This is a genomic window from Streptococcus sp. ST16 (genome assembly GCF_046098135.1).
Taxonomy (GTDB): domain Bacteria; phylum Bacillota; class Bacilli; order Lactobacillales; family Streptococcaceae; genus Streptococcus.
In genome coordinates, this window is sequence record NZ_JBJUSE010000005.1 from 1 (window position 1) to 57,671 (window position 57,671).

The 57,671-nt window shown below is 35.7% G+C and carries 51 protein-coding genes and 5 pseudogenes (1 of these 56 running past the window's edge); 28 read left to right on the forward strand and 28 right to left on the reverse strand.

Translation table 11 applies throughout. The features are described from left to right. The first annotated feature begins 274 nt into the window (after positions 1–274). Complete coding sequence (rplM, locus tag ACIY14_RS04720) at positions 275–721, forward strand: 50S ribosomal protein L13 (protein WP_002876943.1); 447 nt, start codon at positions 275–277, stop codon at positions 719–721. Between the two features lie 18 nt (positions 722–739). After that, the gene (gene rpsI / locus ACIY14_RS04725; protein WP_000075969.1) at positions 740–1,132 is read left to right on the forward strand and encodes a 30S ribosomal protein S9; all 393 of its coding nucleotides are present in this window, start codon (positions 740–742) and stop codon (positions 1,130–1,132) included. Positions 1,133–1,238: 106 nt separating this feature from the next. On the opposite strand, the gene xerC is transcribed toward rpsI, so the two are convergent. The 7 genes from xerC to ACIY14_RS04760 all read right to left on the reverse strand — a co-directional run bounded on the left by xerC (position 1,239) and on the right by ACIY14_RS04760 (position 6,130). Continuing rightward, complete coding sequence (gene xerC, locus ACIY14_RS04730; protein ID WP_000155892.1) at positions 1,239–2,456, reverse strand: tyrosine recombinase XerC; 1,218 nt, start codon at positions 2,454–2,456, stop codon at positions 1,239–1,241. 65 nt (positions 2,457–2,521) lie between these two features. Then, positions 2,522–2,785, reverse strand: coding sequence for a helix-turn-helix domain-containing protein (locus tag ACIY14_RS04735; protein WP_001196070.1), 264 nt, complete (start codon positions 2,783–2,785; stop codon positions 2,522–2,524). After that, the gene (locus ACIY14_RS04740) at positions 2,776–3,363 is read right to left on the reverse strand and encodes a replication protein (RefSeq protein WP_409001725.1); all 588 of its coding nucleotides are present in this window, start codon (positions 3,361–3,363) and stop codon (positions 2,776–2,778) included. The genes ACIY14_RS04735 and ACIY14_RS04740 overlap by 10 nt, the downstream gene beginning before the upstream one ends. Before the next feature lie 131 nt (positions 3,364–3,494). Further along, complete coding sequence (locus ACIY14_RS04745) at positions 3,495–4,109, reverse strand: hypothetical protein (RefSeq protein ID WP_000750667.1); 615 nt, start codon at positions 4,107–4,109, stop codon at positions 3,495–3,497. A gap of 3 nt (positions 4,110–4,112) precedes the next feature. Next, positions 4,113–5,189 carry an ATP-binding cassette domain-containing protein gene (locus tag ACIY14_RS04750; protein WP_000184726.1) on the reverse strand — a complete coding sequence of 359 codons (1,077 nt, stop codon included), beginning with the start codon at positions 5,187–5,189 and terminating at the stop codon, positions 4,113–4,115. Further along, positions 5,189–5,503: a hypothetical protein gene (locus ACIY14_RS04755; RefSeq protein ID WP_409001726.1), complete on the reverse strand. Its 315-nt coding sequence runs from the start codon at positions 5,501–5,503 to the stop codon at positions 5,189–5,191. The genes ACIY14_RS04750 and ACIY14_RS04755 overlap by 1 nt, the downstream gene beginning before the upstream one ends. A gap of 99 nt (positions 5,504–5,602) precedes the next feature. Next, on the reverse strand, positions 5,603–6,130 hold the full coding sequence (locus tag ACIY14_RS04760) for a hypothetical protein (RefSeq protein WP_000221461.1): 528 nt from the start codon (positions 6,128–6,130) through the stop codon (positions 5,603–5,605). A gap of 279 nt (positions 6,131–6,409) precedes the next feature. Between ACIY14_RS04760 and ACIY14_RS04765 the strand changes: the two genes are divergently transcribed. Both ACIY14_RS04765 and ACIY14_RS04770 read left to right on the forward strand, forming a co-directional pair. Beyond that, positions 6,410–7,732 carry a hypothetical protein gene (locus ACIY14_RS04765; RefSeq protein WP_409001727.1) on the forward strand — a complete coding sequence of 441 codons (1,323 nt, stop codon included), beginning with the start codon at positions 6,410–6,412 and terminating at the stop codon, positions 7,730–7,732. A 307-nt stretch (positions 7,733–8,039) separates the two neighbouring features. Then, positions 8,040–11,522: a hypothetical protein gene (locus ACIY14_RS04770; RefSeq protein WP_409001728.1), complete on the forward strand. Its 3,483-nt coding sequence runs from the start codon at positions 8,040–8,042 to the stop codon at positions 11,520–11,522. Between the two features lie 557 nt (positions 11,523–12,079). Here the strand turns inward: ACIY14_RS04770 and ACIY14_RS04775 are convergent. From ACIY14_RS04775 to ACIY14_RS04850, 16 genes and pseudogenes are all read right to left on the reverse strand, one after another. Continuing rightward, the gene (locus ACIY14_RS04775; RefSeq protein ID WP_409001729.1) at positions 12,080–13,297 is read right to left on the reverse strand and encodes a tyrosine-type recombinase/integrase; all 1,218 of its coding nucleotides are present in this window, start codon (positions 13,295–13,297) and stop codon (positions 12,080–12,082) included. A gap of 11 nt (positions 13,298–13,308) precedes the next feature. After that, positions 13,309–13,581: a helix-turn-helix domain-containing protein gene (locus ACIY14_RS04780; protein ID WP_409001730.1), complete on the reverse strand. Its 273-nt coding sequence runs from the start codon at positions 13,579–13,581 to the stop codon at positions 13,309–13,311. Positions 13,582–13,593: 12 nt separating this feature from the next. Continuing rightward, positions 13,594–14,706 (reverse strand): CHAP domain-containing protein, encoded by a 1,113-nt coding sequence (locus ACIY14_RS04785; RefSeq protein ID WP_409001731.1) that lies wholly within the window; start codon positions 14,704–14,706, stop codon positions 13,594–13,596. A 16-nt stretch (positions 14,707–14,722) separates the two neighbouring features. Then, entirely contained in the window at positions 14,723–14,947 is a 225-nt protein-coding gene (locus tag ACIY14_RS04790; RefSeq protein WP_409001732.1) for a hypothetical protein, read from the reverse strand. 1 nt (position 14,948) lies between these two features. Continuing rightward, positions 14,949–16,813, reverse strand: a pseudogene (locus tag ACIY14_RS04795) (conjugal transfer protein). An 11-nt stretch (positions 16,814–16,824) separates the two neighbouring features. Then, on the reverse strand, positions 16,825–19,329 hold the full coding sequence (locus tag ACIY14_RS04800) for an ATP-binding protein (protein ID WP_409001733.1): 2,505 nt from the start codon (positions 19,327–19,329) through the stop codon (positions 16,825–16,827). 13 nt (positions 19,330–19,342) lie between these two features. Continuing rightward, positions 19,343–19,753: a conjugal transfer protein gene (locus tag ACIY14_RS04805; protein WP_003005516.1), complete on the reverse strand. Its 411-nt coding sequence runs from the start codon at positions 19,751–19,753 to the stop codon at positions 19,343–19,345. A 2-nt stretch (positions 19,754–19,755) separates the two neighbouring features. After that, positions 19,756–19,980 carry a TcpD family membrane protein gene (locus ACIY14_RS04810; protein WP_001095596.1) on the reverse strand — a complete coding sequence of 75 codons (225 nt, stop codon included), beginning with the start codon at positions 19,978–19,980 and terminating at the stop codon, positions 19,756–19,758. A 9-nt stretch (positions 19,981–19,989) separates the two neighbouring features. Further along, entirely contained in the window at positions 19,990–20,985 is a 996-nt protein-coding gene (locus tag ACIY14_RS04815; RefSeq protein WP_409001734.1) for a conjugal transfer protein, read from the reverse strand. Between the two features lie 10 nt (positions 20,986–20,995). Then, positions 20,996–21,553: a conjugal transfer protein gene (locus ACIY14_RS04820; RefSeq protein ID WP_409001735.1), complete on the reverse strand. Its 558-nt coding sequence runs from the start codon at positions 21,551–21,553 to the stop codon at positions 20,996–20,998. Between the two features lies 1 nt (position 21,554). Next, positions 21,555–21,788 (reverse strand): hypothetical protein, encoded by a 234-nt coding sequence (locus ACIY14_RS04825; protein ID WP_409001736.1) that lies wholly within the window; start codon positions 21,786–21,788, stop codon positions 21,555–21,557. 14 nt (positions 21,789–21,802) lie between these two features. Further along, positions 21,803–23,035: a replication initiation factor domain-containing protein gene (locus tag ACIY14_RS04830; RefSeq protein ID WP_409001737.1), complete on the reverse strand. Its 1,233-nt coding sequence runs from the start codon at positions 23,033–23,035 to the stop codon at positions 21,803–21,805. Between the two features lie 206 nt (positions 23,036–23,241). Next, positions 23,242–24,924, reverse strand: coding sequence for an FtsK/SpoIIIE domain-containing protein (locus ACIY14_RS04835; RefSeq protein WP_409001738.1), 1,683 nt, complete (start codon positions 24,922–24,924; stop codon positions 23,242–23,244). A 13-nt stretch (positions 24,925–24,937) separates the two neighbouring features. Beyond that, positions 24,938–25,399 (reverse strand): conjugal transfer protein, encoded by a 462-nt coding sequence (locus tag ACIY14_RS04840; protein WP_409001739.1) that lies wholly within the window; start codon positions 25,397–25,399, stop codon positions 24,938–24,940. 21 nt (positions 25,400–25,420) lie between these two features. After that, a complete protein-coding gene (locus ACIY14_RS04845; RefSeq protein ID WP_409001740.1) occupies positions 25,421–25,717 on the reverse strand; it encodes a cytoplasmic protein in 297 nt (98 codons plus the stop codon). Positions 25,718–25,751: 34 nt separating this feature from the next. Next, entirely contained in the window at positions 25,752–25,934 is a 183-nt protein-coding gene (locus ACIY14_RS04850) for a hypothetical protein (protein WP_409001741.1), read from the reverse strand. 666 nt (positions 25,935–26,600) lie between these two features. On the opposite strand from ACIY14_RS04850, the gene ACIY14_RS04855 reads away from it, so the two are divergent. The 8 genes from ACIY14_RS04855 to ACIY14_RS04890 all read left to right on the forward strand — a co-directional run bounded on the left by ACIY14_RS04855 (position 26,601) and on the right by ACIY14_RS04890 (position 32,446). Next, the gene (locus tag ACIY14_RS04855; RefSeq protein ID WP_409001742.1) at positions 26,601–26,942 is read left to right on the forward strand and encodes a helix-turn-helix domain-containing protein; all 342 of its coding nucleotides are present in this window, start codon (positions 26,601–26,603) and stop codon (positions 26,940–26,942) included. Next, entirely contained in the window at positions 26,943–28,049 is a 1,107-nt protein-coding gene (locus ACIY14_RS04860; RefSeq protein WP_409001743.1) for a hypothetical protein, read from the forward strand. Next, the gene (locus tag ACIY14_RS04865) at positions 28,046–28,363 is read left to right on the forward strand and encodes a hypothetical protein (protein WP_409001744.1); all 318 of its coding nucleotides are present in this window, start codon (positions 28,046–28,048) and stop codon (positions 28,361–28,363) included. Before ACIY14_RS04860 ends, ACIY14_RS04865 begins: the two co-directional genes overlap by 4 nt. A gap of 120 nt (positions 28,364–28,483) precedes the next feature. Then, the gene (locus ACIY14_RS04870) at positions 28,484–29,482 is read left to right on the forward strand and encodes a reverse transcriptase domain-containing protein (protein ID WP_409001745.1); all 999 of its coding nucleotides are present in this window, start codon (positions 28,484–28,486) and stop codon (positions 29,480–29,482) included. Positions 29,483–29,566: 84 nt separating this feature from the next. Continuing rightward, entirely contained in the window at positions 29,567–30,433 is an 867-nt protein-coding gene (locus ACIY14_RS04875; protein WP_409001746.1) for an ImmA/IrrE family metallo-endopeptidase, read from the forward strand. Between the two features lies 1 nt (position 30,434). Beyond that, complete coding sequence (locus ACIY14_RS04880; protein ID WP_409001747.1) at positions 30,435–31,109, forward strand: S24 family peptidase; 675 nt, start codon at positions 30,435–30,437, stop codon at positions 31,107–31,109. A 51-nt stretch (positions 31,110–31,160) separates the two neighbouring features. Next, positions 31,161–32,012: a GIY-YIG nuclease family protein gene (locus ACIY14_RS04885; protein ID WP_409001748.1), complete on the forward strand. Its 852-nt coding sequence runs from the start codon at positions 31,161–31,163 to the stop codon at positions 32,010–32,012. 77 nt (positions 32,013–32,089) lie between these two features. Next, on the forward strand, positions 32,090–32,446 hold the full coding sequence (locus ACIY14_RS04890; RefSeq protein WP_409001749.1) for a hypothetical protein: 357 nt from the start codon (positions 32,090–32,092) through the stop codon (positions 32,444–32,446). A 67-nt stretch (positions 32,447–32,513) separates the two neighbouring features. On the opposite strand, the gene ACIY14_RS04895 is transcribed toward ACIY14_RS04890, so the two are convergent. Further along, complete coding sequence (locus ACIY14_RS04895; protein WP_409001750.1) at positions 32,514–34,061, reverse strand: DNA cytosine methyltransferase; 1,548 nt, start codon at positions 34,059–34,061, stop codon at positions 32,514–32,516. 268 nt (positions 34,062–34,329) lie between these two features. Between ACIY14_RS04895 and ACIY14_RS04900 the strand changes: the two genes are divergently transcribed. Then, positions 34,330–34,794 (forward strand): helix-turn-helix domain-containing protein, encoded by a 465-nt coding sequence (locus ACIY14_RS04900; protein ID WP_409001751.1) that lies wholly within the window; start codon positions 34,330–34,332, stop codon positions 34,792–34,794. An 8-nt stretch (positions 34,795–34,802) separates the two neighbouring features. Then, positions 34,803–36,020, forward strand: coding sequence for an MvaI/BcnI family restriction endonuclease (locus tag ACIY14_RS04905; protein WP_409001752.1), 1,218 nt, complete (start codon positions 34,803–34,805; stop codon positions 36,018–36,020). A gap of 351 nt (positions 36,021–36,371) precedes the next feature. On the opposite strand, the gene ACIY14_RS04910 is transcribed toward ACIY14_RS04905, so the two are convergent. Next, the gene (locus ACIY14_RS04910) at positions 36,372–36,734 is read right to left on the reverse strand and encodes a hypothetical protein (RefSeq protein ID WP_409001753.1); all 363 of its coding nucleotides are present in this window, start codon (positions 36,732–36,734) and stop codon (positions 36,372–36,374) included. 758 nt (positions 36,735–37,492) lie between these two features. Here ACIY14_RS04910 and ACIY14_RS04915 point away from each other — a divergent pair. Further along, complete coding sequence (locus ACIY14_RS04915) at positions 37,493–40,357, forward strand: NACHT domain-containing protein (RefSeq protein WP_409001754.1); 2,865 nt, start codon at positions 37,493–37,495, stop codon at positions 40,355–40,357. Between the two features lie 585 nt (positions 40,358–40,942). Here the strand turns inward: ACIY14_RS04915 and ACIY14_RS04920 are convergent. Beyond that, positions 40,943–41,266: pseudogene (locus tag ACIY14_RS04920) on the reverse strand (transposase); the annotation flags it as partial. A 168-nt stretch (positions 41,267–41,434) separates the two neighbouring features. On the opposite strand from ACIY14_RS04920, the gene ACIY14_RS04925 reads away from it, so the two are divergent. The 12 genes and pseudogenes from ACIY14_RS04925 (at position 41,435) to ACIY14_RS04980 (ending at position 49,796) form a co-directional block, all read left to right on the forward strand. After that, a complete protein-coding gene (locus tag ACIY14_RS04925; RefSeq protein ID WP_205011101.1) occupies positions 41,435–41,809 on the forward strand; it encodes a nuclear transport factor 2 family protein in 375 nt (124 codons plus the stop codon). Between the two features lie 19 nt (positions 41,810–41,828). Further along, positions 41,829–42,149 carry a MoaF-related domain-containing protein gene (locus ACIY14_RS04930; protein WP_314676314.1) on the forward strand — a complete coding sequence of 107 codons (321 nt, stop codon included), beginning with the start codon at positions 41,829–41,831 and terminating at the stop codon, positions 42,147–42,149. Positions 42,150–42,159: 10 nt separating this feature from the next. Then, positions 42,160–42,735 (forward strand): NADPH-dependent F420 reductase, encoded by a 576-nt coding sequence (locus ACIY14_RS04935; RefSeq protein WP_409001755.1) that lies wholly within the window; start codon positions 42,160–42,162, stop codon positions 42,733–42,735. Between the two features lie 187 nt (positions 42,736–42,922). Next, on the forward strand, positions 42,923–43,063 hold the full coding sequence (locus tag ACIY14_RS04940; protein WP_409001756.1) for an oxidoreductase: 141 nt from the start codon (positions 42,923–42,925) through the stop codon (positions 43,061–43,063). 39 nt (positions 43,064–43,102) lie between these two features. Next, a complete protein-coding gene (locus tag ACIY14_RS04945; RefSeq protein ID WP_143566980.1) occupies positions 43,103–43,426 on the forward strand; it encodes a MoaF-related domain-containing protein in 324 nt (107 codons plus the stop codon). A 13-nt stretch (positions 43,427–43,439) separates the two neighbouring features. Continuing rightward, positions 43,440–44,294, forward strand: coding sequence for an NAD(P)H-binding protein (locus ACIY14_RS04950; RefSeq protein ID WP_409001757.1), 855 nt, complete (start codon positions 43,440–43,442; stop codon positions 44,292–44,294). A gap of 257 nt (positions 44,295–44,551) precedes the next feature. Further along, a pseudogene (locus tag ACIY14_RS04955) lies at positions 44,552–45,495 on the forward strand (IS30 family transposase). Positions 45,496–45,736: 241 nt separating this feature from the next. Then, entirely contained in the window at positions 45,737–46,645 is a 909-nt protein-coding gene (locus tag ACIY14_RS04960) for a ribonuclease D (RefSeq protein ID WP_409001758.1), read from the forward strand. 188 nt (positions 46,646–46,833) lie between these two features. Further along, positions 46,834–46,941 (forward strand): annotated as a pseudogene (locus ACIY14_RS04965) (30S ribosomal protein S9); the annotation flags it as partial. A gap of 390 nt (positions 46,942–47,331) precedes the next feature. Further along, positions 47,332–48,018, forward strand: coding sequence for an XRE family transcriptional regulator (locus ACIY14_RS04970; RefSeq protein ID WP_409001759.1), 687 nt, complete (start codon positions 47,332–47,334; stop codon positions 48,016–48,018). Positions 48,019–48,021: 3 nt separating this feature from the next. After that, positions 48,022–49,437 (forward strand): annotated as a pseudogene (locus ACIY14_RS04975) (Y-family DNA polymerase). Further along, a complete protein-coding gene (locus ACIY14_RS04980) occupies positions 49,434–49,796 on the forward strand; it encodes a hypothetical protein (RefSeq protein WP_409001760.1) in 363 nt (120 codons plus the stop codon). The pseudogene ACIY14_RS04975 and the gene ACIY14_RS04980 overlap by 4 nt, the downstream one beginning before the upstream one ends. 324 nt (positions 49,797–50,120) lie before the next feature. Here ACIY14_RS04980 and ACIY14_RS04985 read toward each other — a convergent pair whose 3' ends face one another. Both ACIY14_RS04985 and ACIY14_RS04990 read right to left on the reverse strand, forming a co-directional pair. Next, complete coding sequence (locus ACIY14_RS04985; RefSeq protein ID WP_409001761.1) at positions 50,121–55,901, reverse strand: alpha-L-fucosidase; 5,781 nt, start codon at positions 55,899–55,901, stop codon at positions 50,121–50,123. Between the two features lie 345 nt (positions 55,902–56,246). Next, positions 56,247–56,723 (reverse strand): glutathione peroxidase, encoded by a 477-nt coding sequence (locus tag ACIY14_RS04990; protein WP_409001762.1) that lies wholly within the window; start codon positions 56,721–56,723, stop codon positions 56,247–56,249. Positions 56,724–56,945: 222 nt separating this feature from the next. On the opposite strand from ACIY14_RS04990, the gene ACIY14_RS04995 reads away from it, so the two are divergent. Beyond that, on the forward strand, positions 56,946–57,671 hold the start of the coding sequence (locus tag ACIY14_RS04995; protein WP_409001763.1) for an LPXTG-anchored hyaluronate lyase. 2,478 nt of this gene lie beyond the right edge of the window; 726 of the gene's 3,204 nt are visible here — the first part of the coding sequence; the start codon lies at positions 56,946–56,948; its stop codon lies off the right edge, out of view.

Genomic DNA, 57,671 nt, shown 5'->3' on the forward strand with positions numbered 1-57,671 from the left:
AAAGGACTTAGTCCTGTGCAATACAGAACTAAATCCTTCACTTAAATTATTTGTCTAACTTTTTGGGGTCAGTACAAAAGCGAGGTTTTTCTAGATGTTAAACACTGAAATCGGCAAAAATATTTTTCATATCTATTGACTTTTAGTAGTAAAATTTGGTATGATAGTAGACGGTATTGTTTACCCCATTTGTAAGGCCCCGGAACCTTTCAAATACCCCGCGGACCGGAACATCCGCCCTGTAAACAAAAACGATATTCATATAGGAGAAATCATGAACAAAACTACATTCATGGCTAAACCAGGCCAAGTAGAACGCAAATGGTACGTTGTTGACGCAACTGATGTACCTCTTGGACGCCTTTCAGCAGTTGTTGCTAGCGTACTTCGCGGAAAAAACAAACCAACATTCACACCACACACTGATACAGGTGACTTCGTAATCGTTATCAATGCTGAAAAAGTTAAATTGACTGGTAAAAAAGCAACTGATAAGATCTACTACACTCACTCAAACCACCCAGGTGGATTGAAATCAATCTCTGCTGGTGAACTTCGTTCTAAAAATGCAGTACGTTTGATTGAAAAATCAGTTAAAGGTATGCTTCCACACAATACTCTTGGACGCGCTCAAGGTATGAAATTGAAAGTATTCGTTGGAGCTGAGCACACTCACGCTGCACAACAACCAGAAGTTCTTGATATTTCAGGACTTATCTAAGGAAAGGAACAATAAAGTATGTCACAAGCACAATATGCAGGTACTGGACGTCGTAAAAACGCTGTTGCACGCGTTCGCCTTGTTCCAGGAACTGGTAAAATCACTGTTAATAAAAAAGATGTTGAAGAGTACATCCCACACGCTGACCTTCGTCTTGTTATCAACCAACCATTCGCAGTTACTTCAACTGTAGGTTCATACGATGTTTTCGTTAACGTTGTAGGTGGTGGATACGCTGGTCAAGCAGGAGCTATCCGTCACGGTATCGCTCGTGCCCTTCTTCAAGTAGACCCAGACTTCCGCGATTCATTGAAACGCGCAGGACTTCTTACTCGTGACTCACGTAAAGTTGAACGTAAGAAACCAGGTCTTAAGAAAGCTCGTAAAGCATCACAATTCTCAAAACGTTAATCAATACGATTATATCAACGTTTCAAAGCACTCAAGAGTTTACCTCATAGGTGCTTTTTTTATGTTTTTTGAAAAAGTTCACCTCAAAATTTACCTTATTTTCACCTCATTGTTTTAGAGACTTTAAGGCAAATTCACCGACTGCCATAGGGACTACATTAGAAGTATTGACATAAATCTGTGTTGTACCTGTATCGCTGTGTGTTAGGGCTTCGGAAATGGCTTCTATGCTCATTCCTGCTTGTTTAGCGAGCGTTGCTCCCGTATGACGTAGTTTGTGTGGCGTAGCGTGTGTAAGCTCTGGGTGTCGCTTTCTGATAGTTTTCATCTTATTATTGAGATAGTCAGAATGTAAAGGTTTATTGATATTACCTTTGGTATCTATGTAAGTAAAGATGAATTGTTCTGGATTACTGATGATACCAAAATTTGCCAGTTCATATTTTTGTTGTTTTTTCCATGAAGTCAGAAGTTGAAGTAAGTCACTAGAAATAGAAAAGATTGTTTTTTTATTTCCTTTGGTAGATTTTACTTGTCCGTATCTATCTAAAGCCTGAATTAACTGAATCTGAGATTTTGAAAAGTCGATATGTTTCCACTGGAGAGCATATGTTTCTGATTTTCTATCTCCGAGGAAAAAAGTGAGATAGAAAAGGACGTAATCTTTGAGTGATATTTTATCATTCTCTAAATCCTCTTTAAAGGCTGAAAACCACTCTTGGAGTTGCTCATGAGTTAAATATAAATCTTCATCACGTTTTGATTCTGCAAGTTGAATTTTTTTGACAGCCTTAATTCGCCTTAAAGTTTTTGCAACTCTATTTGCTTCAATATACTCAAGTTCTTCCGCCCAATCAAAAATAGAAATAACGTAACTTCGTAAAGTTTTGAAGTTTGCATATTCGTTAGCTTTTGACGTCATTAAATTTAGAATAACCTGTTTATTTTGGTTTAAAAATTGAATCGTATAGTTGCCAAGAAGTGGTAGTATATGCTTTTCAAAACATGTTTTGGTATTGGCAATTGTTGACCTGCTTGGTGGTTTAGAAGTAGATGTAGTTTGTCCTGCTTTATAGGATTCCCACCAAATATTAGTATAGAAGTCTGAGAAAAGAATATCTTCTTTGCCTAGTCCCGAAAACGCATTATCTTCAATTTGGTTTAACTTCGTGAGTAAGTCTATCTCTGCTTGTCGTGCCTCCTTTCTTGTTTTAAACCTTTTATCATAATAGTTATTATTAACGATGCCAAGAGGCATTCGTGCTTCTATTGGTATATAGACTTTTAAGCGGTAAGTTCCGTTTTTTGTCTTACTGATAGTCATGATATTCTCCTTTTCATCGAACCAGAAAATATCATGACCATTATAAAATAAAAATCTTGATTTTTCTAGTTGTTACTGTTTAGCCAGCGGTCAATAGATTCTTTGTGGAATCGAATTGTTTTTCCAATTTTGATGGATGGAAGCCCCTTTTGAATCCATGAATCAAGAGTGTTGTTGGAAATTCCTAAATAGTCGCAAGTCTGTTGTTTGTTCAAATAGGGACAACTTAAAGGATTTTTTTCTAATTGTTGTTTAATTTCTTTTTGAATAAGATTGGATAGTAATAGTTGAATTTGGTGAATTTGCTCATCTGGTAGGATTACTTGCATTCGTTATCCTCCTTCCCATATCTAGAATGACGGCGTGAGTCCAGATATTTTGCAAAGAAGTAAGTTTTATCCATAACTAAACTTAGCAACTGCTGATTTTCTTTTCTAGCGTATCTTACTAAGTTGTTAAATTCTGTAAAATTATGTTCTTCTATCATATCAATTACCATTAAAAGAAATTCGTCACTGTTGTTGCTGATAAGAAATTTATCTAGCTCAAAGCCACAACTAGTTTCAATTTGATTGATATCGTACAGAGTCTTTTCAGGATTTTCTGCATGAGTGAAGTAGTCATACATTCCTTTAGGAGACATAACAGGTTCTACATGGGCCGGTGTATTGAGGTTCTTAATTAGTAATTCGGAAACTTGAGAATAGCTTTTGAGTGAATCAAAATATAATGCTCCATGCTTGTGAGCTTTTTTAAATTCTCCCGTTTCCTTGTTGATGTCTTTGTCGTGCCATGGACTGAGAACAAAGGGGATATGCATGTTCTCTAAAACATCCAGATAATGCTCAGGGGCACTTTCCTGATAAAGAAGGAAAGCCCACTTGTTCGAGCGTTTTTCTTTAGCCATTTATTTCCTTTCTATGATTGATGATTATTGGTGTAATGGGGGTCGTAGTAACCCCATTACACGTGAATAGATGATTTTGAAAATACGGGGCTATTGGCTTTCACTATGTGAGCCAAGCCCCATATTTTCCTTTATCTCTTAGTTCCTGTAAACCAAAGTGTATTACCTTTTCGATGGGGTGAAGAAAAATAATAGTGTGGATTTCTGTTTGAAATTTCTTCCTTGATATCATCTTCCATTTCTTTCAGTAACTTCTGAGCCTGTTGAGTTCTTGGAATGGCAAGTAAGACAGTGACGTTTTCTTTTCTTACATCTACTGTACACCCTAAGACAGAGTGATTGAAACTTTTTAAAATGGGGTTGATGCGAGTAACGGTCTGATTCTCAATTGTATTCATTGATTCATATTGTTCATCTTGCTTCAGAAATTGTCTCATTCTAGAAGTCTGGTAAATAGACTTGAAATAATTCCATAATGAATCTTTTAAAAATCTTTGAACTAACTCAATGCTAACCAAAAGAGTAGGAATGAGAATAAGGCAGAATGACAATAGTTGAATGTAATGTTCAAGAGCAGTCAACTTATCTAGTATTGTTGTAAAAAGTCCTTGCATTTCAGAGAGTTTAGTGGTTTCTAACATTTGAATAAGTAAGTTGATTCCAATCTTAAAGAGAAAGCTAAGCAACGCAAGGATTATTAAGTTCGCATTTAGGTTGTAAGTCGTTTGAAAGAAAGTTTTTTTCATAGGTTACAGAATGCCTTTCTTTGTATAATAGGTAGGACAAAGGAGAGGTAAAACTTGATAAGGATGTTCATTATCAATAATCTGAATAAGTCCAGTTCCTTTTCCAATAGGGATAACAATGCCTTCAGGGTCTAAATCAGGGAATAGAAATTGCGTTGTCTTCTTGTTGATATTACCAATTTGAATTAAGACATTTAATTGTTCCCGAACAGAAATTGGGATAGATGTATGGTCGAAACGCTGACTGACTAGAAAAAGATGGACTTTTGTAGCTCGCCCAAGCAAAGCAATTTGAGATAGAAGCGAAAAGAAAGAGTCCTTGATGGTTTTATTGACTCCCTCGGTTAATGCAAGTACTTCATCAATGACGATAGTTAAATGTTCAAATGGATGGTCTGGCTTATCATAGAGAATTTCCTGTCTCTGTTGAATAAGATTCAAGCAGGCGCTTAGGTTCTCATTGATTTCTGAAACAAAGTCTGATTTAGAGCGATTTTTCTGAGGGTGTAGAACGGCAATTCCATTTTCACGAGCCCAACGGCTAGGCGTATCAAATTTAGGGTCTACAATAATCAAGTCAGAAATATTTTTGAGCATATTGAGAAAATAGGTTAGAGCATAAGATTTACCTGATCCGCTGTTCCCAGCGATAGCCATAGAAGTTACTTTGTTAAAGTCAAGAGTAAGATTTTTCATGATGGGAATAAGATTTCCCTTCTGTTTTGTCGTGAATTCATCCAGATCAGGAATCACTAGGCGTTCAGAAACGCCTGCTGTCCAAGGGAAGAAGAGCCCACGCTGGACATGAATATCATTTGTATCTAGTGCCATAAAATAGGCTGAATTTTGTTTGAGAAGAGTGAAGCGAGGATAAAGAGCAGCATTCGCAATCAGGAAAATTTTCTGATAGAGTTCATCATCAATGATATAACCAGCTGGCAAACGAGGAAGAAAGAGGAACCCTTCGTCCATAATTTTGCAGTCAAAGCTATTAGTATAGCTGGTTTCTCCTTGCATAATGCTCCCAAGTCCCATATTGAGGCTTTGGAGCAGATATTGTCCCAGTTCTCTATTCGTCATTATTTGACCTCCTTGAGATTGTCAGCTTTGAAGTAGACGTTAAAGCCAACTTCGCAGGCTTGAAGATTATCAAACTGTACCAATGCCATATAAGATGGTAGCTCCACTTCGGATTCAAATTTGACGGTAAAGGGCGGAAGTCCTTTTTGTGAGAACCAAGCTTTATAAGCAATGATTTCACCTGTTGGTTGGCCGTCTTCAAATTTAATTTGTGCTTCTAGTTCGGTGCTCAAGCAGAGAATGCCCTGCTTGTTGTCAATATATTCGTTAGCAGTATTGACTGAGTAGTCACCTTTGCGATTGCGTGTTTTCATTAGATTTACCTCGTATTTGATTATTTGTCTTAGCTAAGAACAATCTTAGTTTAACGTAATTTCATGAAGTAGACTGTCAGTTTTTATGACAGTCTATCTTTAAAATTGTGATATGAGGCAGGCAAATTCAGATAACCAATCAGTTATTTTTTCAGCAATTTGATAGGATGTTTCTTCTTCTGGAAAATCTGAAATAAAGCTTGATAAGGAGTCTAGAAAAATTTTTTTATTTTTTTCAATGATTTGCGATACTTCTTTCTTTGAGACATTGGAAAATTTTTTTGCTATTAACTTTTTTAGAAAAGTATTTTCAAAAGTAGGATCTATCAAAATTGTAGATATTATATTTTCAATAAGTAGTAGTTCGAATTCAATACTCGGGAAAAATAATTCCCTAGGATTTTTATAATCTAAACTGGTCTGAAAAGCTAACGAAGCATTAAAACTAATATTTCTTTTTCCCTTTAGAATTTGTCCAACTGTTGTTTCGGATAATAACTCAACTTCCCCCTCAGCTGTTTCATATCCAATTTGATTTTGTAACATTTCTCGCTCATTAAGTATTCTCTTGAGCTCTATACCTAACAGTTTGCAATATAATTCCTCTATTACACTTTTATATGTCATTTTACTTCCTTTCCGTCCTTGGACGGAATAGAAACACAGTCGTTTACCGAGCTAAGTATGAAAAAAACACACCAAAGAAACGGTGAAACATTTGACATAGCGAATACCTGAAGATGTAGCTATGTTCTGAGTTTCAATCCGTCCTTTGGTGCACCTTTGGACTTCATAATTTTCCATTGAAATAGGGATAATTACATTATAAAGTTAAAAACGTGGTATAATTAAGGTAATTTTTATAAAATAACAACTAAAAAACACCACGTTATAAAAAGGAAGAGTATGATTTTTAAAAGGACAAAGAAGTATTTTATCGATTGTGCTTCATTGAGGCTAGATTCTAAAATTAAAATTATAAATGAGGAACGTAAGTCAAGGGCTTCAACAGAGTATTACTGGTATACAGGTCAAGAAAAGAAAATAAATAAGAAATATAAAAAACTTACGAATAGAGAGATTTCTTCAAGCAATTCTCCGTTAATTAGCCTTATTAGAAGAGGGATGGTAACCTCAAAGAATCCATATCTTTATACTCCTAATGCAATAGAAGATGTTTTGAACAATTGTAAGTTGGATGAATATGGCACAAAATTAGGTTTAGTTAGTAATGAAAAAAAGAAATATATAGCGCGTAATATAATGTTTAAATCTTATGATGAAATTTGCTTTGGTGATCGTTCCGAACATTGGAAACTTAAATCCTTCCTATCATCTATTATTATTTTAGATATTCTTTTTGAGTCGTATGATGACAATCTATGGAGAATAGTTTTGGGTTATATGCCACTTAATATTGAATTCGAAAAAATAAGATTAGAGGTTGTTGATGTTCAAAAAGTATATGGGATACTTTTTGAAGAGCATTATGAATTATTTATGACAGGTATTTTTCGGGCTACAGAAAAAGTTCTTAATATTAGTACCTTATTTTGGGAATTTTATGAAGAACGTGTAAAAAATGATTCAAAAAACATCAATAAAATAGCATTTATTGATGTTTATCTGAATGAATTTTACAATGAAATTTTAAAGAAAAAAATAGATAAATTCATTAATGATGGCAGTTATTACGGCTATAAAGAAAAATATATTCATGAAAATAGTACTTATCAAAGTTTAGAATCAATAATTTCAATTCAACAGGAGATGCGTTTGTACCAAGGTGATATTGAATCGGTTGAAATTAGAAAAAAATATGGTAATAAAGTATGGAATGATAATGTGTTAAACGGTCTAAATAAGGATAACATTAATAACGTTCTGGGTAAGTATACTGATGAATATTTAGATTATGAAGATATAGATGTCATATACGCAACATATATATTAGAACTGACAGAAAAATTACTTCATTTAATGAGTAGTTTCCAAAGTTTTAGAGAAGAAAATTCTCATTGGCAAGGTAATTATTTAGGTTATGTCAAAAAATACCAATATGGCAATGAGATCTTAGAATATATACAAACAGGAGATAAAGAGCTCCTGAGACCTTTGATTTATAAAAGCTTACAATATGGAAACAATGGATTTGCAAGAGAAAGATATTTTATAAAAAGACATCCAGATAGCTATTTAGCTCGAGAAGTAAGAAAATTTCATGAATAATTATGTCCAATATGTTTATAGAAAACAATAAAATTGCCTATTTAACTCTCTAGACAGAAACTAAACATATGTTTTAGGTTACCGATATCATAGTAATTACAGGATTTATTAGTATAAAAAATAATAATTATAATGTATTAAGAAATTAGATAAGGTTTTTAACTGGAAATAAATTGACGGCTAATTTAAGAAGTTGTATAATTCTAAGGAATTTAATTTATTCGCAGATAGATGTTTAGAAAGCTAGATTTCTTTCAACATTCTGATTACATTTGGGAGATAAAATTGATAGCCTATGAGGAAAAATATGAATAACTCTTTTTTATTAGAATATGACATTGAATCTTTATCTAAAGTTATCTACTCTATTACTTCATGGTTTCCAAATAGGAGATTTTTAGGAATAGTAGATAAATTGAATAGAGATTTTATTAATAATGAAAGTAAGACTTTAGGGACTACTAAAATAGATTCATACAGCAAATTTGTAGACTTTTATAAAAAAGCAATTGAGTATTATATACCTGAATACCCAAAAGAAGATTTCCCTATTGATACTGGAAATGTAAGGTTCTATTCAAATGATAGATTTCATAAAATATTTATAGGAAATGGCAATGAAGATACTTATGAAACTTCATTTGTAATAGAATCTTTAGTGCATGATTTTAAGCAATTCAAAGAAATATGGTATGAGATACTTGAATATGAAGATTTAATTATTTCATCCTTAGAACCATTTAAAAGTGAGTTTACTCAAGAAAACTTTGAATGTCCACCTGAGAGTTATTTCAATTTTATATATCAAAATCATGAGCTTTTTTATGATAACGAACTTGCCCAGTATTTCAAAACATTCAAAAGTAATAATGCTGAGTTATATCCATTATTTACTCCTATTAATAACTTTCCCATATTTTTACCAGTTATGAAAGATTGTTTTATGGAGAGAATAGAAAGCGAAATAGAGGAATCAAAGTTTGAAGAATCTATTTGGTTAAGCTTCTGGAGCAGACTAAATTGTAATTTTACAAAATTCTTTGAACGAGAAGGAAATTCATTTTATAATCTGAGGTTAATTAACAAAGAGGCTAAAGAAAAGATTGATTTAAAAAATACATTGGCATTTTTAAATGAAGATAAATTAATTGTTTTAGAGCCAAGCCAAAATAAAATTTCAGATCACTTAAAAAAAGGAATTATTGATAATACTTACCAGATAGCAGGTCTTTGTCAAGATGGAGAAGTTAGAGGATTTGAGTTTAAGTCCCAGAGCAATATTATTTTTGTTGGAGTTGACACCAAGAGTATATCTCCAAATATCACTAAAACATTCGTATTTGGAGATGATGATGAATATGTATTAAATGCAAGTAGTATTATAGGAATAATTAACAATGCGAATTCAATAAAAGAAATCGTTGATTTTTTTATAGCTTATAACAATAATCAAGATAGAATTATGTCTTTCTCCAATGGAGATGCTTTATTTCGAATGTGGCAATCATCAAATCAGATGATTAATGATGGTGCTTTGAATGTAAATATGGCTTTCTTACCCTATGAAAGTGTTCATTATAATATGGAAACGTTTGATAAAATTGTATTAAACTATCCATTTGAAATAGGGGGAGAGTTTTATAATATTCATGGTTGGAAAATAGTTGATAGGGAACAAACTGATTTGTCACTTATTTCAAAAGCTCATCTTGGATCAATTGATATATTTTCAGAGAATCATAAAAGAATTATATATCGGGAGTTACATTTTATTTTAGAAGATATAAATATCTATGATTACGAACAAATAAAATCTTTTAACGAAATTGTTTTAAATGCTTTATGTCATAATAAAGAAGCAATTTTATCAAACTATGAAAAAGAAACTATGGAGATTAATTTAGTATCTAAGTCTGTGCTTGATAGAAATGCTAATTCTAGGTGTCCGATACAAGAAACGAACTATTTTAATAAAATAGTTTTTGTTAAAAATTCCAAATATCAGATAACTTTATTAGCTCCTAGATGGAATAAAATATTTGCTGATAATCTTTCCAAATCAACATTGGAATTTGAAAATACAATTCTAATAAATTTACTAGACGGTTTCCTTTTTAAGGATAGAGTTTTGTTATTTGAAAAAATTAAAGAAACAGACAATGAGAAACGAACTTCAAGCTTATTTGAAGTTAGGGTTGAATATTTTATTCAGCCTCATTTAGAATTCTCAGCTCCTAAAAACTATTCTTTTAAAAGAGTCAGGAAAAGTATTGCTAACATCATTAAAGAACTTGGATTAGAGCCAGGTATATATTGTGAATCAGACATAGTTGCTATCGTAAGATGTTTTAGAAATAAAATACGCGAAGACTTAGTTTCTATGATGTCATTGTATAATCAGTATGACTTGATACTTAAACTACAAAATATATTATCTTTAATTATTTTTAATATTGATATCCACCACAGAAGATTAACTACATTTTCAGATAACGGAAATCTTCAAACTGTTAAATTAAATAAATTTCGAGAACAAACGATTGATTTACGTGAAGAGGCCCGCGTTTATAAACCAATATTAGAATATCTTATTGAAGAGAATTTAGTAACAGAAAGGGATGATGACGCATTAATTCCAAGTGATGATATTGTTGATGAATTGATTGCTTATGGGAAATACATATTAGATTTTCAACTTCTTTCTGATGCCTATTCGTATGGTGCTAGCAATTGGTTTCAGTTAGAGATTGAAGATAATTATGTTGTAGATATTTCAGAAACGGAAAAGTACTTACAATTTGTTGATGAAATGATAGAAATCAAGTATAAATATGGTGAATACGCAAGTAGAGATAAGGAAATTGACAATAATATAATTGATCTGGTTAAGAAATCGTTCTTTCAAGATACGAAAGTTGATTTTGATTCTTTTATTTGTTTCCTCTCCATATTTTCAAGTAATAGTCATATTTTAAAATTAAAAAATCAAAAATTACTGACTGTAAAAGGAAATGTTGTAACAGGTAAAATAGAAGATTTGGCTAAATATTTTGAAGAGAATTCGGACTATTCAATTGAAATCTTTTATGGTGTTTTGAAATTCTTAGTTATAGAAAAGAAGAAAATTACTACTAATGGAGTAATTCCAATATGGGAGAAAAAGAAAAGAGATAATAAATTTTCTGCTAAACCTATTATTGTTAATCATAATAGCATTATTTTTTCACCTATTATTCTTGATAGGTTGGCAAAAGATTGGACAGAGGGAATGATGAACTTCATTTTACCATATGATATTGGTATGCAAAATACGCTAAATACAATAAATAGTTGGAAAAAATTTTACGAACAACAGATAGTCCAAAATCTTAAGGGCTTATTTAAAGATAATAGGTACGTTACTCATATTGATCAAGAATTATATAAATTAGATATTAAAGGAAATCATCCTAGAAATTTAGGAGATTACGACCTAATTGTGATAGACAATAAGCTGAAAGAAATATTATTATTTGAAGTTAAATATATGCGTTTAAGTCAGACTATGAAAGATAGTATGGGTGATCAAAAAGAATACTTTTTTGGGGGAAAGGCCAAAGGACTAAAGTTCAAACGGCGAGTAGAGTATTTTGAAGAGAATCTAGATGTAATTTGTAGAAATATCGGATTAGAAGAGAGATACTCATTAAAATCATATTTCATTACAAATAAACTAATAAAATCAAACTTTGTGGAATTTCCATTTGAAATTATTAGTTTTAATGAATTTAAATCTCTCAATAATAATTGAATTTCTTTATAAAATTTGAACAGGTTATCAAAGTATTCATTTTCTAAAATTGATAAAAGAGATTTTGTATATATTAACTTCTAAATTTATTTCTCATAAAATGTAGTCATTTGGTTGATTTTTACAGTAACACATCGAAATTCTAAATTTCAAAAATCACTTTAAATCAATATTTTTCGTCATAACTGACGAGTAGTGAATGTCTGCTTGACTTCTGTCTGTAAAAACCAAATAAGGTAAACTTTTGATATTCTGGTTCGATTTTTACTTATTTTTGACGAAAATTTACCTTATTTTGATGCAATTGATTGAAATTAGTTGAAATTTTATTTTCTGAAAACTAGTGAGAACATTGATTTTAAAGAATTTTGAAATTAGATGAAATAAGTGATGCCCCAACCAGGTCTTAAGAAAGCTCGTAAAGCTTCACAATTCTCAAAACGTTAATCAATACGATTATATCAACGTTTACAGACATTCAAGAATTATCTCTTGGATGTCTTTTTTTGTTTAAAAATCAAGAATTTCCCTGAAAATTTCCCTGAGATTTCCCTGAATCATTTTTTGAGATTCCTAAAAGCAATTTCACCGACTGTCTGATTAACGGTATCAGCTGTATTTACATAAATTTTTGTTACCTGTTTATCGCTATGAGTTAGAGCTTCAGAAATAGTCTCTAGTGAGACACCAGCTCGTTTCGCTAAAGTAGCACCTGTATGTCTCAATTTATGTGGAGATGCTGGGGCAAGTTCAGGATGTCTTTTTCTTACAGATTTCATTCGGTAGTTGAGATAGTCTGTATGGAGAGGTAAATTTATGTTATTAGTCCGATCATTATATGTAAACAAAAATTGTTTCTGTGTTTGTCGTAGTCCAAAAAGTTTGAGTTCTTCTTGTTGTCTAATTTTCCAATTTGCTAGAAGTTCCATCAATTCAGTTGGAGCTTTAAAGAGAGTTTTTTTGTTCCCTTTAGTTGATTTTACATTGCCAAAACGGTCTAAAGCTTGTTCTATGAGTATTTCTCCAGTTGAAAAGTTGATGTGCTTCCATTGCAAAGCATAACTTTCTGATTTTCGGTCAGATAAGAAGAATGTTGTATAAAAGAGAGTGTAGTCTTTTAGCTCAATAAGCCCTTCCTCTAAATCAGTGTCAAAAGCTTGTAACCATAATTTTAACTCCTCTTTATCGAGAGAAAGATCTTCTTCACGTTTACTCTCTTTAAGGAGAATTTTTTTATTTGCTTTAATTCTACTAATTGTCTTTCGGAGTTTATTTGATGGAATATACTCAAGCTCCTCAGCCCAATCAAAAACAGAGTTTACATAACTCCTGACTACTTTAAAATTAGCATAACTATTTGCTTTGGGAGTAAGGAGTGACAGAACGAGTTGTTTATTATTTATTAAATGCTCTAGCGAGTATTTTCCTAATATTGGAAGAATATGTAATCTAAAAATACTCTCTGTTTGAAAAACAGTAGCTTTAGTAGGAGGTTTTATAGTAGTGGTGGTTTGACCTGCTTTGTATGGCTCTAACCAGATTTTCTCATAAAAATCTTTAAATAAGATGTTTCCATCAACTTTTGAATCTATGGGTTGTCTACCTAATCGTGCATTTTCAATATCAATGTTTAATTTGATTTCTGCTTCTTTTGCTTCTCGTTTACTTTTATATCTTTTCTCAAAATATTGTCCTAAACCGAGTTTTCCTTGAACTTCTGATGGAATATATACTTTTAGATGGTATGTTCCATTTTTTGTTTTCTTTATTGCCATTGTTTCCCCTTTTATGCGCTAATTTCTAAACGTGTCATCCATTGATTTATACTCTCCTTGTTGAAACGAATAGATTTTCCAATTCGAATATATGGTAGCCCCATTGCGATCCAAATATCTAAGGTATTATTAGATATTCCTAAATAATTGCAAGTCTGCTTTTTATTCAAGAAGGGGCTATCTACTCCAATATCCTCTTTAAAGTGATGGATTTCATCTTTGATTAGTGTTGCAATCATTTGCTGAATTTCTTGAGTTTGTTCTTCAGGTAGTTGTACTAACATATTTTCTCCTTTCTAATGCCCTATAACGTATGTAAATTGTTTGGCAGTTTCTGCATCAAAAGTACGGTAACTTATGATTCCTAATCCCTTAACGTTGCATTCTGAGACAAGAATTGAGCCGTCAGATTTAACTTGCTCGACAAACGAAACGTGTCCGTATATTGGAGCAGCTCCAGCTTGTCCATGGCTAAATGAAACTGCGGAGTGTTCGGTTGGAGTATGGGTTGTTTGAAAACCTGTAGCGTTCATCCACTGGCCACCATTTCCCATGTATTCCCCAAAGTTAACACCAACTTCTTTGCCTCGATTATAAACAAACCATGTACACTGTCCATATGGATAAGATAGTCCAGTATAAGTTGAAGGGTTCATTTCTTTGGTCAAGCTATATCCTGATGGAATTTCAGAAGATGTGACGCCACCTCCGTCTCTAGTTTTTCCAGTGGTTTGTTCAGGAGCTTTTGGAGTTCCACCATGTTCGTCTATATAGGCATCGAGTTTTTTCATGGTGTCGGCACGTCTTTTTCCAGATCCTGTAGTATCTGTGAAATAGACACCACCATCAGTAGAAGGATTTAGAGTACCATTCGCAAATTTCTTAGCCTTGTCATCTTGGATTTTAAAGGTTTGGTTTTTATTCCCAATAATAGTTTGTTGGGTTAGTCCTACAACAGCGACTTCATCGTTGAAATGATTTGCATATTCTGGATTGGAGTCATAGGCTCCAAAACCAAACATATTAGCTCCAGGATTGGTAGCAACTCCAGCAGTTCCAAGAGAGCTTTCATTTAGTGCGATCGCAACAATCCCACGGACATCAAGATTAGATTTAGCTTCCCATTCTAGGAGCTTTTTCCCATTAATTCGGTTCTTATCATAGGAGATTCCTAAAGTATCTAAAAAGCCGTCTAATTGCTCTGCTTTAATTCCATAGCGATGAACAAGTAGGTTATGAGTATAGGGGTCACCATCTGACCAATGATCCACATAAGTCACACCATTTTGGGATTTGGGAGAGCCACCAGTACCATTTCCCCCGATGGCTCCCATAAGGATGATAATAATAAGTATAGGTAGAAAGAGAGGAATGAGACCAGCTAGTAGAAACCATTTTATTTTTTTCATCGAATCTCCTTTCTAGTTAATGTCTGATATAGGCGGTAAATAGAACCGTTCCAAAACGCCATTTGGCATCTAGAACGACCGAATAGGACTTGACCTGTGTGATGATTTTATCTCTTTCTTGTTCTAATACTGGAAATAAAAGAAGGAAATCGACTGAGCGTTTTCCTTCTTGGTAGGCTTGATAAAGGGTTTCTTCAAGAATTCTTGGAAAAGAAGTTTTTGAACGTATTTTGGTATTCATGTCATTCTCCTCTAAGCTGTTTTAAGCGTTCCGTCAATCGATCTCTTCGTTCAATATTGCTCCTTAATTTATTATCTCGGGTCATAGTTTTACGATAAGCACGAGTGAAAGCATTCGATCCTTGAGCTTTGTACATGGCTTGAGGATCTTTGTATTCCTCTAACTTGCGCTCAAGACTATTAATTCGGAGTTGTTTAAATGGAGAGATCCATTCTTCTTTAAGGGTTTGAAATTCATCGTCTGAACCTGGAGTTGGCTCTACTGTGATTGGAGATTCTATTGATGGAGTTGGTGTATTCTCTTCCACTGGTTTAGACTTCTCAATGATTGGTTTTGTTGTAGAAGGACTTGGATCGAGTGTGTCTGGTGCTTCAGATGGAGTCATTTCTTCAAATTGGTTCTCGGATTCCTTATTGGTAAAGAAAGAACCAACATTTTGAAAGTGACTCTTGGCATTCATGAGCATTCCAGCTCCCAAACCAGCACCTGCTAAAGCAAAATTTCCAAGGTGTTGAGCAGATGAAAGGCTTCGTGATGGTACTTGTGAAGCCACTTCTCGGGTTTTTGTGATCCCACTTTCAACTTTATTTCCAATATCACTTGCCACCATTCGAGCTTTGGATCCAAGAATGAATTGGAGCAATTCAGCTTTGTATTTCCATAGAAAGAAATATACGAGTCCTTTTGAGACAACTGAAATGAGTAGTTTAAAGACAAGTCCAAAGATGATCAAGGATGGGAGTGTTTTAAGAATGCCATCAAATCCTGTAATGATAATGTTTTCGATCATTTTCTCAATGTAGAAAACTAATAGAGTTAATAGACTTGTGATAGCTGGGAAAAGTAACCCACCAAACATGACTTTTAGAACTCCAAAGATCAAATCTTGCATTCTTGGTACAAAAGACATCAATAGCACAATTGGGAATAGCAGGATCATCATCAAGACAAGAGTTTGAGCGATGACATTTAACATTTGAATCAAAATAACTGGTATCGCTAATACAAAAGCATCAAAAATTTTAAATATGACATAAAACATACGAGTAAAGATGAAATCAGGCATTGCCGAAACCCAACGGTTCTTTTCTCCATCGTCATTAGCTCCATTGCCTAGTTCATCTAGATATTTGGAGCGGTCTTTCGATTTAACCGCTTTAAAGTTTCCATTTTTATCGCTTGTTCCTAGTACCTTACTATCATCAAATGCCTCTTCCTTCTCATTTTGACTGTTCTTATATTTCCCATTTTCTTGTCCAGTATTGACAAAGACATAGGCTTTATAAGATGTTTCTGCTATATAGCTATCTGCCATGGAATCACCGATTTTGATCGTCTTATTTTTCCATATTCTACTTTAATATGAGTGATATTTTTAGTGACCTCTTTAGAGACATTATTGATGGTATCAAGCAGATAAAGACCACCAGAGGTCCCTGCAACTGTTCCAAAGTAACCAAAGCCAAGGATGAGAACTAGAAAAACATGAAGGAGTGTTCTTGAAAAGGATCCTTTCGAAAAGAAATATTGATAAAAAAGGTAGAAAGCTAAAATCAGAAGCAACATTGAAACGAGTGAGTTCTTGGCAACTCCACTCCCATTTGAACCGATAAATCCCTTCCAGATACTCATTGCTCCATTAAACACATAGTTTTTATAACTAGAGTAGAGATCAATTTTTTCAAGAATTCGTATCAGCAAAGAAAAGAAACCCACCACTGCGTTTAGAATGAAAAAGAAGAAGTTGACGAAAAGCTCATTAATCAGTACCCAAGCACCATTAAAGGAAGCGAACCCAGTCGGCTCCATATAGGACTTGAGAGAGAAGATATCGACTCCCCTTAATTTGTCAAAAGCTTCTTGCATAGATTCACCTCCTAACTAGCGTATTTATTTTCAAGGCTTGATGATACTGTGGCTTTCATTGGTTTTAGAAGCATATCAATATCTTCAAAGATGTTGTGTACGGAAATCATATTGAGATTGCCATACACATCATAGTACAGGCACTGACCAGAGATCATATTATCAATCCATTCGAGATTACTTTCAGTGACTTCTAGATTGACATGTTTTAGGATATCTTCTCTTTCTGACTTTTCATAAAAAGCAAAGATAGTCCCAAATCCAGTCGTATCATCGTCATTTTCTGCATCATGTACAGATTGAGTAATCAGTGCCAAGGTATTATTTTTGGAGCGTCCAATCCGACGCATATTTTTGATAACGGCTTTTCCTTCTGCGGACTTCATAAGAATCCATGCTTCATCAAAGAACTCAATGGTATCTTCATTTTCATTTCGTTCTCCAAAGTGTGTACAGAAGGCACCAAGCGCAAACATGAGGGCAATAGAGTTGCGTTCATGATCTGAAATTTTTGTGGAATCGTCTTTTGGTAATTTGAGATTATTGACCTCTAGGATAGTCACTCGTGACTCGTAGTTAAGCCCTTGAGTGGTGCCATCTGAAAAGGCTAGTTCCAAGATAGAGTTTGTGACAATTGAGGTCAGATAACGACCAACCGAAGCAATTTCAGAGGAAGTAGATTCTCTCAGCACTTTTAGGACGTGTTTAAAGCCGACTTTCTCACCAGCGACTCGTTTTTCCACAATTGCATTAATAGCTTCTGTGATCGCTGTTTTCTGGTCCATTGTGACATCGTCTACGGCTTGTAGTAGAAACTCGAGCATGTTTTTTGCGACCTCTACAGCCTGTTCTTTATCTAGAACGACAATAGGATCTAAGACACCGTGGTTTGATGGAAGCGAGCTATCCAGTGTCACAAAGTTAAAGTTCTCAATCTGTCTCTTGCGTTCAGGATAGAGACGTGCGAATTCAGGTGAGTTAATCACTTCTTGGTAGTGATTTCTAAGTTCACGTTTAGGATCTATATAAAGTGTTTTGACATTCTGCAAAGCTACACTTAAAAAGATGATCTGAGCAAGGAAGGATTTTCCTTGACCTGTTGCCCCCGTAATAATGATGTGTGGGTTCTTGGTGATCTTTCCAGCGATATCTTCTTTATTTCCGACTGTCGCATTGTAGAGGACAATGTTCTTTGAGGAATCAATGGCTTTTGCAATATTGTCCCAACGGCCTGTCCAGTTATCTACTCGGCCGATATACCAACCGATACGGTTTCCAGAAGAAGTATTAGTGAAGGGCATGAGTTCTGAAAATCCACGAGCTGTAACCATATGTGTCCAGGTGCGAGTTTTCTTTTGGAGGTTTTCTCCATAAAGCAGAGCTTGAAAGAGATAAGGACCGTCTTGAGAGGCTTCACTAATTTCAACTCCCATATCATCAAAGTAGTTCAAAACCACTTGCCGTCTTTGTCGTAGTTGGTTCACACTAGAAGCGGAAACAATCAGATAGGCTCCGTATTCGATGATATCTTCCTTATTTCCGACTTTCTTCATCAAGTCTTTCAGGGAGATAGAGCCCAAAATAATCTCATCTTGTTGGACGGTATCGGTATTTTCAGCTTCTTCCATGATATTGCGATAACGTGTATTTGATCGTCCCATTCGACCTTTGATCTTACCGGTATCAATGAATTCTGCCTTAATTCGTAATTCAACGGGGAAGTTCAAACGTTGGATAAATTCGCCAAGATGAAAACCGTTGAATTGAACAGGAAATTTACCTACAGGAAGAATAGTTACAAAAGATGAACCATAGGGGCTTTCTAGCTTGAGAAAGCCACCTTTTAAAACTTTAATCAAGGTATCTGTGATATTGAATTGAGCACGATTGGCGAGCACCTCCTTCTTGTAGTGAGGAATATAGCGGAGATATTGCATCCACTGGTAATAAAAGAGTTCTTCATTGGATAAACGCTTTGCCCGAAGGACGGAGAAGGCTTGGAAAATGGTGAATTCATCACTTTTATAGTCTTCATACCAGGTGGGACTTAATTCATATTCATAGCCGAGGCCTTTTGCGATTTTTTCAGTGAGCTCATTAAAACTCTCATAGGCCAAGTCTTTGACGGTAGCTCCGTGATTTTGTTTGCGTAAGATCACTCCTACAACCCAGTCAAACTGATAAGGGATCTCCATTTCATCTGTTAGACGATCCACCGTGTAAAGAAGAAGTTCTTCTCCTAGTTCACGACTATCGTCCGCTAGAGCATCTGAAAAGTCCCGCATTTTCTCTTCTAGAAGATAGTCTTTTGGGATCAGAGATATTTCAAAGAACTTGTTTTTCTGGAGCTTCTTCATCATTTGAGCAACCGTGATTTTGTGTTTGTCCTTTTTTTCTTCATCCGTAATCGTGATTGGAGTATTTGGAATACGATAATAAGCAACGACTGTTAGATCTTTTTTGAGGGCAAGGTTTTCATGTGTTTCCCTAATAGGATAGGTTAAAGTAATACTCATAGGTCCTCCTTTTCTATAGATTTGTTTTTTCAAAGACAATTTCTTCTACAGGCTCTATTCGATCTTCATGGTAGATAGCTTTTTTATTGATTTTAAAGTCCCAGAAGTAAATCAGGTAATCACCAATAAAGACATGCATCTTCTTACCGTGAGGTTCGTATTCAGTATAGAATTTGGCTAATTTGTAAGGGAGATACCAATAGAGTAGCAATGAAATTGAGTGAGTGATTTTTGCGAGTGGCACAAAGATAAATCCTCCAAAGAGTAACATGGCCACAAAGATGATGATAAAGACAATGAAAAAGGACAACTGCATCGGTGTCGCAAAGTACCATAGTCGAGTGCCCTTTTTTGTCTTAATTTCTTGGATCCAATAAGGGGCGTTTAGACCCTTACTGTAATCATAAAGTCTTTCTTCATTCATACTTAAAGTCCTGATTCAATACCGAAGAGTCGTAGGAACCAGCCGACTGCTTTTAGGATATCTTGTCCTTTCGCAATCGAAACAATAACGGCATAGAAACCAACGACTGAAAAGAGTTGAAGCCAAGAGCTATTCCGCCAAGCCTTGATCGCTAAAAGCACGGCAATGGCTGTTAGGATCCAAATTCCGTCTCCCTGAAGGAAGGTTCGTAGATTGTTTGTATTCATAGAGTTCTCCTATTCTTTATCATTTGCATAATTCAGTGGAATGGTGTGTTCAAGTTTTGAGACATAGTAGGTCTTTTCTTTTTCTGAGAGGGTAAAGGTGAAGTTTTCCGAGTGAGTGGTGCCTCCAACTTCAAAAGTAGCTTGGACATAAGCGATTAGATTATCACCATCCTGTTTAAGATAAGTGTAGTCGATTGTTTTGAAAGTGCTATTTGCGATGATATCCACATTTTTAGCAATCAGATTAAGATTATCTTGGTTTGTGGTGTAATTGGTAAAGAAGATCTTGAGGAATTTTTCCACCTTCTTACGCTCGCTGTCTGAAAAATGATCATTGGCAGTTAGTTGGAGTTTGTCATCTTCGCTAAAGTGTCCAGCTTGTGAGGATTCAATGGCAGAAAACCAAGGAAGGCCAGAAACGTAATATTTTCCATCTTTTTCATCAAAAGGAATATTGAAACCTATCACAATTTCTTTTTCTTCTGTGTTGTTATCCCGATGGATGCTTTCCTTGTATTTAACTTTATAGGTCGCAACTTTCCCTTCTACAGTCACTAACTGAGAATAGAGAAGTGTGCTAGGATTTCGAACTTGCCCTTGAGATTTTACATCAGGGATGAAGTTGTAAAATTTATTTAAGTAGTCCACTTGCGCTTTTTGTTTTTCATCTTCATTAGAAAGTGTGAAATAAGCATAGACATAGTCATTCAAGTAATACTGGAGTTTATAGTCATATTTTCTACTAGACTCCATAGGCTTTGTCTGTTGCTTTGTAGTAGCCTCAACTTGGGCTTGTAGTGTACTCACCTTATTTGAGAGTGTGATAGCACGGATAGATCCCAAGAAACCAACAAAAAGGAGGAAAGAAATTCCTCCTATGACGGCGATATTGACGGTCTTTTTATTGGTGACTTTTAGTTTTGGTGGGCCTCCTTTTTTCTCCACCTTTTTAAAGTGTGAGAGATATTCTTTTGCTTGAAGCAAGTAGCGTTTAGCTTTATCCATAGATCCTCCTTTAGAGACCAGCAAGCTCAATGAGCTTTGATCCTTTTGCATAAAGGCGCTTATTGGCTTTTTCGATCTCGCCGTTAATGTAATAGTAGCCTCGTAGCTCAGTTTGGAGTTGTTCGATCAATTGAGGTTTTAGATCCTTGGCTTCTTCTTTTTTAAGGAGACTATTTAATTCACCAGCCTTGGTCCAAGCTTCTCTATGATCTTTCTTTTTAAGTAATTCTCCCAGTTCATTCGTGACTTGAGAGATTTTCTTTTCAAAAATAGTTTTAGTAGCCATTTCAATTTCCTTTCTAAATTTTTCTTGATTGTCTTTGATGGTCTTTTGGATATAAGTAATGAGTGACGGGCGCATTTTTTTATTCACGCTCAATACTTGACCATCTAATGTGAAATAGGCATGTTCATAGGCATAAAATCCTCTACTATCTGGAAGTTCTTCTGTACACCTGCCAGCGCATTCATAGTAGAAGTCCTTACCTTTTCGTAAGAGGATATAAATCTTCCAAAATTCATGTTCTGGAAGAAGTAGAAAGTCTGCTTGATAGATCTTCTTCAGCATCTCAAGAATCCTCAAGTAGATCATCGTAACCTAGAGCTTGGTAAATGAAATCTGAATCGAACCAGAGCCAGTCATTGATTTGTACTTCTGTTGGTGTATCACCAGAGAAGATATCTTCACAAATGACAGTTAGAGTATCTACTCCACCACGTTCACGGACAGTATTCAAGGTCGTTAGTCCACCAGACCAGGCTTTAAAGTTGTCTAGTGAATTGATTTGAACTTTGTATTCCATATTGCTTTTCCTTTCTAGTGTTCATATTGTTTATTGGTTTTTAGAAGTCGTAACATGGCTTTTCCTCGATCTGTTATTTCTCCGCTGTTCTGAATCATTTTCATGTATTCTGTTTGCAGGATTTTATCTGCTTCAGTGACTAGTGCAAGGGAGTTAGCAACTTGGTAGGTTAGCCAGCGGATTGTCCTCTCAATACTATAAGGCTGTGGGTTGGTTGAGAGTTTCAAGGGTTCGACTCCTCCAAAGAGTTTTTGCCATTTTTCATCGGGTTTATAGGCTCCAAATCGAGTGAGACCATCATAGACTTGGATTTCTTTATTGACGATACCTCGTGCAATTTCTCCAAGGTCTACACCGTTGATATATTCCTCCACAACACCTTGAGCTTTCTGATCTGAGAACCGCAATTCATATCGATTCCAGATACCAAAAATCTCCAAGGATTCGTCCAAGGAGATATTTTCCATTCGTGCTATTTCATAGCGCTTTTCATAAAAGTTGAAGTAGAGTTGACTTTGACGACTCCCAAAGTAAATGGATAAGCCGTGATTAGCTTCCATGTCTTCATTATCTGTGAATGATCCACCACCTGTGATATTCCATTTCTTGATCGTATCTAGAACAATCTCTTTGGAATGGAGTTTATCAATTAGTTTGGAAATCTGAATTTGTTCGTCCTCGTGACCGTAGCCCTTATAGAGTTCATCTAGAGCAATATCGAGACGCTTTACCCGAACATCTTCATAGGAATAAAGAATGTTTTGAAGAAAGATCTGCCAAGTGATTCCCTTGTCTTCTAGAAGTAATTCCAACTCACGGCATCCTTGACCAGATAGTTGAAGACAAGTTTGGTAGTCATTTGTCACAGACTTATCAAAGAAGTCAAAAATCCAGATATTTCCTCGTTGCCATAAGTGGGTATAATTCATCAGACGGGTTTCTTGGCCTGTAAATTCACTTAGGTGACAGTGAAGAAAGTTTTCACAGAAAGCATCTAGATCCTTTAATCTAGGAAAGGATAATCGTAGATAGTCTATCTGAGCCCGAAGACTGTTTTTATCGCAATCTTGATAGTAACCGAGCCTTTCTTTTAGTTCTCTAAACTTATCAATCGTCAGTCCTCTTTCGCCTGTTTCATAAGAACGGTAGGTTCTAGTCGGAAGATCAACAGCTTGTGCAAATGCTTTTTGACTAAGTCTTGTTTGTTTTCTGAAATTCTTAATATGAAAAGGGCTCATTTTGTCCATTCATCGCAACACCTCTTTCTAACAAAGTGACACACTTTTTTGACGAAAGTGACACACTTCATAAAAATTGAAAATCCAACTCCCATAAGGAATGAGGAGGGGTGGACTTGGCGTTTTTGCCAAATGTAACCTCCCTATTAGAAAACGGGGGTTCGTTGTCATCATGAGCCAGGAACGGCGGGCTTCGGCCTTCGCCTGACCTGCGGTCAGGCTTGCCCTTGTCCTAGCCCATGATGACGGATAATCGCTTCAATAGCTTTTGGATAAGACTTACGTCCATCTTCCTCAAAGCGAGTGATTATTTCAAGAAGTAACTTTTCTTGGAAAGGTTCAATGAGAATAGCGGAGTCGGTACGTTCAAATGAAATCCCGTGCTCTTCCATATAAGGGATGATTTTCCGAAGAGTTTGCATCTTTAAATCGTACTCATCCGCAAATTCCTTGAGTGGTCGCTTATTTGGTTCGTTTTCTATAACCTCCTTTTCCTCTATAGGGTCAATTGTTTCAACTGGTGATTTGTATTCTTTAAATACTGAGAACTCTTCTCCTTCAAATTCCATAATGGGAATTTTAGCGTATTCATCATAGAATGAAAATCCTTGATCGAGTGGAATATAAGGTGAATAAAATTCCCCAGCTAGATTACCACTTGAAGCAATATAACCACGACCGACTACTTTCACCCCGTTAATTTCGTCTAGCTTTTTAAACTCTTTGGTTTTATTAGCGTCTCCAAACATCATGTCATATCCTGTTGATTCTAAATGACCGACTGAAAGACGCATCATAAAGTTGTCTCGAAGAGAAGTTTTGATATATTCCCCATCAGGCCGTTGCATGGCAAAGATCACATATACTCCAGCTTGACGACCCTCTAGAACGATTTGAGTTAGGTATTCCATGAGCTCCGATTGTTGGCTATAGTCACGGTCAATCTTGGCCATGAGAGCAGCCCATTCATCAACTAGAATAAACTTAGGTTTTAGATTGTAATGGGTGTAATAAGTATCTGGTCTATAGTCTGGAAAAGACGTTAAGACCTCGTAGCGCTTCTTCATAAACTCTACATTTTCTCTAAAACAATTGATGATATCCTCTTTACTAGAATAGACTCGACCGTGAAAGACTGGAAGTTTCTTTAAAGAAGCTAAGTCTGAGTTTTTAGGATCACAAATATCTATATAGCCAACTTTTAATAGGGCATAGATAATGGACATGAGAGTAACGGTTTTTCCTCCTCCAGTACCTCCACCAACTAGTAAGTGGGAATCTTTCACATAGTCCCAGTAAACATCTTTCATAAGGCGGATCTTTGAGCCTTTCACTTCAACCTGATCAATTGAAATACGACTATCAATCCGATTGATAGCAATTTTGTATTTAACAAAACAATTATCAAAACTCTTATCACGAAAATCCCCATTGAACATGACTTCAAGAGTAGAGCCAAGATTTAAAAACCGATCTTGAAACTTGTTCCCCTCTAATATAAAACTGACTTGAATCTCGTAACGACTTTGTTTTAGGTAGACCCTGGGAAGAGTGATTTTCTCTACTATTCCTTTGTCCCGTCTGACCTTCTTTACAAGATACAAGTTATTCTCTAGCAAGAAACGAGAGAGGATTCGAAGACTATTGAGCTTTTGAAAAAAGATCAACTTTCTGTAGCAAACTCGATTGATAAACCAAGCAAGGAGTAAAGAAAAGAGAAACCCAGCTCCTAGAAAATATCCTTGAGGTAAGGGATGAACTTTTAATTCTTCTAGATGGATGTAGCTGTAGTAACTAATAGCCAACAAAAAAGGAAACCACCAGATAAACCATGTGATTCCCTTTAGTTTACGATGAAAAACTCGAACTCTTTTTCCCCGATAGGTAAAGAGTTTCATTCTGCATCACCTCCTAGTTGTCCTTCTTATTTTCTAACGGTTTGTTTTCTTTATTCGGTGTACCTCCAGCTTTTTTCTTGATTTTAGAAGCAAAGAGCTTATAGATATCATTACGATTGACGTGGGTATGCGTGATAACAATATCTTCTAGTTCAACCTCTTCTCGGTATTTAATACCTAGGTCTTCAATCTCAGACTCTGACATATCTGCGATCGTGAAAAAGAGAGTTTCGTGCTGGACAGAAGAATGAATCCCTACAACGATTCCACGGATCTCACCTGTATTGACTTGGACAAATGATCCGTCAGGATTTCGTTGTGAACGATCCACCTCAAAGATGATATCAGGGCCCTCAATGCCTCGGAAAGTCAGTTTTTCAAGAATTGCTGGTACATCCAGCCCGTCTGTAATGACACGATAAGTCTTGTCAGCAATTTGTAGTTTTTCTCCGTAGTTTAATCCAATTTTAGCCATGTGATTTTCTCCTTTTATTTCTTATTTTTTAAGTACCAATTTTTCCGCAAAGACATTGAGGTAAGGTGCAACAGTGATACCATTTAAAGCAGTATCTGGGAAAAAGATTGGGTTAACCGCTTCTACTAGAGCATCTTCTGGAAAGACCGTTGTAGAGGCTGGTGTGATGACATGGAAGGCTCCGTGCTCTTCGCTGTTTAGAATGTGACGTTGGTATTTACCTTCTTTTCCAAAAATAAATTTAGGAGCATTTCCCAAACGTTCGTAGTAAGCAGGGCCAATAAATTCTGGTTTCATTTTAAGTGTTTCTGAGATCATAAGATTTTCCTTTCTGAGTGTAAAATAAAAAGAGTTAAGCTAGTTGCTTCACTCTTGAGTAATAGTGATTAAAAATTTTGCGTTTATACATGCGACTATAGAGATCAATATCCCCATGAGCATAGCCATTTCTACGAGCATCTTGAGTAAGATGATCTAAATCAATTTGAGCCTGAGCATAGAGTTTAGCCTGTAGTTTATCAGATTCACTAAACATACCATAGGTAAATTCATAGTTATCATAGAGTCGTTTACATTGTAGTGCGAAAAAAGTTTGTCATATTATTCTCCTTTATCGTAATAAGTAAAAAAGCTACTAAGTGAAAAAAGGAAAGAACTTAGTAGCTTGAGAGTAGGTCTATCAAACGATAGACAGCAGTAAAGAAAAGTTATTTGGTTGAAGGATCCCTCCTTCACGGTGGCAACGTTTAGCAAGGTGCTTTGCGTGAATTACCATCGCTTTCCCAGCCAATCTCTTTAGGTAGTCATGATCATACCCAAGGGATTCTCTTACGCCCTTTGACGAAGCCAGTTCACTTTACTATTCGGAAAAGTGCGAAAGTCCGAAATGCGTGGAAGCCCACAAGAATTGAGTCTTGTTTTCTATCTTCACTTCAACCATAAAACGGACTTGACTTTACCTATCAAATATATTACAATAAAGGTGCTAAGTTTATGTGTAGTTCTGATGATCAGTCCTCTGGTTGTCAGACGCACTTTTTATTTAATTTTCAAAGAGCGTTGAAATGAACCTTTCAAATAAGGTTATTATTTTTTAAGTTCAGTACAACTATCAGTTGTTACGCCTATTATACAACCTATAGTTGTGGATGTCAACCGTTTTTTGAAAAAATTTAAAAATACTTTTTTAAGGGGAACTATAATGGACCTTGCGGAACACCTTAAGACCTTGAGAAAACAAGCTAAAATGACCCAAGCCCAAGTCGCAAAAACTATCGAAATTTCGCAACAAGGATACGCTTATTGGGAACAAGGCAAAAAACGTCCAAGTTACGATAATCTAGTGAAGATTGCTAAACTCTTTAATGTATCTGTCGATACCTTGGTATCAAATGAAACCAATGATGATATTGACTTATCAGAAGTAGAATTGCTCTTCAGAACCACATCAGACGGTATGAGCAATGAAGAAAAAGAAATCTTCAAACAAGAGCTACTTCAGTTTATGAAGGAGCGTAAGAAACTTTTTGATAAGGAAAAGTAAATGAAAAGAATAATTGGGAAAATAAAAAGAAAATTTACAATCCGAAGACTAATTAGAATTTTCGATTTTGATGAACATGATCAACATAAAGGAAATAATAGAAAAGAAGTAGCAGAGAATGCTATTAAATCATGGTATGAAAAATTATCTGAAAATCAAGTAAGGTATTTTATTAATGCATTAAGTGAATACAGATACTATTCGTCTATCAAAACAAGTAAAACATATGAAAAGTTGCTGAATGATGTAGAATACAAAGAAATAAGGGAGGTCATCAAGGGGAAATCAGTAATTTATATGCCTTTAAAAAAGAAGAACGATAGAACCGAGACAAGTATATCTATGTTTGTGAACTTTATAAATGTTTTTGGAATTGATTCATTGCAAACATCTCAGGAAGATACCGTTAAGTGGTTTGAAAATTATAAAAATTTAAATGAAAAATTTAAAAAATATGATCATATTAAAGAAGAGTATGAAAGAAAAATCGAGGAGTATGAAGCCTTAAGTGCAAAAAAAACGCATGACAAGCTAGTTAATAAGAGTATAGATAGGCAAATTGAGAAAAACAAAAATAATGCAACTAGAGAATATGAATCAAAGAAACGTGAAAAGAGTAATTTATTAAAGGACCATAAACACGAGTTTGACGCGAAAAACATTCTGATTGTAGACGATTTTTTATGCAGTGGAACTTCGTTAATTAAATTATTGACAAGCATAAGTTCATACGCTATAGATCTCGACAAGATGATATATTTCGTTTTCTTAGAAGCTACTAAAGAAGGAAAGTTAGCCGTAGAAAATAATCCTATATTTAAAAGTTTTAACAATGTAAAAATATATAATTTAAATACAGCTATTAATTATGAAGAAGATATTTTATCTTCTAAAGAAGAGGTTAAAGAGTTTAAGAGTAATAAAGAAGAGATTTATAGAGAATTTAAGCTAAGTGATGATAGGCGTTATAATCCTAAAACTATGTTTTCTTCTTTTGTAAATGCGCCTAACTCTAATTATGCGTTTTTGTCATTGCCACCGAAAGATGGAGACTGGCTCACTCCATTTCCTAGAAAAAAAAGAGGGAGACGAAAAGTAAAAGTATGAACAAAAAGTATATTAGAATCTTAAAATGGCTCAATAAATACCCAGTATATGATGTAACTAATTTAATGAAGACTAAACTTCATTTGTTAGATTCTCAGATTGTTCTTCATTTTGATAATTTAAAGAAGCAGAAATTGATTAAGTATTCAAATTACAAAATTAGTATCACAATGAAAGGTAAAATTTTATTGTTAAAAGATTTCTATACAGAGGGTATTGTAAAGAAATATATCAGTAAAGAAAAAAAAGATTTCACCATAGATAAAGAATTCTATGAAAATTATTTACCTCCCGAAAATAAAATGATAGAATAGTAATGACGACTAGTATTGCAGCCATTGCTGTTCTAATCCTATCTCAAATTCTGAATACACAATAGTGTAATGCTTGTTATTTGAGATAAATCTCAAACAAAAGAGTAGTCGTCTTTTTTTATGAATTTAGTAGAGTATAAGCAACAATTAGAAAGCAAGTATCTTCCGGTATTTTACGATTTTGAGCATGTAAAAAAGACTTTTAGAATAAAAGATGGCATGAACAAATTTATGCAAATGAACATATCGTGCTATAAAGTTAAAAAGCATACCAAAGTAAAAAAAGGTAATGGACCATTAAAATCTGATTACAGGATGATTTACACAGTTTCTCCGGAATTAAAGTTTATTCAAAAATGGATATTCGATAATATTTTAAGCAAAACATCTGTCTCTGATGTAAGTCACGCTTTTGTAAAAGGTAGATCATTATTAACCAATGCTAGAGCACATGTTTCACATAAGGATACTTGGCTTCTGAGGCTAGATATTAGAAATTTTTTTGAATCAATTAAATCTACTGCAATAGAAAATATTTTTATTGAACTTGGGTATTCGAAAGGAGCAAGTAAAGCCTTGACTCTTTTGACTACTTATAAAGGGAGGTTACGTCAGGGTTTTTTAACAAGCCCTTCTCTCTCAAATTTATACCTTAAAAATTTTGATAGTATCATTCTATCCAAAATTAATGAAGAAATAACCTATACTAGATATGCAGATGATTTATTTTTTTCAGGGGAGTTAACAGATGGTTTTGAACATTATATTGCTAAAATAAAACAATATTCAGGATATTATTTGTCTCAAAAACATCTAAGATTAAAAAAATCAAAGACTTCTTTGCAAACTTCAAATAGAAAACGGATAACTGGACTTTATATAGAAGATGAAAGAATTGTCGTATCAAAAACTTATATAAAATCAATTGAACGAGAATTGTTTTATTGTGAAAAATATGGTATTTCTACTCACCTAAGACATAGTGGAAAGCTAGATAAAATGGATTTCTATAAGTATATTTTAGGGAAATGCTCATTTGTAAAAATGGTGGAACCTAGTAAAGGGATTGAATTGATTGAGCGAGTACAAAAATTATATGAAACAAATGAAGTAGATTAGGATAATACTTCCAGTGGACAATCGTCCACTTTTTCTATATAATTATTGTTAGTTTATAAAACAACAAAACTTCAAGGAGGTATTATGGATACACGATACAGCCAAATTAAGGAAGTTGCAAATCGTTACATTTACAAGTATATCAAGGAGAATGACTCTTCTCTTTTGGGGTATGACTTTGAAGGATTTTTCAACCATATTGTTGAGAGTCACAATATCAAGGTAATGGAGCATCACTTTTCCAGTCGCAAGATTGAAGGGTTGACCTTGATTGATGAGAGCGGTGTTTCATTTTCTTATGAAAGGGAAAATCCGCAAGTGAAACAAAACTTTACTAAGTGCCATGAGTTGGGGCATTTTTTGCTAAAGCATAGTGGCTCTTTCTTTACAGAGTTAAAGGATGAGTCTGACTCTATCTTTGAGAGCGAAGCAAATCTCTTTTCAGCATTTGTGCTTATGCCAAGTATTGTTTTGCTGTCAAAGATATTTTATAGGCATGATAGCTTTTCACGAGTAATGAAAGATCTGAAAGTTTCTGCTGAAGCCTTGGTCTACCGCTTGAGAGACTTATTCAGTCATGAAACAACTCATTCAATAGATGAGATTAACCATGCTATTCAAGACTATAAAAACGGTCAGTTGGATAGAATTGTAGATATGTTTGGCTTGTTGAAGTCGTCTATTATCGAAGAGTATAAACAAGTCATTATAGATATGCTAGCCAAGGTTTACCATTTGCTGATCAGAGATGCCTACCTGTCTGATAGACAAATCCATGAATTGAAGGATAAATCGTTCAGACAAGCCTTGGAAGCTGACAAATCAGATATTTCTTGTGGTCAACTTTTTGATTATGGTAAAGTCATTTACTTTGCCTGGAAGAAGGATAGGTTAACAGAGAGACAAGCTGTTAGTAACGCTAAAACACAACTACTGTTAGAAAGGGCATGAGATGTTCAACGGTACAAAATTAAAGCAAAAAAGGGAAGAGTTGGGAATGAAACAAAGCGAGGTCGCACGGCTTCTTGATATTAACCGTTCTTCTTATTTCTCTTGGGAAAATGGCAGAGCAGTCCCCAATAAAGCCAACTTGAAAAAGATTTCTGAGATTCTAGGTGTAACAGAAGCGTTCTTCTATGAAGAAGAAATTGCTATGCTTTATAAGCAACTGAATCCTACTAATCAGACCAAGGTTATGAACTATGTTAAAGACTTAGTAGATAAGCAATCTAATATTATTGCTATGCCTACCTTCCCTTATCGTGTCTATGAAAGCCTATCAGCTGGTATTGGTGCCACTGTCTATGATGATAAGAACTTTGATACGGTATACTTTGATAAGGAACTGGCTCATGATTTTGCTTTATGGATTTCAGGGGATTCCATGGAGCCTACTTATCATAACGGATCCGTTGCTCTTATTCGTGAGACAGGATTTGATTACGATGGTGCAGTTTATGCCGTAGTCTGCAATAGCCAGACCTACATTAAACGGGTCTATCGTGAAGAGGACGGCTTACGGTTAGTTTCTATCAATCCTAAGTACGAAGATATTTTTCTTTCATATGATGAAGATCCAAGAATTGTAGGAATTATTGTAGGAAACTTTATCCCATTAGAGAACTAATTTAAAGTTTTAAAAAAATAAAAATAAAATTTCAATAAGGAGAGGAATTCCATGAAAAAATCATTTATATATATTATAGATTGGACATCTACATTATCTGCCATTAAAATTGGAAAAGCTGATAATATTTATTCCAGATATTCACAATTAAAGTCTAATTTTGGAGAAGCTGACTTAGCAAATTCTTACTGGATTGAAGTTCCAGTTTCTAAAGTAAATGATATCGAAAAATTAATACATTTGAGATTGAAGAGATACCGAAAAGAGATATCAATTAAATCTGATGGATCTACCGAATTTTTTGATATCAATTCATTTGAAAGTCTTAAAGAACTATGTAAAGATATGGATTTAACTATTCAAAAAGGAATAAGTAAACCTAAAAAGAGGAATAAGCGAATTATGACTTATGCTGAACAACAACAGAAAGCCAAAGAAAATTTTGAAAAATCAATAAGAAAATCTCAACGAACTCTAAAAAGGCTTATTACTGTTTTTAAGTATTTAAACCAAGAAAAAAATAACTTTGAAATTAAATATCTAAAACCAGATGAAAAAGCCTTAATTAGAAGATATTACCAGAGTTCCTCTCCGAAAAGATGGGTAAACAGTTTTATTATTTGTCCTGAAAAAAAAGTAAAAGGCAAGTTTTTGGATTGGCTTCAAAAGAAAAGTTATTTACATATAGATTACGGAATTGGGGCTGGAAGTAGCTCCATGAGTTTGTTTTCTTATCCCTTAAATGATTCAGGCGATGAGTACGTTACAGATATTTATTTTCAAGAGTGCCTCTTAACTAACTTAAAAAATTTAAGAGCGTTGAAAAAAATGACAGTCCAAAAGAATATGATTATAATCACAAATACCTACTACCTTATCTTGATGAAATCATTTCTCAAATAGAAAAATTTCTAGAAAGAAGACAAGCAGATTTTAACGTTGAAAATTGGTTATACCCAAATTACGAATGGCAAAATAATATGAATGAGAATGGGGGCTCTGAAATATTTAATTTACAGAAATCATCAAAAAGAGTAATTAAAGTAAATCTAGAGCCTGAAAAAATCAAATCTATAATTGTAACTAAAAAAAATTGGATTTTAAAACTCAAAGATAAAGAAGCAGAGTTTTATATTTCACGACTACATATTGAAGACAATAGTTTTTCGCATGATCATTTATTTTATTTCGCAGATGAAGATAATTATTTTAAGTTTTTAAATTTTCTTAACGATCTATTCATTAAAGATACTAAAGTAATAAAAGAAATAGAAACAATTATATATTATCCTAAATCAATTGAAAATAAAATATACTCTATTGATGATCTTATTTAATTTCCCTCATAATAAAAAGACTAGCAAATTTAGAATTTGAACTAGTCTTTTTATATTTCAAAGTGAATTAATTAGCCTCGATTGCTTCTCTAACTTTTAGTGCAACTGCTCTAGCTAATAGAGGAGGAACAGCATTCCCTACTTGGGTGAATTGAGGTGTTTCTTGAGATCGTTTATCCCCACCTGTTGTCCTCTTGCCTAAGAACTCAAAACTATCATCAAACGATTGTATTCTAGCCATTTCTCGTACAGTAAGTACTCTATCAAAATAGGGGTGAATAAAGTCGTCTGGTAAAGTGACTATAGTTGGTGATACAGAATCTGGATTAAGTCTAGTTCGTATTGATTTTCTTGTGAGAATCGCCTCACCAATTTTATCGGTAATTTCTCCATTCATAAGTAAGTGATGAAAAGTATCTGCACTGTATTCTCTATTAAGCAATGGCTGTACTGTTTCCCAGAAAGTGTTTGTCTGTTCTAGGTTGGTATTTAACCTACTAGCAAGTGATTTTAGAACGCTAGTAAATTCGTGTTCATTATTTTTCAGACTAGATAATATGGCTAACTGGCGATTAGTGAAATGCAACCAACGACTGGCCTTGAACTTATTATCGAATAAGTTAAGTTTTACGAGTGTATCATTTATAACTCCAGTATTAATAGCTAGATTAACTTGAAATAGACTTTCGTTAAACAATTCTGGACAAGTATCACGGAGATTTATCCCTTCTGCTTTGAGTCGGTTGATCACTGCACGGGTGTTTTCTCCAGGTTGATACAATGAGAATCTTTGGGAAACCAGTTTATCGTGTCTGGATTCTTCCATGTTTGTAATTTGTTCTCGTGGTATATTTTCTCCTGCTACTGTAGGTGTCTCACCTTGTATCCTATTTTGGGCATATTCAGATAAATCATTCTGGTTTGTATTATATAAACCAGTTAAAGCTTCTCTTACTGTTACTTCGGGTAGTACATCTGGTTCTGGATATTCAAGAGGATTAACATCATTTCTGTATGCTAAAAAGACTACACGATTTCTTTGTTGAGGAACTCCAAAATTAGCAGAATTTAGTACTTGAACATCAAGTAAAACATAACCCAGTTCTTGTAATTCTTCTTTAAGAATTTCCTTTACTAGTCTTTGTCCCAAATATGATTCATCTCTAACCACGCTTGGAAAATCAAGCATAAGCATGTCTAGAATACCGGTAACATTCTCCATGACGACATATCTCGGGCGCACATCCCGAATAATTCGTAAGTATTCATGGAAAAGCATATTTCTGGGATCGCTGGCATCTCGTTTCCCAAGGCGACTAAATCCTTGACAAGGTGGTCCTCCGAAAATGACATCTATATCGCCGGGTTCAAAAATATTTCCGTACCTTAAGTTATTTATCACTTCAAAAATACGTTCAGAAGTTAATTCTTTGATATCTGCTAGTTCAAAGTGGGTATCAACTCCTTCTTCGAGACCAAGTTGTTGGTGTCTATTAACGTAGGTTTCTTGCACCATTGGGCTTCTATCGCTAGAAAAAAGTATATCGAATCCAGCCTGTAAGATTCCTTCACTAAAACCTCCAGCACCACAGAATAAATCAATTGCATATGGCATTTTTAAATTTCTCGCTTTCTTTCTAATATTATATCAGAAATAATTATTCAAGTCCAGGATGAACTATTGAGTAATTTCTATACTTATTTATTCGCAAAAAATACGATTATTTAGATTATTAATTGCAGACATTTTTTAACTTGTTGAATATAACCAGTTAAAAAAGCAAACATATCCGAATTAAAAACCCTTTAAAAAGACAACTTATCCGAATTTATAAATCTATTTTAAAGGTAAAATAGATTTATAAATCACCCGAGGTTTAAAAATGAAAATAGCTATTGAGAATCTTAATCGCGTTAAAACGATTAAGCAATTTACTCATAAAGAATTGGCTGAAAAAACAGGTTATTCAAGAAACTCAATTCAGAAGTTGTTCTCCTATCATAATAATAATAAAACGAGATTGGATCTCGTTGTGGCTGTTTGCAAAGGATTAGACATTGATTTTCCTTCAATATTTGATAGAAAAACAGAAAATTATTATGGACATTATATGTTTAATAATGACTTAGTTAATACTCTGGGAACAGATTATTACTTAAGAAATTTTGTGAATAGAGTCCAACTCGAAATTAAAAACAATCCACGTTATTCTTTAAAAATAACAACTGGATTGAGTGAATCAACAATAAGTGACTTGTTAAATTTTAAAACAAGAAATCCCCGGGTAGAAACATTATTAAAAATTGCGGAAGGACTAAATATTTCTATGTCTGAAATGTTTAGATAGGTATTAATATGCTTTTTGAACCTTATCAAGACGAACTACAATTTATTGAACAAATCCACAAATATAATGAAAGAGAATACACAGTTATTCGCCTAACGGATACAATGCTATCTAAAAGCATAATAGATGCCAACGTATTCGTTCAGGATGTTCTTAAAAAGTATGGATTAATGGACTATCAATCACTCCAAAATGGTGAGAAGAAAAAGTTGGATGCAATGCTGTATATTGGTGAAGAAAAATTTGAAACAAAGATGTCATGCTATCGTGCTAATGCTCGAGGGGATGAGAGATTTTGGATTTATGGGCGCCAATTTAAAGAAAGTTTCCATTCTGGCGACTTGATGTACATATCTGTAGATCCAAGTAATAGACGGGTTATTAATATTAATGTCTCTAGGGGGATCTTGTCAGATGAAGATTTAGCCAAAATTTTCGGACAGGATAAAATTAAAGAAGCACTTTCTAGATTAATTCCTAAGGTAAAAGAGATTGCTTCTAAAGGTTATCACCCTAATTCTAAAGGAATAGGGAAAATTTCTCCTAAAGATGCTGGTGACACACTTGAGAATTTACTAGGAATTAAGACTAATAATAGCCAAAAAGCAGACTTTGAAGATTTAATTGAACTAAAGTCTAAGACTTCAAAAACACTTGATACTTTATTTACATTACGTCCAAAGTTTGAAGGTACGCCTGTAGCAGAATTTGAATCCAATGATCGTAATCGGGTTTCAGCGTTTGCGAGGTTGTATGGATATGAATCTGACAAGCATCCCGGTATGAATAGTTTATATATCACCATCGGGTCTGAGATGTCACCTCAAAATAATCAAAAATTTTATTTGGACGTAAATGAAAGCGATAGAACTGTAGAAATTCGTAGACATGAAAACGATACCTCTCAAAGGGTGGCTTATTGGCATTTTGAAGATTTAGAAAAAGAGCTACACTTAAAACATCCTGCCACGCTTTGGGTAAAAGCGGAAAGTAGGATGAACGGTGACATTGCTGAGTTTAAATACACAGAAGCAGAGTTGACTCGTTCCCCTCAATTTATGACGTTCATATCCTTAATTAAATTGGGAGTTGTAACTTATGATTGGCGCGGCTATACTTCTAAAGAAGGGAAGTATGAAGGGAAAAATCATGGAAATGCATGGCGAGTAAAAAATAAACACCGTAATCAACTTTTCGGTAGCTCAGAAGTCATTGAATTGATATAAAACAATAGACACCTTTTCATTTGAGAGGTGTCTATTTGTTAATAAAACTCATCTTTAGTTGATTCAATAATATCTGTGTGGAAATTTTCTATTAGGGATGTGAAATATGCTTTTGAATTATTAGGAGTTATCATAAGAAGTTCGTTAAATGAATTAAGAGATTTCAAATCATTAATAGTAATGTGGAATGACTTTGATTTACAAATAACCATAATTTCATCTCCAAAACGATTAACTTCTTCAATGTTTTGCCCTTGAAAAATGTTCTTTTCAATTAAGATTTTGAGGTCCTTTATGAAGTCATATAGATTTTTGTATTGTTCTTCTAAATTTTAAATGGGAAAATCCTTTCTATTTATAGTTATAATGTTTTAGTGCTCCGTTATAGGCCTCGCTATTTTTTTGGTAATACTCACGTTCAACACCTGTTATGTTCACTGTAATCATGCCATCTTTGTATTTATACTTGACTATTGAATCAGAAGCAGTTCCGCCTGTTAGATTTAATGTGCTGTTTTCTTTGTTGATTGTGAAGTGATCAGCTTCACCATGATCGATAGTACCTGTATCTCCTTTAATAGTAAAAGCTAACTCGTTTCTTTCACTTGAGATCCAATAATACTCACCATCTAAAGATTGGTAGTTGTTTTTAGAGCAAGCAATTAATGTAATTATTGATAATGAAAGTAGTAGTATACCTATTAATTTTCTCATTATTTTTGCCTCCTTCTATAATTTTAATTATACCAAAATAATACTACGAGAGTATATCAATGTCTGTTATAACGGAAAAATGAAGAAATGTCTATTATAATAGCAAATAATAACTTTCGGAAAAATTGTTATTTTTCCGAAAGTTAAAAAAACAATGGAATTTCCATTGTTTTTTGCTATAATGACACTATAAATAGTAAAGAGATATAATGTGTATTGAGCTCCCTTCATCTATAACAGAAATTATAAATTTTTCATTTTTGTTACTTTCTTTATTTATTATTCTAAATTATAATTACATACATACAAACAAATTAAAAAGTATTTAGAAATTTCCTTGTTTCAATCAAATTTTTTAAAAAAAGAAAACAGAAAATCTCTGAAAAAATATTGATATCAAGTTGTTTTCAAACTCTCCAAGATAGATTTAAATCAAACTAGGATTGAAAAAGAATCTTAAAGAGTCACAATTTAAAAAAACTAGAGAGATTGAAAAAGGAGAAACTAAGAAACTTAAAGAGAGATTTATTGTAAATTTTATAATGAGCAAATTTTGAATCAAAAGAGATATTTTCAGTTGAAAATGGGACAACGTTTATCGGTGCTTGGCTTAGTAACTATTGTTTCAATTGCTGTTGATAATTTATATCTTCATCAAAAATCTAAAAATACTAGTATTAGAGATTAAATTGAGATATTAAAAAAAGCATTGGATAATGCTGACATGGAATATTATCGAATATAGAAGGGGATTGTGTATGCTTGTTATTTCTTTAATAAAAAACTTACTGATAGAAAAACTAGGAAATTATTTTAGAGGAGTATTAGGGAAGTTGAGACTGAGGTTTTTTACTAAAAAACTAAAAAATGAAGTCGAAGTCTCGATATTGGAGAAATATGGAGATAGGATATATTATCTTGATTTTGATAGATTTTTAATTGAACAGGATGTGCTAAGTAACATTATTAAAAATTTTATTAATCAGGATATTTTGCAATATAGAACAATAAGCCAGTCAGTAGATTTTTATCTTAATTTGTTTATTGAAAGATATCCTAAATATAAACTCTATAATAGTGATTTGAAACGAATTCTTAAAAAATATTTTGAAATAATATTTAGACAACTTAATGAAATAAAAACTCCTGAATCACAAATACTATGTCGAACTATTAGAGAGATTAGTGATAGCATAGACAAACAGTTGCAGTACTTAACGAATGTAGTGGATGATAATAATGCAATGTTAAATAAAATTGCAAATGGTAATTTTAGGATACGTTCCTATATTGAAACCTTATTAGCAACATCTGATTATTCATTTGAACAGTCCGACTATTTTGAGCGTTACCTATTTCGGGATACGGAAAGAAGTGAGGCGAAAGAATCATTAGATGTCCTTTTACAATACCATAAAGTTGTATTAACAGGAGAAGCAGGATTAGGAAAAACGTTTGAGATAATTAAAATAATTAATCGGTTATGTGAACGGTACTCTAATTATCAATTAATCCCTGTCTACATTCCGTTAATGGAGTACGAGGATAGTCTAGGGACATTATTCAATATTATTCAATCGAAAATGGAACCTTTTTGTATAGGAAATTCTAAAGAAGCTATTAATCAGCTATTTGTTAATAATCAACTAGCACTGTTTTTCGATGGTATTGATGATATTATTGATGATAGAAAAAGAGTAAAATTTTTTTCTGAAGCGAATCAATTAATGGCACAATATGACCGAAATTTTTTCTTTTTCACAACTCGGAAAAATCGCTATCAGCATGAGCTTGGAGAAGAAAAGAGTTTCATTCTAACGAAACTTGATGATAGTATAATTCAAAGTGACTTAATTAAACTTGGATGTTACAGTAATCTTCCTAAAGCATATCTTGAATTATTTAGGAATCCTTTACTGTATAAAATTGGTAAAAATATTTTAGCTGATAAGAAACATAAGGAGCTACTCAATCGGACTCAAATTTTTAAAGAGTATTTTGAAAATAATTATTACAAAAATAGTTATTCAGAATTGTCTTTGCATGAAACATTAAATCTTTTTGGCAAATTTTCTTACGAGTATTTTAATCAATCTAGTTTTACATATAGTGAAGTAGATAAAATAATAAGCTCTTATCCAGTTTCTACACTGAGTAGAAGAAATACAATTGATTATTTTATAAATTTTGGAATTTTTAGTATTTCAGATAGAATTGCTTTTTCTCACAAACTATTTAAGGAGTTTTGTGCGGCATACTATATTACGAATAATTTGAGGATTTCATCAGATACCGAGCTTCTCGAGAAACTTATCTATAATGAAGAATGGCAAGAGGTAGTAGTTTTTATCGCAGGATTATTTTCCACTATTGAGGAACAAGATAGATTTTTAGATTTTGTTCTACAACGTAACTTACCTCTCTATATTGAATGTATTAATTCTAAAAATGATTTATTGAGTAGTGATGAGATTCCAGATTTCTCTAAGGAAGATAATGTAGAAAGAATATTATCAGAGATTCACAAAACCTATAAGTTTATAGTGGAAAATTATTTCTCCCCGATATCAGAGCAATTTGAACCATTTATCACGGAAAATCATAAATTGGAATCTAAAATAGGAATTGCTGGAGGTATGGAAGAAAATACCCTTTATTATTGGTTTGATATTGTGGACAGAGATGTTCCAGATGTAAAAACTATCAACGCTGAATTGTTGAGTCAAGCGAGTCAAGAATATCAGGATACTATCTTTTTAAAAACGACTCAAATGGTTCAGCATAGTACAAACTTAGAATTATCAGGCCTTATAGGAGATAGTGGTAGAAAAATAGCAATAGATATTATTAAAAATAATCTGAAAACTATTTTAGAAAAGAAATCATTACATGCAAGTAATTATATTTTATGTGAACTTTTGGAAGAAATAAAAAATAAATTACCTTGGCTTAAAGATATTGATGAAATATCTTTAATGAGTAAAAGTGTTAGAAACAGGATAGATGAAATTCTTCAAGATTATCCTGAGGTTGCAAGGCATACTACTTCTGAAGGAGTAGAGCTGTTTGGTTTGAATAAACTGTTAACTATTTTGCAACAGTCTGATGTGGATTATAAAAGTTTTGTCATGCCTGGACGCGATAGAGAATATTCAGAATCAAATGGCTTAGTAACGAACTTATATTCTACAAAAAGAAAGATAAAAATAGTTGAGACATTTTTTAATTTCGCTGAGGTGAGTTATTTGGAAATGGTAAAATATAACTTTCCAAATATTTATAGATATTTTTCGAAAATTCAAGATATGCCATACAAACTACTGGTTACTTATAAGGATGATGAAAGAAATCCGTGGATAGGCTATTATCATGTGGCATATTCAGGAGATAAAAATTTAATTGAAGTATCGCTAGGTGAATTAAGTGAGGGTTATGAAAAAATATATGATGAAATACTACAAAGCTATCAATCATTAAACAGAGTCCCTAAAGATGTTTCTAGTCATAGAAGTGCTTTTTCAACTCTTTTATTCTCAAGAAATTTTAGTGGAAATACACCATTAAGTGATTATGTTCATAAAGAAATAGAAAAAAGTTTAGAAGAGATATTCGGAAAAATGTAACAAATCAGTTTTCCAAATAATATTTTTGAGTAGTTCGAGCTTAATATACAGTTTTAATAATCCATTTAGAACAAACAGGTGGATAACTCAAAGACTAAAAATATTCAATCTTTATTATTTGTTAATTTGAGTAAGTTTGTGTACTCTCAAGGTTTAAGTAACTGTATGACAGAAATACAAGGTGGAAACAGAGTTGTCAGAGTGATTAAAATATAGAGATAGAAACTGAGATCGCTGAATTTCTACTACTATTATTTCAATCTCTACCTTTTTTCTGAACTGATATAAAGTCTATCAGATTAAGCTTTGTGGTTGTAGAAGTTAATTTTTACAGAACTAAACTATTCCCCCTATTTAGAATCTATTGATTCAAATTTTATGAAATTAATCAGTAGGTATAGTTATGAAAAGACTTGATATTACGCTATTTTTAACCCAACTGAAACCTCTACTTTCCAAACCAGGTCTTAAGAAAGCTCGTAAAGCATCACAATTTAGTAAACGTTAAAACTTATTTAAACTTATTGAAAGCATTTCGTATCATAAATACGGGATGCTTTTTTTCTAGCTTAATTTTACAAATTGGGTTTTGAAGGACACCATGGACCTATTTTCAAGTTGATAACGACTACAAATTTGTTCTGGAGACCATGAAGATTGTAAACGTTCTTCAATTTCTTGCTTCAATTCAGGAGCCCAACTCGATTTTCTTCCCTTCTGCTTAGTCAGTTTCTCATAGTGTGTTTGTACTGCTTGTGCAGAGTAAGTGTCATTACAAGGCCTTAATTCTCTTGAAAGGGTTGATTTGTGAACGCCTAATTTTCTCGCTATTTAGATTGGTTTGAGACTTAATTCTAGGTAAGTCTCTATCTTAATTCGTTCAGTTATGGTAAGATGGCGGTAGCTCATAGATTTTTCCTGTGTTCTGGTCAGTGTGGTTACTTACAGTTTACACGAGGTTGAACTCTATGAGTTTTTTGAGCATTATATTTTACAATTCATCACTAAGTATGTAAAATAAAGTCAAGGTTGAGGATGAACTTCTCAATCAAAAAATATTTTTAGAGGTGAATAACGATGTCAACACTTAAAGAACAAGCTATTAACTATCTTAACGCAGTATTTAACGAAAAAGATCTTAAAAAAGTTGAAACTTTTTGGAAAGACGATATGATCCAACACAACCCAAGCATGCCAAATGGTTTAGATGTCCTTCGTGGATTTATCACATCAGAAGACAATCAAATTTCTTATGAACCAGGTATTGCTATGGAAGAAGGTAATATTGTTGCAGTGCATGGTCGCTATTCAAACTGGTTTGGGAAAACAATGATTGCGGTAGATTATTTCCGTGTTGAAGATGGAAAATTTATTGAACATTGGGATGTCATGCAAGAAGAGGTTCCAGCTAGCGAAGCAGTGAATGGAAATGCCATGTTTCCAATTAAGTAATGAAAGGGAGTAAAAGCAGATGAAACTTGAAGGAAGAACAGCTGTAGTACGTTTTGAAACAGGGTTTCAATTTCAATTAGAATACTTGGCAGACAATAAGATGACTTGGACTAGCCTTGCTGAAGATGGCTTGGGAAGTGAGACAGATAGGATTTATACAAAGGAATTGACAGATGACCTTATCAGTGTTAGCTGGATTGAGTCGACTGGAAATTCTATCACACATCATATCAATCTTGCAGAAGGGACAGTTTGGGCGTTCATGTCTTGGAATGATCCAGAAGCCTTTGGACAACGACAAACATTGACGCATTCAGGCACATTTGAATTTATTAAATAGGAGAAGTACAATGGCACAAATCACAATTTTTGGACAAGGAAATATGGGGCAGGCAATTGCTAGTCGTTTTGAAAAAGGTGGCAATACAGTTAATTTCATTACAAAAGACCAAGAAGCAGCTTCTTTTGGGGAGATTGTTGTCTTGGCAGTCCCTTATGGGGCAATTGAAGGCATTCTTTCAACTTATGCTAGCCAATTGGCAGGAAAAATTATAATTGATATTAGCAATCCAGTTAATTTTGATACCTTTGATGACCTAGTAGTTCCGGCTGATTCTTCAGCGGCTGCACTGATTCAAGAAAAATTGCCAACTAGTTTTGTTGTGAAAGGATTTAACACGACCTTTGGAGCAAGCTTGGCGACAGGAAAAGTAGCAGATCAAGCTATGACGACGGTTTTATTGGCCTCAGATTATGCTGATGCCAAGGCAAAAATTGAAGAAGTTTTGTCTGGAAGTGACCTTCGTGTCAAAGATGCAGGTAGTTTGAAACGCGCTCGTGAATTAGAAGCAATGGGCTTTTTACAAATCAGCTTAGCAGCGAGAGAACAAGTTTCTTGGACAGGTGGCTTTGCAGTTCTAGATTAAAGAGCTTGGCAATAGAGGTAATATTTCTCAACTTATTGGATGAAAAATAGAAATGAGTTTGGGACAAAAAGATTTCGATTTTTGAAAATCTTTACTATTAAGCTATTTAAATAAATGGTTTAAATTAATAAAAAAGCGACCAAACGAAGTTTTCTGGTATTTAAACTTCCTACAGACAACTGTACTGTTGGGTTCTGATCATGAGGAAGCCAAGAACACTATCGCTCAAGCTCTTGCAGCTAGCGACCTAGCGGTCAAAGACGCAGGCAGCCTGAAACGGGCTCGTGAACAAATCACCTGGACTGGTGGTTTCGCAATCTTAAACTAATTAAATAATAAACACAATTAAACTAAAAGGAGAATGATTATGACAAACACATTTCCACCTATCGGACACACATACAAAGCACAATTTGGCGACCTAGCTTATCATCTCAATTTTGATGTAGATGGTAAAACAATGACTTTTTCAAGCGTCGGTGATGCTGCACCTGTTGCTGAAGCGGTTGTGACTGTTACTTATACAGCAACAGAAGTTGCAGACAAGGTCTTCATGGTTACTTGGTCAGAGCCAGACGGTTCTACCGTTACTCACGTAGAAGATTTCAACCAAGACATTGTCTATACCAACATTACTCTACCAGACAATCAGTTCCTTAACTACAAAGGAACCTTTACAAAATTAAGCTAATAGGAGGAATACAATGACTACGCTAATCACAGGCGTTACAGGTGGACTCGGTGCTGCCATCTTGGAAAACCTTTCAAAATCTGTACCAGCTTCAGACATTGCTGTTTTAGTCCGTTCTGCAGAAAAAGGACAAGTGTTTAAGGAAGCAGGCTATGATGTGCGGATTGGAGACTACTCTGATCAGTCAGTCTTAGAAAATGCCTTTGCTGAGATTGAGACACTGATGTTTGTTTCTGGTGCCCCAGGTCAAGCCACCCCTCGTGAAGTACAGCATCAAAATGTTATCGCTGCAGCCAAGATGGCTGGCGTCAAAAACATTGTCTACACCAGTATAACCCGTGCGGATACTTCCGCAGCGGTTCTAGCCCCTGACCACAAGGCCACTGAAATTGCCCTCCAGGCTTCTGGTCTCAATGTCAAGGTCCTGCGCAACAACTGGTACGTAGAAAATGAAATAGAAACTGTTCGTGCAGCTCTCGCCGGTCAGCCCTTTGTCCACGCTGGTGGAAAAGGCAAGGTTGGTTGGGCAGCTCGCCGTGACTACGCTGAAGCGGCAGCGCATGCACTAACGCAAGACTTTGACGGCTACCAAGTCTATGAATTGGCTGGAAAAGCTGTGACCTATGCTGACTTTGCTAAGGCTGCTCAGGCAGCGACTGGTAAAGACTTCCAAGTCCTCTCCGTTAGCCTCGAAGACTACCAAAAAGGCTTGGCTAAAGCTGGACTTCCTAAGGAAGCTATCTTTGTCCTCTCAGCCATCCAAGCAGACATCGCAGATGGTCAATTGGATATTGCTGACAGCGACTTGGAAAACCTGCTCGGTCGCCCACAAACTGACCTAGTAACTGCCATTAAAGAATTGCTATAAAAGTCAAGACAGACTTGCGTCTGTCTCAGAATGAAGACAAACATCGATTTTGATGTTTGTCTTTTTTATGGCTCTTTGTCAAATAGTGTTGATGAAGAAATTTAGGAAGGGATTAAGCAACTAATTGTTGCTTAATTCCTTTTTGCTTTGGGCCAAACATTTATCAAAAACCAATTTGTAAAATTAAGCTAGACAGAAAAAGCCATCTATGTTAGGCTCAGATAAACACCACATTTGTCTGAAAGGAGCTAACATAAATGACCTATACTCATCTTACCACAAACGAGCTTGTAATGATAGAGGCTTACTATCAAGAAAACATAAAAGTTTCAGATATTGTGACCTCACTTGGCAGATCAAAACAGACAATCTACAATGTCATCAACTATCTGAAAGAGGGGGACTCTGCTTATGATTACTATAACTGATATAAAATCAATAAGAAACGATGTGGCAGGAATAAAACCAGTCTTACGCAATCAGAAAAAGATTTTATTCAAACTCATTTAGAAAAAATTGGAGCCTTGATGTCATTAAAGGAACTTATCCAGATAGGGTTTCTTGTTCTATGAGAACTCTCTATCGACTAGCAGACCGTGGTATTTTAAAGAAAGAGAACCTCCCTTGGAAAGGCAAAAGAAAACCAAAGCGTCATAGCGAAAAACGAGGAAAACAAGCGTTGCGCAGAGATTTACGTGAGAGAGTAGACAGTTATCCTAATTTTAAGTCGAAATTCGGTCATCTAGAAGGGGATACAATTGTGGGAGAAAAACACAAAAGTGCAGTCATTACCTTAGTAGAACGCCTCTCAAAAGCCATCATCACACTGAAAACCAATGGACGGAAAGCAAGTGATATTGAGGTTTCCATTGATCACTAGTTATCTCAAGTCCCTAGCCATCTCTTTAAATCGATAACGTTTGATTGTGGGAAAGAATTTTCTAATTGGAAATCTATTTCGAATGTACATGACATTGATATTTTCTTTGCGGATCTAGGATGTCCTGGTCAACGAGATCTCAATGAACATTCTAATGGCTTATTAAGACGAAATGGACTACCGAAACAAATGGATTTTACGAATATTTCTCAAAATTATTTATCAGCTATAGCTGATAAAAGAAATAGAATTCCTAGGAAGTCTTTGAATTATCAAACACCATACCAAGTTTTTCTGAGTTACTTGAAAAGTCTAACTTAATTTGACAATTTAGGAGTATAGAAGGAGGATAATAATATGGAAATTGATCGTTATTGTAAGGAATGTCTAGGTTGCTACAGCTATGATGTTGATGAAACAGATAACTTTCAAAAATGCCGATGGTGTGGTTCGGATGACACAGAGGAAGTGTAGATTTGTTAAATAAAAGAAACACTTAGAATTTATTAATAAGGTATATAAAAATTCTCGTAAAAATTAATAGAGAAGGTATGGTGTTAAATTGGATTATGTAGCTAGATTACATTTAAAAACTAATACAGATTTTAGGCAGGAAATGGTAGATTTTTGTTTGAATAATTCAGAACAATATGTTGGGATTGGTTGGAGCAGACTAAGTGAAGGTATTAAATCTAACGATTTTCAAGAATACTACAATCGTATAAAACAAGAAAGTGGTAAAGCGAATCCAGCAATTAACATTTTTCAAAATGCAAAGGTCGATGATTTATTTTGGACTCGAGATTTAAATGGAATTTATTGGATTTGTAGGGTTAAATCACGAGCAGAAGTCATTTGTGATAAACTTATGGATATAGGATCGCTTATTCCAGTTGAGGCCTATAATTTTGGAATGCAGGTTCCGGGACAAATTAAAGCATCCTTCAATAGAGTTAATGGAGGTACAGCAGGGTATATTCGTGATAAAATAATAATAGAATACTCAAAGTTAATCTTTAATCTACTATCAAAAAGTAATTATTATAAGGTGTTTCCGTCTAAAGGAGCTGTTTTAGATAATTTACCAGCTTTTGATTTAGAAGAACTCGTAATTTCATATCTTCAAATTAAGGAAAATTATTATGTCCTTTCCAATTCAATTGCAAAGAAGTCTACAACCATAAAAATTGAATGCGAGATGATATCAAGAGACATCAATAATCCAAGAAAAGCAGTCGTTCAAGTAAAAGGCAAGAAGGCAAAGGAACTAGACGCTTTAGATTTTAAACAATATGTAGATGAAGGTTACCTAGTATATTTATATGCTCCTAGGGTGATAAATTTAGATAAGGTTGAAAATGTAATTAGGATAGGGGAAAACGATTTATTAGATTTCTATGAAAAGTATAAGTTAATCCTACCAGCATCTATCACTCAGTGGGAAGATTTATTTACTAGTGAGAGCGATTAAGAAGTAGAGATACTAACTTTGGTCGCTGAATTTATTCTATTTTTTAATCTCTATCTTTTTTTCGTAGACAGTTATAAAGTCGATCAGAATAAACCTTGTAAGTGTATAAGTTAATTCTTACAGACCTAAACTATTCCCCCGTTTAAAAAATATTGATTCAAATTTTATGAAATTAATCAGTAGATATCGTTCTGAAAAGCCTTGGTATTACGCTATTTTTAGTCCAACTGAAACTCATACTTTCCAAACCAGGTCTTAAGAAAGCTCGTAAAGCATCACAATTTAGTAAACGTTAATTCGAAAGAATTACGATACTTACAAAGAGCACCTTTCGGGGTGTTTTTTTATGCTTCCATACTAAATTGGTGCAATTGAGACAGTTGTTGCGACTTTAGTCGCTTACAAATGTGGCTGCAATCTGACAGAGTCAGTTGCCTCAAAGCGTTAATCAATACGATTATATCAACGTTTACAGACATTCAAGAATTTTCTCTTGGATGTCTTTTTTGTTCAAAATAGATAAGTGTTACTGCTTAAACTTGATTTTCCCAGTGGACAATCGTCTGCTTTTTTTATATAATAAAACTAAACCGAATTGGTTGAGTTTTGAAAGTGTAGGCTCAACCGTCGATTTGTCTTTCTAAGGGAGATAATGTCCATTAAAGCATCACACTAGGAGGTAAATCATGTACCAGCCAGAAAAACTCAAGGCTCGGAGAAAAGAGTTGAAATTGACACAGAAAGAAATTGCAGAGCGGCTTGGGATTAGTTTTCAGGCTTATTCAGCCTGGGAACGTGGCATTAAGGAGCCTTCTAAAGAGAAGGTTGCTCAGCTAGAGAAGATTTTAAAAGTCGCAAAAGGGTATTTCACCCAGGTTGAGATTGTCCGTCTTTACGATAGTCTTTCCAAGCAAGGGAAGGAAAAGGTTGTTCTCTATGCTCGCAATCTAGCTCAAGAGGAACAAGCCAAGAAGGTAAAGGCCATGCCAGAAGAACTTTTCGAGTATCATGTCTATGAACGCATGTCAGCAGGGATTGGGGCTTCGGTTTATGATGATCGAAACTTTGATACGGTTTATTTCAATGAAGAACTGGCTCATGATTTTGCTTCATGGGTGGCTGGGGACTCCATGGAACCTAAATATCAAAATGGCTCCGTGGCTCTGATTCGGGAAACAGGATTTGATTATGATGGGGCTGTTTATGCAGTAGTTTGCAATAACCAGACCTATATCAAACGGGTCTATCGCGAGGAAGATGGCTTGCGTCTGGTCTCTATCAATCCTAAATACAAGGATATTTTCATTTCCTATGAGGAAGATCCTCGGATTGTGGGGATTATCGTTGGGAATTTTGTACCAATGGAGGGCTAGCTTATGGGCTACTTTGATTATTCCAGAGAGCCCAAAAGTGATATTGCCTTTGTCGATATGAAATCCTTTTATGCCAGTGTCGAGTGTGTGAAAAGGGGATTGCATCCGCTGAAGACTTCACTTTGTGTCATGAGTCGAGCGGATAATTCAACGGGCCTGATCCTAGCCTCCTCTCCCATGTTTAAGAAGATTTTTGGCAAGTCAAATGTTGGTCGGGCCTATGATCTGCCCTTTGATATCAAGACCCGCAAATTTTCCTACTATAATGCCAGGAAGCAAGGGTTACCTACAGATTCAGACTATGTGCGCTATATTGAAGATTGGGCCCAAGTGACCTTGATTGTGCCACCTCGGATGGATGAATACATAGCGGTCAATATGGAAATTCAGCGAATCTTTCAAAATTATGGCAGTCCAGATGATATTTATCCTTACTCTATCGATGAGGGCTTTATTGACCTGACTAGTTCGCTCAACTATTTCATCCCAGACAGGCAGATCTCTCGCAAAGACAAGCTGGATATGCTTTCTGCTCGTATTCAGAGGGATATTTGGAGGCAGACAGGGATCTACTCTACGGTGGGTATGTCCAATGCCAATCCCTTACTAGCCAAGTTGGCTCTGGATAATGAGGCTAAGCACACTCCGACCATGAGGGCCAACTGGTCTTATCAAGACGTGGAAGAGAAGGTCTGGGCTATTCCCAAGATGACGGATTTTTGGGGGATTGGCAGGCGGATGGAGAAACGCTTGCATACTCTGGGGATTTATTCCATCAAGGAATTGGCAACCAGCAATCCAGACCAGCTAAAGAAAGCTCTGGGTTAGGCTGGACTGCGTTTGTGGTTTCATGCTAACGGGATTGATGAGAGCAATGTTCATAAGCCCTATAAAGCCAAGTCCCAAGGGTTGGGAAATTCTCAAATCTTGCCGAGAGACTACGTGAAGCTACGGGATATTGAAATTATTCTCCGAGAAATGGCGGAGCAGGTGGCTATTAGACTGAGAAGGGCAGGCAAGAAAACAACCCTTGTCTCTATCTATGTTGGTTTCTCTAAACAGGAGGTTAGGCCGTCTATTCACACACAAATGAAGGTCGAACCTACCAATAATACAGCTATCTTAACAGATTATGTTTTGAAGCTATTTCATAACAAATACACTTCTGGAGCGGTCAGAAGTGTCGGAGTCAACTATTCAGGGTTTGTGGACGAGTCCTTTGGTTTGATCTCTCTCTTTGATGATGTTGACAAGTTAGAAAAAGAAGAAAGGCTCCAGACGGCTATTGACTCCATTCGGGAACAATTTGGTTTCACCGCCCTCTTAAAGGCCAATGCACTGGAAGAAGCCTCTAGGAGTCTTGCCAGAAGCAAGCTGATTGGGGGGCATTCTGCTGGAGGATTAGATGGATTACAATGATTGATCGTTCTTATTTACCTTTTCAATCTGCGCGAGACTATCAAGATCCAGGGATGCAGAAGTGGATGGGCTTTTTTCTCTCAGAGCATACCAGCTCGCTTGGTGAAGAAAAAAATCGGGTTGATTTTTCGACGAATTTGAATTCAGTTGAGAAGCTACTCTTGCTTTCTCAGCTTTATGTTGGGCAACCGAAGGGATGCTTTGTGGTCAAGGAAAAGAAGCATAAAACCACGATCATCGGTGAGGTGAGCGAATTATCACCTCAAACTCTATCAATTAGGACAAATGAGGGATATAGGTTGATAGAGGTTGCAGATGTTTTAGAAATTCAACTGTGGGAGGAGGAGATTGATGATTAGAAAAGAGCTACATGAAAAAACTGCAGATGGACTATCCCTTGAACTCAACTAGCTTTGAAGATACGAGCAGAAGAGCGATTTCCATCGCAAGAGATAGTCATATAAGAAAAAAGCTTTATAGTTTTTGCTGACAATTTCCTTGAAATCGCAGTTGAATTTGAAAACACTTATCCTCAATGATCACCTTATTTATAGATGTATACCAGAACATCCATGTGAATTTATGGATGTTTTTTTGCTTTCCATTGATAAAAAAGAGAAGACCAGATGGTCTTCTCTACGGGGGAACTGAAATAATGGGAAAGAATTAATCAAAGATTTTGATTAGTCTTTGAAATTCTTTTTGAAGATGAGGAGAGACAAGATAGAAGTAATGGCTGCCAAGAAGAGGAAGGAAGTTGCTTCTTGTTCCCCAGTTGCTGGGAGTTGTTTTTCCTTTTCTTGTTTGACTGTAGTTGCAACAGGAGCTTTTTCATCTTTTGCTGGTGAATTGTCTGTTACGACTGGAGTAGTTTTTTCGTTCTCTCTTGGTAGAACATACTCAGGAAGGGTCACAACAGGTGGCGCCTCTGTTCCAACTGAACTTTGTTTGATACCAACCTCAATCACTCGATCTTGAGCCGGAGTCGATTCTGTTTGGAGAACTTTGCGATTATTACCATCTACTTCAACATACTCGACTAGCAGACCGTTTTTACCTTCTGATAGGATTTGCTCTTTTCCTTTATCTAGTAGGGCATTTTCGCGACGGATAGTCTTGAACGGCACGATCTTATTGACAATTTCCAAACTTGGAAGTGTAAAGACAAGACCCTTAACTCCTTCTTCAGGAGATGAAGAAGTAATCGGTTTTTCCGGTTGAGCTGGTTTTTCAGGCTCGGCTGGATTCTCAGGCTCAGCTGGTTTCTCAGGTTCAGCCGGTTTTTCCGGTTGAGCTGGTTTTTCAGGCTCGGCTGGTTTCTCTGATTCAGCCGGTTTCTCAGGCTTAGCTGGTTTCTCAGGCTCAGCTGGTTTCTCAGGTTGAGCTGGTTTTTCCGGTTGAGCTGGTTTTTCAGGCTCAGCTGGTTTCTCAGGTTCAGCTGGTTTTTCCGGTTGAGCTGGTTTTTCAGGCTCAGCTGGTTTCTCAGGCTTAGCTGCTTCAAGCTTGCTAATTTGTTCAAGAGCGGATTCTAGCGCTTTATTAACTTCCTCTTGAGTCTTGGCCTCTTGAATTGCAGTAATTGCTTGGTTTGCAAGTTCAATTAATTTCTTCTTAGCTTCATTGTTAGATCCAAGCTTACCGACTTTTTTCTCGATGGCTTCTGTCAAGCTAGCCATGGCCTTATTGTATTCGATTTCCGGCTGTTTCGGTTCAGTAGGTTGGTCTGGACTAGGTTCTTCGCCAGGTTTTTGGTAGTTTTCGTCCTTGCTGAGAATATCTTGCAAAGTACTTACTGTCAACATAACATCCTGAGCATCTACAGTTTCAGCGCTGAGTTGGTTTCTCAATTTGTCTAGATTTGCTTGGAAAGCTTGGCGTGCAGCAGGTGTATTTTTCAATCCTGTTGGGTCAAAGTTCGCCAAATCGTCCTTCCATTTAGTGATGGATTGGAGAAGCTCTTCTTTGCTGTAGAGTTCGCTTCCTTCACCACGAGTGATGAATTGATCCACCTGAATACCGATGTTTCGAGACAAATCGTTTCGATCAGGATCTAGTTGAAGGGTGACTGCGTGCAAGTTTTCATCAAGACCTTTTAGGCTAACCAGGGTTTGATTGCCTTGGCGTTGGGCAGCGTGACCGCTAAAGTATTTCTTACCATCAATAGTCGAAGAATTTCCCATGCCATCTTGGTAAGGAACTTCTTTACCATCTAAGAAGACCTTGTAGATACCGTGACCTGGATCTACAAATCCCTTGATGTCAAGTCCAGTACCGTAGAAGTAAGCTGTTACAGTTGTCTTTTTCTTTTGTTCGTCAGTTAAGCGACCAAAGGAAGCCCAAGACTCCGTCTTTTGGTATTTGTCTGCGGAATTGGTTTCGTGGTTCCAGCCAGGACTGTAATCCAACTGACTAGCTTGGTCATCATAGCTTGTTTGATCCTTGATCAGCAATTCAGCTTTCATCACCTGGATGGTTGCATCGGTAGCAAAACCGAGCAAGGCACCATCAGAAACAGAAGTGAGCTTGGCTTTAAAGTCAAAGATAGAGTCGGCTTGTTCTGTAAAGTCAATCGTTGGGATGGTAACAGTCTTTTCTGTTTCTCCGTCTTTAAAGGTCACATCTTGAGTTGTATCTTGGTAAACTTTACCGTGAACCCCAGTTCCAGGTTCTGTGATGAAGCGAACAGTAGCAGCCCCCTTGCTTCCACCAACACGTTTAATTTTAACAGTGACTGGTTTTCCTTTTTCGACTTCGTAGTTAGTAGACTCGAGTTCAAACATTCCCTTGCTATCATTGTTTAGGGTGTAGATCCCTTCTGTAGCAATTGGTTCGCCTGTTTTATTTACAAGAGTAATAGTGTGTTGGCCTGGTGCTAAATCACCTGTCTCAAAGACTTTTTGGCTGCGTTTACGGCTAGCATTCTTAGTTTGCACATCGGCAACCTTTTGACCATCAACGTAGACGGACATTTCTCCATGACCTGGATCGACTGTAGAGACGACATAGGCCTTGGTTCCTGTGAAGGTATAGCTTACTTTGGCATCTTTTTGATTGGTCCACATAGAAGTGCCACGAACACCTTCAGATTCATTGTACCAAGTTGTTCCGGCTGTATCCGCAGTTGTGTTTGAGTGGTATTCAAGTCCAAGAGGATAGCCATCTGTCTTTTCAATGCTACTTGGTGTCTTGTAGACAGAGAAGTTGTTCAAGATTGGTGTAGCTTGTGCTCCTGTGATGGTCACACGAATTTTTTGTGCCTCTACAGGTTTACCTTGAATCAAGCGACGGTAACCAACAGTTGAACCTTCACCGTAAGTCACCCAACGTCCGTTGATTTCGACTTCAATCTTGAAACCAGAGATACGTTGACCTTTGGCGATGTCTTCTTTGAGTTCGACAACGTCAAAGCGTCTCTTTTGTCCTAAATCGACTGTAAAGCTACCAGTTGTGGCATCATTTGAGAGCGCCCAACTAGTATCATCTTTACCGTCAGTCAGGTGACTTTCCTTGTAGAGGTGGTTCTGACGAGTAGAACTTGCTGTTACAGTGGCACCTTTGGCAAAGTCAGTCGCATACATTTGGTCTAGGGTTGCCTTGAACTCCTTCAAGCGAGCCACATCCGCATCTGCAAATTTTCCTTCTTTATTTGGTGGAATATTGAGAAGGAGAGGGGTTCCACGACCAACAGACTTGAAGTAGATATCCATCAACTCTTTGAGTGATTTCGGCTGTTGATTGTCATGATAGAACCAACCCGAACGGATCGAAACGTCAGCTTCCCCTACAGAGTACATATCACCATCTGGGTCACCATGGTTGAGGTATTCGTTTTTCACATCGTCTGTGATGTTGGCACGTTTGACTTTATGCCAGACAGGGTCGCCTGCAATACCACGTTCATTTCCGATCCAGCGAACGCTTGTCGGTTGAGCAGAGAAGATGGCGATATCTCCTTCAGCTTCTTTGATGTATTTGAACCATTCATCAAAGGTATAGGTTACTTTTTGGGCACCGCTACCACGCGCACCGTCCATCCAAACTTCGATGAATTTGCCTTTATTTCCGTATTTCGGATTTCCAAGGATTTCTTTCAGTTGGTTGAGATAGTATTGGTTGTATTCTTTTTCGGTTGCGACATGGTATTTTGGATGGTTGGCATCCCATGGTGATAGGTAAACACCCATGTTCATGTCGTACTTGCTGGCAGACTTGGAAACTTCTTCGAGAAGGTCACCCTTTCCATCTTTCCATGGGCTAGCAGCTACGGTATGGTTGGTGTACTTAGATGGGTAAGCAACGAATCCGTCATGGTGTTTAACCACCATAATGGTCCGTTTGAAGCCAGTTTCCTTCAGAGTACGGATCCATTGGTCTGTATCCAAGTTGGTTGGATTGAAGTATCGAGGGTCTTCTTTTCCATTTCCCCATTCCGAATTGGTATAAGTGTTCATTCCGTAGTGGATGAAGGCTGCCAATTCTTCCTTGTGGTAATCGAGTTGGGCCTTGCTTGGAAGAGGTCCATGGTTGCCAATCTCAGTTTCTTTATCTTCTGGATGAACGACTGGAGGAGCCGGAGTTGTTGGATTGGCTGTATTAGCGATTGGTTCGTATTCAAAGACGACTTCATTCACACCTTTATGCTGGATGGTTGCTTCCAAACTAGCCTTGACTGGACGGTAGCCAGCAATGTCTTTTGCATGGAAGGTGTTGACAAAGGAAACGTCGTACTCTTGACCGTCATTGTTATCAACTGTCGCTTCCGCTAGTTCAGTAGTGGTTCCTTTTTGACGGTAGTAAACTTTGAAAGAGCCTTTGTTGACTTTATAGACCACTTTGATGACACGGGTACCGGCAGGCGCTTTGCTGACGACATTGTGATCTTCAGCCCAAGTATCTTTTAGCTGTTTATTGACTGCTACACCATCAATGGATACAATTTCGTACTTGTCTTTATTTTTTTGATAGAAGTTCGTTTTCTCGATTTCTTTTTTGAAATTGTAGTCAAATGGAGAATCAACAGCTGTCTGTTCGATAAAAGTATCGTTATCTTTGACTGGATTTCCTTCTTCGTCTTCGTGTTGGATAACAACACGACCGTATTCAACTCCCTTGGTCAAGGTAGCAATCCCATCTTGGTTGAAGGAATATTCGTTGCTTCCGATAACAGCTTTCTCATTCCGAAGCATACGCCCCTCATCGGTAAAGTAGTAACGATTTCCGTTGTCTCCCTGGTACCATCCTTTCACACCATATTTGGCAATCATGTCCTTCACCCATTTCAGTTGTTCAGGTGAAAGGACGAGTCCGCCACCAAAGCGATCCTTTTCAGGAACACCATTGTCAACGGTTCCGTGTTGGTGAACACCCAGAACTTTTCCTTGACTATCGACAATCCCACCACCAGACAAACCAGATACAGAAGTGGTTTGGTAGGTGATACCGGTCGTTCCCTTATCATCATAGGACTCAACAGATCGGATAGTCCCATCTGCCTTGTAAAGTTGGCCAGCTAGGATAGGCTGTTTTAACTCTTTTGAGCTCGAGTCTGTTGGGTAGCCAATCGTACTAATGGCTTCTCCTGGCTGATGCGTCTTGTGATCCGCTAAAGGTGCAAAGGTTGCTTCTTTGTTTGGACTAGCAATCGGAAGAGGAATAGGAGCTTCTACAAGAGCAAGGTCGTTCTTATAGCCTTTTCCAAACTCTTTCTTGTTCCAGAAATGGATGTCCTTTTCTCTGAATAAAACCGTAGTTCCAGAAGATGGCAGTGAGTTTTTCTTTTCGCTGTTTGAACCAACGTTATAGTAGAACTGGGCAGATTTTCCACCACGAATGTGACCTTCGCCAGTTTCTTTATTTGCTTCTAGGAAGTTATGAGCAACGGTAAGAATCAAATTAGGTGCAACAAAGATACCAGATCCTGAAACGAGGTAGCGTTGCTCTCCTGCATTGTAAGTGCTGTAAACCATAGTGGCAGAAGTAGCAGGTTGTCCCTCGTAGTTGATGTGTTTGAGGTCTTGTCCACCGTTAATAATAGCACGGTTTCCATTCTCAGTTTCTTTTGGAGCTTCTTCCTTATCCTTTAGAATGCTCTTAGTTTCTACTTTTGGACTAGCTTTCTTGTCAACGATAGTTGTCGTGTCGAGTTCTTTGACAGGTGTATCTGGATAGGCACGGTCCTGAATGTCTTCAGGGAGCAAATCAGCACTGCTAGTATCTGCAACAGGTGTTTCTTGTTTTTCAGTCTCTACTCGACCTGCTTCTTTAGCTGGTTCAGCCTTGGCCTCCTCTATATCTGCGACTTGTTCAATTTGCTGGTCTAAATTGGATGTCGTGGCAGGAGATGTTTCGTCTGCACGCACGGTTCCAGAAGCAAAAAATGCCAGTCCGACGATGACAGAGGCTACGCCCACAGTTAACTTCCGAATGCTAAAAGTTTGCCCTTTTTCAAAAAGGTATCGATTCATAATATACTCCTAGTTTTTAGAAAGGCAGTCAGCTACTACCCGAGCCCAAGCTTAACTTGGTTGCAACTTTATTTTAAGATAAATCAATTCTCTGATAATTTGTAAGCCCCTTACCTCCCTGTTTATAAAGCGCTTTCATTTTAAGATAAAAAAATTTAATAGGCCATTTCTCCCTTAAAATGACTGAAAACTTTTAATATAACAAATATACTAAATTAATGAAAGAATTGCAATAGCAAAAAGCAAAAAAATAAATATAAATTAAAGAAAATCAGTTACTTTTTAAAGAAAAAACGCATCCTTTCAGGGCTCAAACTAAATGAAAGGATACGTTTTAAAAAGAAATTAGAGTATTTTTTGGAGAGACACTTGGATGGTTTGGGGGTCTGTTTTGGAAGAGAAGCGCTCAAGGACTTGCCCATCTCGACCAATGAGAAACTTAGCAAAATTCCATTCGATTCGTTTTCCTAGCGGGCCAGCTTTCTGGTCTTTTAGCCAAACATAAAGAGGATCTGCCTCCTTGCCGTTGACCTTGATCTTGGCAAAGCGAGGGAAAGTTGTCTGATAGTGAAGGCTGCAGAAGCTATTGATTTCCTCTGCGCTGCCGGGTGCTTGTCCCATGAACTGGTTACAAGGGAAATCTAAGATTTCAAAGCCCTGATCTTGATAGCGTTCATAGAGTTCTTGGAGCCCCTGGTACTGGGGCGTTAAACCACATCCTGTAGCAGTGTTGACAATCAAGAGAACGTTATCACGATAGTTATCCAAGGGGATTACTTGGTTGTTTTGGTTCAAAACGGAAAAATTATAAAGTGAAGTCATGAGGGCCTCTTTTCTTTTTCTACATTGTAACAGTTTTTACTTTTTTCGTCGAGTCGGATGGAAGATATTATTGAAGAATAAGCCCTCAATATGATAGAAACCGTTTACAAATAACTTTAAAAATGGTATGATTTAATTAAACCGGTTTACTTAGTTGCTATAAATCTCTAATTTGAGATTTAGTTCCTATTGATTTTACAATATATTTATTGGAGTGTATACATGCAAACAAAAACAAAGAAGCTTATTGTGAGTTTGTCTTCACTTGTTTTATCAGGATTTTTATTAAACCATTATATGACAGTTGGAGCGGAAGAAACGACTACGAATACCATTCAGCAAAGCCAGAAGGAAGTTCAGTATCAGCAAAGGGATACAAAAAATTTAGTTGAAAATGGTGATTTTGGTCAGACGGAGGACGGAAGCAGTCCGTGGACAGGAAGAAAAGCTCAGGGGTGGTCAGCTTGGGTAGACCAGAAGAATAGTTCTGCAGATGCCTCAACTCGAGTCATTGAGGCTAAGGATGGGGCTATCACTATCTCAAGCCATGAGAAATTAAGGGCAGTGGTTCACCGTATGGTTCCTATTGAAGCCAAGAAAAAGTATAAACTGCGTTTCAAGATTAAAACAGATAATAAAGTCGGGATTGCCAAGGTTCGTATCATTAAGGAAAGTGATAAGGACAAGCAATTGTGGAATTCTGCAACAACGTCAGGAACAAAGGACTGGCAGACCATTGAAGCTGACTATAGCCCGACTTTAGATGTTGATAAAATCAAACTGGAGTTATTCTATGAAACGGGAACTGGGACTGTTTCTTTTAAGGATATTGAGCTGGTAGAGGTAGCAGACCAGCCTTCTGAGGATTCTCAAACAGATAAACAGCTCGAGGAAAAGATTGATTTACCAATTGGGAAAAAACATGTCTTTGCTCTTGCGGACTATACT

What these genes read in the sequence shown, in the direction of transcription:
- rplM (WP_002876943.1), top strand. Translation starts at nt 275, where the DNA reads ATGAACAAAACTACATTCATGGCTAAACCAGGCCAAGTAGAACGCAAA.
- rpsI (WP_000075969.1), top strand. Translation starts at nt 740, where the DNA reads ATGTCACAAGCACAATATGCAGGTACTGGACGTCGTAAAAACGCTGTT.
- xerC (WP_000155892.1), bottom strand. Translation starts at nt 2,456, where the DNA reads ATGACTATCAGTAAGACAAAAAACGGAACTTACCGCTTAAAAGTCTAT.
- ACIY14_RS04735 (WP_001196070.1), bottom strand. Translation starts at nt 2,785, where the DNA reads ATGCAAGTAATCCTACCAGATGAGCAAATTCACCAAATTCAACTATTA.
- ACIY14_RS04740 (WP_409001725.1), bottom strand. Translation starts at nt 3,363, where the DNA reads ATGGCTAAAGAAAAACGCTCGAACAAGTGGGCTTTCCTTCTTTATCAG.
- ACIY14_RS04745 (WP_000750667.1), bottom strand. Translation starts at nt 4,109, where the DNA reads ATGAAAAAAACTTTCTTTCAAACGACTTACAACCTAAATGCGAACTTA.
- ACIY14_RS04750 (WP_000184726.1), bottom strand. Translation starts at nt 5,189, where the DNA reads ATGACGAATAGAGAACTGGGACAATATCTGCTCCAAAGCCTCAATATG.
- ACIY14_RS04755 (WP_409001726.1), bottom strand. Translation starts at nt 5,503, where the DNA reads ATGAAAACACGCAATCGCAAAGGTGACTACTCAGTCAATACTGCTAAC.
- ACIY14_RS04760 (WP_000221461.1), bottom strand. Translation starts at nt 6,130, where the DNA reads ATGACATATAAAAGTGTAATAGAGGAATTATATTGCAAACTGTTAGGT.
- ACIY14_RS04765 (WP_409001727.1), top strand. Translation starts at nt 6,410, where the DNA reads ATGATTTTTAAAAGGACAAAGAAGTATTTTATCGATTGTGCTTCATTG.
- ACIY14_RS04770 (WP_409001728.1), top strand. Translation starts at nt 8,040, where the DNA reads ATGAATAACTCTTTTTTATTAGAATATGACATTGAATCTTTATCTAAA.
- ACIY14_RS04775 (WP_409001729.1), bottom strand. Translation starts at nt 13,297, where the DNA reads ATGGCAATAAAGAAAACAAAAAATGGAACATACCATCTAAAAGTATAT.
- ACIY14_RS04780 (WP_409001730.1), bottom strand. Translation starts at nt 13,581, where the DNA reads ATGTTAGTACAACTACCTGAAGAACAAACTCAAGAAATTCAGCAAATG.
- ACIY14_RS04785 (WP_409001731.1), bottom strand. Translation starts at nt 14,706, where the DNA reads ATGAAAAAAATAAAATGGTTTCTACTAGCTGGTCTCATTCCTCTCTTT.
- ACIY14_RS04790 (WP_409001732.1), bottom strand. Translation starts at nt 14,947, where the DNA reads ATGAATACCAAAATACGTTCAAAAACTTCTTTTCCAAGAATTCTTGAA.
- ACIY14_RS04800 (WP_409001733.1), bottom strand. Translation starts at nt 19,329, where the DNA reads ATGAGTATTACTTTAACCTATCCTATTAGGGAAACACATGAAAACCTT.
- ACIY14_RS04805 (WP_003005516.1), bottom strand. Translation starts at nt 19,753, where the DNA reads ATGAATGAAGAAAGACTTTATGATTACAGTAAGGGTCTAAACGCCCCT.
- ACIY14_RS04810 (WP_001095596.1), bottom strand. Translation starts at nt 19,980, where the DNA reads ATGAATACAAACAATCTACGAACCTTCCTTCAGGGAGACGGAATTTGG.
- ACIY14_RS04815 (WP_409001734.1), bottom strand. Translation starts at nt 20,985, where the DNA reads ATGGATAAAGCTAAACGCTACTTGCTTCAAGCAAAAGAATATCTCTCA.
- ACIY14_RS04820 (WP_409001735.1), bottom strand. Translation starts at nt 21,553, where the DNA reads ATGCTGAAGAAGATCTATCAAGCAGACTTTCTACTTCTTCCAGAACAT.
- ACIY14_RS04825 (WP_409001736.1), bottom strand. Translation starts at nt 21,788, where the DNA reads ATGGAATACAAAGTTCAAATCAATTCACTAGACAACTTTAAAGCCTGG.
- ACIY14_RS04830 (WP_409001737.1), bottom strand. Translation starts at nt 23,035, where the DNA reads ATGGACAAAATGAGCCCTTTTCATATTAAGAATTTCAGAAAACAAACA.
- ACIY14_RS04835 (WP_409001738.1), bottom strand. Translation starts at nt 24,924, where the DNA reads ATGAAACTCTTTACCTATCGGGGAAAAAGAGTTCGAGTTTTTCATCGT.
- ACIY14_RS04840 (WP_409001739.1), bottom strand. Translation starts at nt 25,399, where the DNA reads ATGGCTAAAATTGGATTAAACTACGGAGAAAAACTACAAATTGCTGAC.
- ACIY14_RS04845 (WP_409001740.1), bottom strand. Translation starts at nt 25,717, where the DNA reads ATGATCTCAGAAACACTTAAAATGAAACCAGAATTTATTGGCCCTGCT.
- ACIY14_RS04850 (WP_409001741.1), bottom strand. Translation starts at nt 25,934, where the DNA reads ATGTTTAGTGAATCTGATAAACTACAGGCTAAACTCTATGCTCAGGCT.
- ACIY14_RS04855 (WP_409001742.1), top strand. Translation starts at nt 26,601, where the DNA reads ATGGACCTTGCGGAACACCTTAAGACCTTGAGAAAACAAGCTAAAATG.
- ACIY14_RS04860 (WP_409001743.1), top strand. Translation starts at nt 26,943, where the DNA reads ATGAAAAGAATAATTGGGAAAATAAAAAGAAAATTTACAATCCGAAGA.
- ACIY14_RS04865 (WP_409001744.1), top strand. Translation starts at nt 28,046, where the DNA reads ATGAACAAAAAGTATATTAGAATCTTAAAATGGCTCAATAAATACCCA.
- ACIY14_RS04870 (WP_409001745.1), top strand. Translation starts at nt 28,484, where the DNA reads ATGAATTTAGTAGAGTATAAGCAACAATTAGAAAGCAAGTATCTTCCG.
- ACIY14_RS04875 (WP_409001746.1), top strand. Translation starts at nt 29,567, where the DNA reads ATGGATACACGATACAGCCAAATTAAGGAAGTTGCAAATCGTTACATT.
- ACIY14_RS04880 (WP_409001747.1), top strand. Translation starts at nt 30,435, where the DNA reads ATGTTCAACGGTACAAAATTAAAGCAAAAAAGGGAAGAGTTGGGAATG.
- ACIY14_RS04885 (WP_409001748.1), top strand. Translation starts at nt 31,161, where the DNA reads ATGAAAAAATCATTTATATATATTATAGATTGGACATCTACATTATCT.
- ACIY14_RS04890 (WP_409001749.1), top strand. Translation starts at nt 32,090, where the DNA reads ATGAATGAGAATGGGGGCTCTGAAATATTTAATTTACAGAAATCATCA.
- ACIY14_RS04895 (WP_409001750.1), bottom strand. Translation starts at nt 34,061, where the DNA reads ATGCCATATGCAATTGATTTATTCTGTGGTGCTGGAGGTTTTAGTGAA.
- ACIY14_RS04900 (WP_409001751.1), top strand. Translation starts at nt 34,330, where the DNA reads ATGAAAATAGCTATTGAGAATCTTAATCGCGTTAAAACGATTAAGCAA.
- ACIY14_RS04905 (WP_409001752.1), top strand. Translation starts at nt 34,803, where the DNA reads ATGCTTTTTGAACCTTATCAAGACGAACTACAATTTATTGAACAAATC.
- ACIY14_RS04910 (WP_409001753.1), bottom strand. Translation starts at nt 36,734, where the DNA reads ATGAGAAAATTAATAGGTATACTACTACTTTCATTATCAATAATTACA.
- ACIY14_RS04915 (WP_409001754.1), top strand. Translation starts at nt 37,493, where the DNA reads ATGCTTGTTATTTCTTTAATAAAAAACTTACTGATAGAAAAACTAGGA.
- ACIY14_RS04925 (WP_205011101.1), top strand. Translation starts at nt 41,435, where the DNA reads ATGTCAACACTTAAAGAACAAGCTATTAACTATCTTAACGCAGTATTT.
- ACIY14_RS04930 (WP_314676314.1), top strand. Translation starts at nt 41,829, where the DNA reads ATGAAACTTGAAGGAAGAACAGCTGTAGTACGTTTTGAAACAGGGTTT.
- ACIY14_RS04935 (WP_409001755.1), top strand. Translation starts at nt 42,160, where the DNA reads ATGGCACAAATCACAATTTTTGGACAAGGAAATATGGGGCAGGCAATT.
- ACIY14_RS04945 (WP_143566980.1), top strand. Translation starts at nt 43,103, where the DNA reads ATGACAAACACATTTCCACCTATCGGACACACATACAAAGCACAATTT.
- ACIY14_RS04950 (WP_409001757.1), top strand. Translation starts at nt 43,440, where the DNA reads ATGACTACGCTAATCACAGGCGTTACAGGTGGACTCGGTGCTGCCATC.
- ACIY14_RS04970 (WP_409001759.1), top strand. Translation starts at nt 47,332, where the DNA reads ATGTACCAGCCAGAAAAACTCAAGGCTCGGAGAAAAGAGTTGAAATTG.
- ACIY14_RS04980 (WP_409001760.1), top strand. Translation starts at nt 49,434, where the DNA reads ATGATTGATCGTTCTTATTTACCTTTTCAATCTGCGCGAGACTATCAA.
- ACIY14_RS04985 (WP_409001761.1), bottom strand. Translation starts at nt 55,901, where the DNA reads ATGAATCGATACCTTTTTGAAAAAGGGCAAACTTTTAGCATTCGGAAG.
- ACIY14_RS04990 (WP_409001762.1), bottom strand. Translation starts at nt 56,723, where the DNA reads ATGACTTCACTTTATAATTTTTCCGTTTTGAACCAAAACAACCAAGTA.